General features: G+C 37.1%; 53 protein-coding genes. 35 read left to right on the forward strand and 18 right to left on the reverse strand.

What is annotated here, in order from left to right; translation table 11 throughout:
* Nucleotides 1-350 precede the first annotated feature (350 nt).
* The 7 genes from BUB45_RS14630 to BUB45_RS14660 all read left to right on the forward strand — a co-directional run bounded on the left by BUB45_RS14630 (nucleotide 351) and on the right by BUB45_RS14660 (nucleotide 9,318).
* Entirely contained in the window at nucleotides 351-1,904 is a 1,554-nt protein-coding gene (locus tag BUB45_RS14630; protein ID WP_073011213.1) for a Na+/H+ antiporter NhaC family protein, read from the forward strand.
* Between the two features lie 251 nt (nucleotides 1,905-2,155).
* Nucleotides 2,156-3,325 carry an aminotransferase class I/II-fold pyridoxal phosphate-dependent enzyme gene (locus BUB45_RS14635; protein WP_073011216.1) on the forward strand — a complete coding sequence of 390 codons (1,170 nt, stop codon included), beginning with the start codon at nucleotides 2,156-2,158 and terminating at the stop codon, nucleotides 3,323-3,325.
* Between the two features lie 10 nt (nucleotides 3,326-3,335).
* Nucleotides 3,336-4,988 carry a thiamine pyrophosphate-binding protein gene (locus BUB45_RS14640; protein ID WP_073011218.1) on the forward strand — a complete coding sequence of 551 codons (1,653 nt, stop codon included), beginning with the start codon at nucleotides 3,336-3,338 and terminating at the stop codon, nucleotides 4,986-4,988.
* A 27-nt stretch (nucleotides 4,989-5,015) separates the two neighbouring features.
* On the forward strand, nucleotides 5,016-6,512 hold the full coding sequence (locus BUB45_RS14645; RefSeq protein WP_073011221.1) for an aldehyde dehydrogenase family protein: 1,497 nt from the start codon (nucleotides 5,016-5,018) through the stop codon (nucleotides 6,510-6,512).
* 271 nt (nucleotides 6,513-6,783) lie between these two features.
* Complete coding sequence (locus BUB45_RS14650; RefSeq protein WP_073011224.1) at nucleotides 6,784-7,974, forward strand: saccharopine dehydrogenase family protein; 1,191 nt, start codon at nucleotides 6,784-6,786, stop codon at nucleotides 7,972-7,974.
* A gap of 226 nt (nucleotides 7,975-8,200) precedes the next feature.
* On the forward strand, nucleotides 8,201-8,950 hold the full coding sequence (locus tag BUB45_RS14655; protein WP_073011227.1) for an IclR family transcriptional regulator: 750 nt from the start codon (nucleotides 8,201-8,203) through the stop codon (nucleotides 8,948-8,950).
* A gap of 56 nt (nucleotides 8,951-9,006) precedes the next feature.
* Complete coding sequence (locus tag BUB45_RS14660) at nucleotides 9,007-9,318, forward strand: DUF3870 domain-containing protein (RefSeq protein WP_073011230.1); 312 nt, start codon at nucleotides 9,007-9,009, stop codon at nucleotides 9,316-9,318.
* Nucleotides 9,319-9,399: 81 nt separating this feature from the next.
* Here the strand turns inward: BUB45_RS14660 and BUB45_RS14665 are convergent, their stop codons facing one another.
* The 5 genes from BUB45_RS14665 to mreBH form a co-directional block, all read right to left on the reverse strand.
* Nucleotides 9,400-9,675 carry a hypothetical protein gene (locus BUB45_RS14665; protein WP_084723729.1) on the reverse strand — a complete coding sequence of 92 codons (276 nt, stop codon included), beginning with the start codon at nucleotides 9,673-9,675 and terminating at the stop codon, nucleotides 9,400-9,402.
* 303 nt (nucleotides 9,676-9,978) lie between these two features.
* Nucleotides 9,979-11,427 carry an NAD-dependent succinate-semialdehyde dehydrogenase gene (locus BUB45_RS14670; RefSeq protein WP_073011235.1) on the reverse strand — a complete coding sequence of 483 codons (1,449 nt, stop codon included), beginning with the start codon at nucleotides 11,425-11,427 and terminating at the stop codon, nucleotides 9,979-9,981.
* A 340-nt stretch (nucleotides 11,428-11,767) separates the two neighbouring features.
* The gene (locus tag BUB45_RS14675; RefSeq protein WP_073011238.1) at nucleotides 11,768-12,982 is read right to left on the reverse strand and encodes an acyl-CoA dehydrogenase family protein; all 1,215 of its coding nucleotides are present in this window, start codon (nucleotides 12,980-12,982) and stop codon (nucleotides 11,768-11,770) included.
* Nucleotides 12,983-13,063: 81 nt separating this feature from the next.
* Nucleotides 13,064-14,200: a CaiB/BaiF CoA transferase family protein gene (locus BUB45_RS14680; protein ID WP_073011241.1), complete on the reverse strand. Its 1,137-nt coding sequence runs from the start codon at nucleotides 14,198-14,200 to the stop codon at nucleotides 13,064-13,066.
* A gap of 425 nt (nucleotides 14,201-14,625) precedes the next feature.
* Nucleotides 14,626-15,633 (reverse strand): rod-share determining protein MreBH, encoded by a 1,008-nt coding sequence (mreBH, locus tag BUB45_RS14685; RefSeq protein WP_073011244.1) that lies wholly within the window; start codon nucleotides 15,631-15,633, stop codon nucleotides 14,626-14,628.
* Between the two features lie 708 nt (nucleotides 15,634-16,341).
* Here mreBH and BUB45_RS14690 point away from each other — a divergent pair.
* The 6 genes from BUB45_RS14690 (at nucleotide 16,342) to BUB45_RS14715 (ending at nucleotide 22,411) form a co-directional block, all read left to right on the forward strand.
* Nucleotides 16,342-17,202, forward strand: coding sequence for a CAP domain-containing protein (locus BUB45_RS14690; RefSeq protein WP_073011246.1), 861 nt, complete (start codon nucleotides 16,342-16,344; stop codon nucleotides 17,200-17,202).
* Between the two features lie 1,313 nt (nucleotides 17,203-18,515).
* Nucleotides 18,516-19,274 (forward strand): lysophospholipid acyltransferase family protein, encoded by a 759-nt coding sequence (locus BUB45_RS14695; RefSeq protein ID WP_073011249.1) that lies wholly within the window; start codon nucleotides 18,516-18,518, stop codon nucleotides 19,272-19,274.
* A gap of 108 nt (nucleotides 19,275-19,382) precedes the next feature.
* Nucleotides 19,383-20,378 carry a glutaminase gene (locus tag BUB45_RS14700; protein WP_073011251.1) on the forward strand — a complete coding sequence of 332 codons (996 nt, stop codon included), beginning with the start codon at nucleotides 19,383-19,385 and terminating at the stop codon, nucleotides 20,376-20,378.
* Between the two features lie 311 nt (nucleotides 20,379-20,689).
* Nucleotides 20,690-21,163 (forward strand): low molecular weight protein-tyrosine-phosphatase, encoded by a 474-nt coding sequence (locus tag BUB45_RS14705; RefSeq protein WP_073011254.1) that lies wholly within the window; start codon nucleotides 20,690-20,692, stop codon nucleotides 21,161-21,163.
* Nucleotides 21,164-21,175: 12 nt separating this feature from the next.
* Nucleotides 21,176-21,472 (forward strand): hypothetical protein, encoded by a 297-nt coding sequence (locus BUB45_RS14710; RefSeq protein WP_073011257.1) that lies wholly within the window; start codon nucleotides 21,176-21,178, stop codon nucleotides 21,470-21,472.
* Between the two features lie 114 nt (nucleotides 21,473-21,586).
* Nucleotides 21,587-22,411, forward strand: a complete 825-nt coding sequence (locus tag BUB45_RS14715; protein WP_073011260.1) for a YihY/virulence factor BrkB family protein — start codon at nucleotides 21,587-21,589, stop codon at nucleotides 22,409-22,411.
* Between the two features lie 136 nt (nucleotides 22,412-22,547).
* Here BUB45_RS14715 and BUB45_RS14720 read toward each other — a convergent pair whose 3' ends face one another.
* A complete protein-coding gene (locus BUB45_RS14720) occupies nucleotides 22,548-24,422 on the reverse strand; it encodes a heavy metal translocating P-type ATPase (RefSeq protein WP_073011263.1) in 1,875 nt (624 codons plus the stop codon).
* 532 nt (nucleotides 24,423-24,954) lie between these two features.
* On the opposite strand from BUB45_RS14720, the gene BUB45_RS14725 reads away from it, so the two are divergent.
* The 3 genes from BUB45_RS14725 (at nucleotide 24,955) to BUB45_RS14735 (ending at nucleotide 27,677) form a co-directional block, all read left to right on the forward strand.
* On the forward strand, nucleotides 24,955-25,833 hold the full coding sequence (locus tag BUB45_RS14725) for a transporter substrate-binding domain-containing protein (RefSeq protein WP_073011282.1): 879 nt from the start codon (nucleotides 24,955-24,957) through the stop codon (nucleotides 25,831-25,833).
* Between the two features lie 321 nt (nucleotides 25,834-26,154).
* Nucleotides 26,155-26,850, forward strand: a complete 696-nt coding sequence (locus BUB45_RS14730; RefSeq protein ID WP_073011285.1) for an amino acid ABC transporter permease — start codon at nucleotides 26,155-26,157, stop codon at nucleotides 26,848-26,850.
* A gap of 260 nt (nucleotides 26,851-27,110) precedes the next feature.
* Nucleotides 27,111-27,677, forward strand: a complete 567-nt coding sequence (locus BUB45_RS14735; protein ID WP_073011303.1) for a Uma2 family endonuclease — start codon at nucleotides 27,111-27,113, stop codon at nucleotides 27,675-27,677.
* Nucleotides 27,678-27,844: 167 nt separating this feature from the next.
* Here BUB45_RS14735 and BUB45_RS14740 read toward each other — a convergent pair whose 3' ends face one another.
* Nucleotides 27,845-29,020: an MFS transporter gene (locus BUB45_RS14740; protein ID WP_073011305.1), complete on the reverse strand. Its 1,176-nt coding sequence runs from the start codon at nucleotides 29,018-29,020 to the stop codon at nucleotides 27,845-27,847.
* Nucleotides 29,021-29,352: 332 nt separating this feature from the next.
* On the opposite strand from BUB45_RS14740, the gene BUB45_RS14745 reads away from it, so the two are divergent.
* The 12 genes from BUB45_RS14745 (at nucleotide 29,353) to BUB45_RS14800 (ending at nucleotide 42,077) form a co-directional block, all read left to right on the forward strand.
* On the forward strand, nucleotides 29,353-29,745 hold the full coding sequence (locus BUB45_RS14745; RefSeq protein WP_073011308.1) for an OsmC family protein: 393 nt from the start codon (nucleotides 29,353-29,355) through the stop codon (nucleotides 29,743-29,745).
* A gap of 65 nt (nucleotides 29,746-29,810) precedes the next feature.
* Complete coding sequence (locus BUB45_RS14750) at nucleotides 29,811-30,608, forward strand: YfkD famly protein (protein WP_073011310.1); 798 nt, start codon at nucleotides 29,811-29,813, stop codon at nucleotides 30,606-30,608.
* Between the two features lie 290 nt (nucleotides 30,609-30,898).
* The gene (locus tag BUB45_RS14755) at nucleotides 30,899-32,200 is read left to right on the forward strand and encodes a Na+/H+ antiporter family protein (protein WP_073011313.1); all 1,302 of its coding nucleotides are present in this window, start codon (nucleotides 30,899-30,901) and stop codon (nucleotides 32,198-32,200) included.
* A gap of 177 nt (nucleotides 32,201-32,377) precedes the next feature.
* Nucleotides 32,378-33,169, forward strand: coding sequence for a delta-lactam-biosynthetic de-N-acetylase (gene pdaA / locus BUB45_RS14760; protein ID WP_073011316.1), 792 nt, complete (start codon nucleotides 32,378-32,380; stop codon nucleotides 33,167-33,169).
* 254 nt (nucleotides 33,170-33,423) lie between these two features.
* The gene (gene mbcS / locus BUB45_RS14765) at nucleotides 33,424-35,001 is read left to right on the forward strand and encodes an acyl-CoA synthetase MbcS (RefSeq protein ID WP_073011319.1); all 1,578 of its coding nucleotides are present in this window, start codon (nucleotides 33,424-33,426) and stop codon (nucleotides 34,999-35,001) included.
* Between the two features lie 414 nt (nucleotides 35,002-35,415).
* Complete coding sequence (locus tag BUB45_RS14770) at nucleotides 35,416-37,548, forward strand: ATP-dependent Clp protease ATP-binding subunit (RefSeq protein WP_073011322.1); 2,133 nt, start codon at nucleotides 35,416-35,418, stop codon at nucleotides 37,546-37,548.
* A 337-nt stretch (nucleotides 37,549-37,885) separates the two neighbouring features.
* Nucleotides 37,886-38,758: a ComEC/Rec2 family competence protein gene (locus tag BUB45_RS14775; RefSeq protein WP_073011325.1), complete on the forward strand. Its 873-nt coding sequence runs from the start codon at nucleotides 37,886-37,888 to the stop codon at nucleotides 38,756-38,758.
* 65 nt (nucleotides 38,759-38,823) lie between these two features.
* Complete coding sequence (locus BUB45_RS14780) at nucleotides 38,824-39,669, forward strand: SPFH domain-containing protein (protein WP_073011327.1); 846 nt, start codon at nucleotides 38,824-38,826, stop codon at nucleotides 39,667-39,669.
* A 16-nt stretch (nucleotides 39,670-39,685) separates the two neighbouring features.
* Entirely contained in the window at nucleotides 39,686-39,865 is a 180-nt protein-coding gene (locus BUB45_RS14785) for a type II toxin-antitoxin system antitoxin (protein ID WP_073011329.1), read from the forward strand.
* A 286-nt stretch (nucleotides 39,866-40,151) separates the two neighbouring features.
* Nucleotides 40,152-40,520: a GntR family transcriptional regulator gene (locus BUB45_RS14790; protein WP_073011332.1), complete on the forward strand. Its 369-nt coding sequence runs from the start codon at nucleotides 40,152-40,154 to the stop codon at nucleotides 40,518-40,520.
* On the forward strand, nucleotides 40,517-41,392 hold the full coding sequence (locus tag BUB45_RS14795; protein WP_073011335.1) for an ABC transporter ATP-binding protein: 876 nt from the start codon (nucleotides 40,517-40,519) through the stop codon (nucleotides 41,390-41,392). Before BUB45_RS14790 ends, BUB45_RS14795 begins: the two co-directional genes overlap by 4 nt.
* Complete coding sequence (locus BUB45_RS14800) at nucleotides 41,376-42,077, forward strand: hypothetical protein (protein WP_073011338.1); 702 nt, start codon at nucleotides 41,376-41,378, stop codon at nucleotides 42,075-42,077. The genes BUB45_RS14795 and BUB45_RS14800 overlap by 17 nt, the downstream gene beginning before the upstream one ends.
* Before the next feature lie 65 nt (nucleotides 42,078-42,142).
* Here the strand turns inward: BUB45_RS14800 and BUB45_RS14805 are convergent, their stop codons facing one another.
* The 6 genes from BUB45_RS14805 to BUB45_RS14830 all read right to left on the reverse strand — a co-directional run bounded on the left by BUB45_RS14805 (nucleotide 42,143) and on the right by BUB45_RS14830 (nucleotide 46,189).
* Nucleotides 42,143-42,922 carry an ABC transporter permease gene (locus tag BUB45_RS14805; protein ID WP_084723731.1) on the reverse strand — a complete coding sequence of 260 codons (780 nt, stop codon included), beginning with the start codon at nucleotides 42,920-42,922 and terminating at the stop codon, nucleotides 42,143-42,145.
* Nucleotides 42,919-43,827: an ABC transporter ATP-binding protein gene (locus tag BUB45_RS14810; RefSeq protein WP_073011341.1), complete on the reverse strand. Its 909-nt coding sequence runs from the start codon at nucleotides 43,825-43,827 to the stop codon at nucleotides 42,919-42,921. The genes BUB45_RS14805 and BUB45_RS14810 overlap by 4 nt, the downstream gene beginning before the upstream one ends.
* The gene (locus tag BUB45_RS14815; protein WP_073011344.1) at nucleotides 43,828-44,031 is read right to left on the reverse strand and encodes a PLDc N-terminal domain-containing protein; all 204 of its coding nucleotides are present in this window, start codon (nucleotides 44,029-44,031) and stop codon (nucleotides 43,828-43,830) included.
* Nucleotides 44,032-44,045: 14 nt separating this feature from the next.
* Nucleotides 44,046-45,140, reverse strand: a complete 1,095-nt coding sequence (locus BUB45_RS14820) for a DUF1648 domain-containing protein (RefSeq protein WP_073011347.1) — start codon at nucleotides 45,138-45,140, stop codon at nucleotides 44,046-44,048.
* A gap of 2 nt (nucleotides 45,141-45,142) precedes the next feature.
* A complete protein-coding gene (locus tag BUB45_RS14825; protein ID WP_073011349.1) occupies nucleotides 45,143-45,532 on the reverse strand; it encodes a GntR family transcriptional regulator in 390 nt (129 codons plus the stop codon).
* Nucleotides 45,533-45,775: 243 nt separating this feature from the next.
* Nucleotides 45,776-46,189, reverse strand: coding sequence for a helix-turn-helix domain-containing protein (locus tag BUB45_RS14830; RefSeq protein ID WP_073011352.1), 414 nt, complete (start codon nucleotides 46,187-46,189; stop codon nucleotides 45,776-45,778).
* Nucleotides 46,190-46,338: 149 nt separating this feature from the next.
* Between BUB45_RS14830 and BUB45_RS14835 the strand changes: the two genes are divergently transcribed.
* A complete protein-coding gene (locus BUB45_RS14835; protein ID WP_073011355.1) occupies nucleotides 46,339-46,647 on the forward strand; it encodes a hypothetical protein in 309 nt (102 codons plus the stop codon).
* A gap of 106 nt (nucleotides 46,648-46,753) precedes the next feature.
* On the opposite strand, the gene BUB45_RS14840 is transcribed toward BUB45_RS14835, so the two are convergent.
* Nucleotides 46,754-47,644 carry a TIGR01777 family oxidoreductase gene (locus BUB45_RS14840; protein ID WP_073011358.1) on the reverse strand — a complete coding sequence of 297 codons (891 nt, stop codon included), beginning with the start codon at nucleotides 47,642-47,644 and terminating at the stop codon, nucleotides 46,754-46,756.
* A gap of 443 nt (nucleotides 47,645-48,087) precedes the next feature.
* On the opposite strand from BUB45_RS14840, the gene recX reads away from it, so the two are divergent.
* A complete protein-coding gene (recX, locus tag BUB45_RS14845) occupies nucleotides 48,088-48,909 on the forward strand; it encodes a recombination regulator RecX (protein WP_073011361.1) in 822 nt (273 codons plus the stop codon).
* 144 nt (nucleotides 48,910-49,053) lie between these two features.
* Nucleotides 49,054-49,392: a YfhH family protein gene (locus tag BUB45_RS14850; RefSeq protein ID WP_073011363.1), complete on the forward strand. Its 339-nt coding sequence runs from the start codon at nucleotides 49,054-49,056 to the stop codon at nucleotides 49,390-49,392.
* Nucleotides 49,393-49,727: 335 nt separating this feature from the next.
* On the opposite strand, the gene BUB45_RS14855 is transcribed toward BUB45_RS14850, so the two are convergent.
* Nucleotides 49,728-50,714, reverse strand: a complete 987-nt coding sequence (locus BUB45_RS14855; RefSeq protein WP_073011382.1) for a metal-dependent hydrolase — start codon at nucleotides 50,712-50,714, stop codon at nucleotides 49,728-49,730.
* A gap of 163 nt (nucleotides 50,715-50,877) precedes the next feature.
* Here BUB45_RS14855 and mutY point away from each other — a divergent pair, with 163 nt between their 5' ends.
* Complete coding sequence (gene mutY, locus BUB45_RS14860; RefSeq protein WP_084723733.1) at nucleotides 50,878-51,966, forward strand: A/G-specific adenine glycosylase; 1,089 nt, start codon at nucleotides 50,878-50,880, stop codon at nucleotides 51,964-51,966.
* Nucleotides 51,967-52,091: 125 nt separating this feature from the next.
* Here mutY and BUB45_RS19945 read toward each other — a convergent pair whose 3' ends face one another.
* Nucleotides 52,092-52,268 (reverse strand): hypothetical protein, encoded by a 177-nt coding sequence (locus tag BUB45_RS19945; protein WP_162985873.1) that lies wholly within the window; start codon nucleotides 52,266-52,268, stop codon nucleotides 52,092-52,094.
* Nucleotides 52,269-52,465: 197 nt separating this feature from the next.
* Here BUB45_RS19945 and BUB45_RS14865 point away from each other — a divergent pair, with 197 nt between their 5' ends.
* From BUB45_RS14865 to BUB45_RS14875, 3 genes are all read left to right on the forward strand, one after another.
* Complete coding sequence (locus BUB45_RS14865) at nucleotides 52,466-52,645, forward strand: gamma-type small acid-soluble spore protein (protein ID WP_073011385.1); 180 nt, start codon at nucleotides 52,466-52,468, stop codon at nucleotides 52,643-52,645.
* 312 nt (nucleotides 52,646-52,957) lie between these two features.
* Nucleotides 52,958-53,485, forward strand: coding sequence for a nucleoside tri-diphosphate phosphatase (gene ntdP, locus BUB45_RS14870; RefSeq protein ID WP_073011388.1), 528 nt, complete (start codon nucleotides 52,958-52,960; stop codon nucleotides 53,483-53,485).
* A gap of 226 nt (nucleotides 53,486-53,711) precedes the next feature.
* Complete coding sequence (locus BUB45_RS14875; RefSeq protein ID WP_073011391.1) at nucleotides 53,712-55,475, forward strand: ABC transporter ATP-binding protein; 1,764 nt, start codon at nucleotides 53,712-53,714, stop codon at nucleotides 55,473-55,475.
* Between the two features lie 269 nt (nucleotides 55,476-55,744).
* Here the strand turns inward: BUB45_RS14875 and BUB45_RS14880 are convergent, their stop codons facing one another.
* Together BUB45_RS14880 and BUB45_RS14885 are read right to left on the reverse strand one after the other, a co-directional pair.
* Nucleotides 55,745-55,990: a DNA alkylation repair protein gene (locus BUB45_RS14880; RefSeq protein ID WP_073011393.1), complete on the reverse strand. Its 246-nt coding sequence runs from the start codon at nucleotides 55,988-55,990 to the stop codon at nucleotides 55,745-55,747.
* A 181-nt stretch (nucleotides 55,991-56,171) separates the two neighbouring features.
* Nucleotides 56,172-57,467, reverse strand: a complete 1,296-nt coding sequence (locus tag BUB45_RS14885; protein ID WP_073011395.1) for a glutamate-1-semialdehyde 2,1-aminomutase — start codon at nucleotides 57,465-57,467, stop codon at nucleotides 56,172-56,174.
* Nucleotides 57,468-57,671: the final 204 nt, after the last annotated feature.

Here is a 57,671-nt window from a genome sequence, read left to right on the forward strand (position 1 = left end):
AGGTGAGCGATTTCTGGAAGAAGGCGAGCGAAATCCCGTGTAGGTGAGCGATTTTTAGAAGAAGGCGAGCGAATTACCCGAGATGGTGAGCGATTTTAAAGATTAAGGTGCAGTTGAAAAACAAAGCAGCTGTAATAGATTCAATGATAAATGACGCTTGCTGAGGACTATTTTTAAATAAAAAAGAATATTGTTAATTATAAGATAAAATAAGAGGGTAGAGCATACCAATATCGTTTTTGGTTTTGCACTATAGGATAGTTTGACGTTTTTAGGTTTATAGTAGAAGCAAGTTTTCTAGGTGTAAAAAGTTGCTAAGAAATAATTTGCTTATAGGGAGGAGCGGTAACATGGAAGAAACAATATGGGCATTAATTCCGCCAGTGATGGCAATTATCATGGTTTTGTTGACGAAAAGAGTATTACTGTCTCTAGGTATGGGTATTATTACTGCAGGTTTGTTTTTAGCTGAGTTTCGTTTAGGAAGCACACTACAGTTCATATGGGAAGCGTTTAAAGGGGTGTTTATTGTAGACGGGGCACTAAATACGTGGAATATTTTTATATTGTTATTTGTCCTTATGCTAGGTATGCTAACAGCTTTAGTTACCATGATGGGAGGAACACGTTCTTTTGCTACATGGATGATTCGTAAGGTTAAAACGAGAGCTGGAGCAAAGTTAATGACGGTTTTATTTGGCGTTATTATTTTTGTTGATGATTATTTTAACAGCTTAACAGTTGGGCAGATTGCGAAGCCTGTTACAGATAAGCAACGCATATCACGTGCGAAGCTTGCTTACCTTGTCGATTCTACTTCTGCTCCAATTAGTGTAGTAGCACCTATATCAAGTTGGGGAGCTTATATTATTGGTATTATAGGTACATTATTAGCGACCCATCATATAACGGAGTACGGTGCTTTCCAAGCATTTTTACAAATGATTCCAATGAACTATTATGTTTGGGCTGCATTAGGCGTCGTCATATGGATAGCAACGAAACAAGTTGATTTTGGGCCTATGAAAGTGCATGAACAGCGGGCAATAAAAACAGGAGAGGTATTAAGTCCAGAGCGAAAAGAGCAAATAGATGTCGATGCAAAACTTTTTGTAAGTGAGCTTAGCCAAAAGCGCGATTTAGTTCTTCCGATGATTACTTTATTTTTGGCCACATTAATTGCTATCTATGTGAATGGTTTACGTAACGTAGAAGGCGAAAAAACATGGATGAATATACTCGGGAGCGCTGATGTATCTTTTGCGTTATTCGTTGGCGGTGTTATCGGTATGGGAATGACCATGATTCTTTTTTATCATCATATTCGCACAGGTAAACTATCCCTTAAAAACTTTATTATAGGAGCTGCTACAGGAGGTAAATCGATGATGCCTGGGTTCAGTATTCTTATTTTTGCTTGGGCTATCGCAACGTTAATTGATCAGCTTGGTACGGGCGTTTATTTAGCTAGTGTTGTCGAAGCTACACATGTAAGTTTTGATTTACTCCCATTTGTTGTATTTTTAATGGCGGGATTTATTGCATTTTCAACAGGTACATCTTGGGGATCATTTGGTATTTTACTGCCAATTGCTGCTGAAATAGCAGTAGCAACAGATGTAACGTTATTTTTACCTATGTTAGCGGCTGTATTAGCTGGGGCTGTATTTGGTGATCATTGTTCCCCTATTTCTGATACGACGATTTTGTCGGCAACGGGTTCTAGTTGCCATCATATTGATCATGTTACAACGCAAATCCCTTATGCGCTTGTAGCTGCAGGCATAGCTGGCATTGGGTATATTACCTTTGGATTTACAGGAAATGTCTGGTTAGGTTTAGGCCTAGTTATACTAATCATTTTAAGCTTATTTATCACTGTACGCAGAAATAAAGTGATATAAAAGTTGTGGGACGTAACAGAAATTTAATATTAAAAAATAAATTCAGTATATTGCTAATTGATAGAACATAATTTATACTAATGATAAATAAATGAAATGCCATTTCAATTAATGAAATAGAAGGATTGCCGCTGTTATCTTACCATAGAGCTTGTATACTATTTGCAAACTGTTTCAGCCAACACGTTTCATATGGTACGCCCGTTAAAGATGTTATGTAACTAAATGTCACTGTGTAAGGGAGAGAAGCAATGGTTTTTATTTCGGAAAAAGTACAAAATCTTCCTCCATATTTATTTTCGCAATTTCAGCAGCGAAAAAAACAATTGGAGAATAATGGTGTAGATGTCATTGATTTAGGGATTGGCTCTCCTGATTTGCCAACACCAGCATTTATTTGTGAGGAATTACAGGAGCAAGTAAAGTGTCCGGAAAATCATCGTTACTCTCCATATAGTGGATGTGACGAATTTAAGCAGGCAGTAGCTTCTTATTATGATAGACGCTACGCGGTCACACTTGACCCTAATACCGAAGTACTCGCATTAATTGGTTCTAAAGAAGGGATTGCTAACTTAATTCAAGCGGTTATTAATCCAATGGATAAAGTGCTTGTTCCAGATCCTGGCTATCCAGCTTATCGAAAAGGCGTTCATTTAGCAGGGGGAGTAAGTGTCACGTTGCCACTTGACGCTAAAAAAGGGTACGCACCTATGTTCCAGCATATATCTAAAGATGATGCGGAAGAAGCAAAAATGATGTTTTTAAATTACCCTAACAATCCAACAGCAGCGCATGCAGAATGGCGAACTTTCTTGGATGCGGTTTCTTTTTGTCGAAAATATAACATTCTACTTGCACATGATGCGGCTTATGATCTTGTAACCTTTGGAAAGTATCGAGCGCCAAGTGCTTTGCAAGTACCTGGCGCCAAAGAAAACGTTGTTGAATTAGGTTCCCTATCCAAGAGTTTTAATATGACCGGGTGGAGAATTGGCTATGTTGTCGGAAATAAGGAAGTTATTCATGCGCTTGCTACGCTAAAAGGTAATATAGATACGTGCCAGTTTATGCCCATACAAAAAGCTGCGGCAAAAGCTTTGACGAGTGATTTAACCGCTGTAGAAAAGAATAACTCAGTATATGAACAGAGAATAGAAAAGCTTTATCTTGCCTTAACAGAATTAGGATTCCATACTGAAAAACCAAGAGGGACGTTATACCTTTGGGTAGAAGTACCTAAAGGCGAAAGTTCTCTGTCATTTGCGAATCGACTTTTGGAAGAAGCGGGGATCATCGTAACGCCAGGAACGGCATTCGGAGATAATGGAGAAGGATTTATTCGAATTTCCCTTTCTGTGCATGCAGAACGTTTAGATGAAGTCATTCGCCGTTTAAAGGCGTTAAATAAAAGGAGATGACTAGAAGGAAATGAAGGAGAGGAAAGAAACTGCTGCACAGGCAATTGTTCATTGTTTACAGCAAGCACAAGTAGAAAAAGTTTTTTGTGTACCTGGTGAAAGTTATTTAGCTGTTTTAGACGCGCTCTACGATACACCATCTATAGAAGTGATTTCGGCTCGGCATGAAGGTGGTGCTAGCTTTATGGCAGAAGCTTATGCAAAATCTACTTTAAAGCCTGGTATTGTTATGGCGACAAGAGCAGTAGGGGCGGCTAATTTATCAATTGGCGTGCATACTGCCTACCAAGACTCTACACCATTGGTCGTATTTTTAGGGCAAGTTCATAGTAAATTTCGAGGGAGAGAAGGATTTCAAGAGGTGGATTTGGAGCAATACTTTCAATCTATTGCCAAATGGAGTATCGAATTGACAGATGCGGAGCGAACGGTAGAAATAGTCCAACGTGCATTTCACATCGCTACTTCAGGAAGACCTGGACCTGTTATCGTCTCTTTACCAGAAGATGTATTACCTCAAGAAGCGAATATGCTTTATCCGCCTATGCCACAAAGATCGTCACCAGCTCCTTCTGTATGGGAAGTGAAACAAGTAGAGGAATTATTAACAAATGCAAAACGACCTGTCATCATCGCTGGCGGCGGTGTAAAGAGTGCGAAGGCAGAACAAGATTTACAAATTTTTGCAGAAATGTTGCATTTACCAGTAGTAACTGCGTTTCGTAGGCATGATGTATTTCCAAATGATCATGTACTTTATGCAGGTCATCTTGGATTAGGTACACCGACGTCCATATTAAAAACAGTAAAGCAGGCAGATGTCGTTTTAGCATTAGGTACGAGACTATCAGAAGTGACCACCCAAGATTATTCGCTTCTATCTCCAGAACAACAACTCATCCATATTGACATTGATTACAACAGTATTGGCAAAAGCTATGCCCCAAATGTGGCGATTGTAGCGGATATAAAAGAAGCGCTCATGCAATTAATTACGCTAAAATCAACTTCTACAAATTGGGAAAATTGGGCTCTTTCCTGCAATGCTGCTTATATGCAAGCGAGTCGCAAAGAAGAAAGTTCATCTACAAATATAAATAGAAATATTATTGATCATATAAAAACGACATTACCTTATGACGCTATCATTACGAATGATGCTGGTAATTTTGCAAGTTGGATCCACCAATTTTATATGTTTAATCAGTCGCATACGTATGTTGGTCCGACCTCAGGTGCCATGGGATATGGTCTGCCAGCAGCTATAGGTGCAAAACTTGCTTACCCTGAGCGAACAGTTATTGCTTTTGCTGGAGACGGCGGTTTTATGATGACTTGTCAAGAATTAGAGACAGCAGTCCGTTATGATATTCCAGTCATATGTCTCGTTTTTAATAATAAGATGTATGGGACCATTCGTATGCACCAAGAAATGCATTATCCGACAAGAGTGGTCGCTACAGATTTAGGAGATGTTCGTTTTAAAGAATTAGCGAACAGTATGGGAGCGGTTGGCTATCGGGTTACAACGATGCAAGAATTTAAGGTTGCGTTTGCAGAAAGTTGTCAAATAAAAAAACCAACAGTAATTGAAATTATGAGTGACTCTGAGCAAATATCTGTGACAGCAACAATTACAGACATACGTAAAGCGAGAAAATGATAAATACAAAATAGGAGGAGTTTTCATATGACAACCATTTTACAAACAGATAAGCTGAAAAATTTTATTGCAGGGGAGTGGCAGGAAGCAAATCCGACAGTAGCTGTTCATAATCCGGCAACGGGCCAGGAAATTGTGCATGTGCCCTTGTCAGGTAAAACAGAAGTCGACCAAGCAGTGGAAGCAGCAAAGCAAGCGCAAAAAGATTGGTCACTGGTTCCAGCTCCTCAACGGGCAGAAGTTCTTTATCAAGTAGGAATTTTAATGAAAGAGCGAAAAGAAATGCTTTCCCAATTATTAACGATGGAGAACGGAAAGGTGTTAGAAGAAGCGCGAGGGGAAGTGCAAGAGGGAATTGATATGGCCTTTTATATGGCAGGAGAAGGACGCCGGTTATTTGGGCAAACGACGCCTGCAGAATTAAAGGATAAGTTTGCGATGAGTCAGCGTTGCCCTGTTGGTGTAGTGGGAATTATCACCCCATGGAATTTTCCAATAGCAATCGCTACGTGGAAATCATTTCCGGCGATCGTTGCTGGTAATGCGGTCGTTTGGAAACCTGCGACAGAAACGCCAATTATGGCTTATGAATTAGCGAAAATTTTTGCAGAAGCAGGGTTGCCAAAAGGAGTACTAAATGTTGTCTTTGGTAGTGGGGCTTCAGTAGGTGATGCGATGGTGCATCATGAAGCTATTCGTGTTATTTCTTTTACGGGTTCCAATGATACTGGTAGAGACATTGCTGCTTCCTGTGGACGACAACTGAAGAAGGTGTCGTTAGAAATGGGTGGGAAGAATGCGGTAATCGTAATGGATGATGCTGACTTAGATTTGGCGGCAGAAGGGATCATTTGGAGTGCGTTTGGAACGAGTGGGCAGCGTTGTACAGCGTGTAGCAGAGTAATTGTACATGAAAAGGTAAAGCAACAGCTAGAAGAACGATTGCTTATGAAAGTGGAAGAGTTAACCATCGGAAATGGTCTGGATAAAACGGTGCAGGTAGGTCCAATTATTAACCGACAAGGATTGGAGAAAATTAAAAAATATGTTCAACTAGGTAAAGAAGAAGGTGCAACATTACTTGCTGGTGGTGAAGAATGGAGCTCAAAGGACGGCGATTTGGGAGGTTATTTCTTTGCGCCAACGATTTTTACGGATGCGACTGCTTCAATGCGAATTGCTCAAGAAGAAATATTTGGTCCTGTCGTTTCATTAATTTCTGTAACGGATTTTGATGAAGCAATTGAAGTAAATAATCAAGTAGCATATGGCTTGTCTAGCTCTATTTTCACCAAAGACGTGAACCGTGTATTTCGCGCCCAAAGAGATTTAGATACTGGCATTGTTTATGTTAATGCTGGAACAACAGGCGCAGAAATCCACCTTCCATTTGGGGGGACAAAAGGAACTGGAAATGGCCATCGTGATTCAGGTGTGCAGGCGCTGGATGTATTTACGGAATGGAAAGCGATCTATGTAGATTTTAGTGGGAAATTGCAGCGTGCGCAAATTGATACCGAATAAAGGAAAGTATGCTTAAAAAACTTTATATTGAAAAATTGTAAAAAAGGGAATAAGTTGTTTGGTGAGTTCAAGGTAGTGACCCTAGCGAAATGAGCATTTGAACACTTTTGGCGAGTGAGAAATGTCAATTCAACTTGAGGAATCGTCCGCCTGTCGTGTGAAGCGACGTGTTCAATGTACGTAAATATGTTCAAGTAGTAAACAAATAAACGATTAGAAATAATAGGCGGAATTATCAAGCCTAAAAAAGATTATACGAGGAGGGAATTTAGTGAAAGTAGGTGTTTTAGGAGCTGGACTAATGGGGAAAGAAGCAGCTAGAGATTTAGTTGCGAGTGAAGGGGTGACAGCTGTAGGCTTAGCAGATATTGATTTATCAAAGGCGAGTAATATTTGCAATCAACTGTCCTCGAATAAACTGACCCCTTATCAAGTAAACGCAGCAGATGATGTTGAATTAGCGAATTACATTCGAAAATTTGATGTGGTTATAAATGCTTTGTTTTACTCGTTTAATGAAATTGTTGCTAAAACTGCTATTCGTGTGGGCGTGCATGCCGTTGACTTAGGCGGGCATATCGGACATATGACAGATAAAGTCTTAGCACTCCACAAACAAGCTAAGGAAGCAGGTGTTACGTTAATTCCTGATCTAGGCGTGGCCCCTGGTATGATTAATATTCTTTCTGGTTTCGGAGCTAGCAAGCTAGACCAATTAAAAACGATTAAGCTGTATGTAGGTGGTATTCCAGTAAAACCGGAACCACCATTAGAATATAACCATGTATTTTCGATGGAAGGTGTATTTGATCATTATACAGACCCATCACTTATTATTAGAAATGGTGTAAAGCAGGAGGTCCCTTCTTTATCTGAAGTGGAAACCATTCATTTTGATAGATTCGGTCCACTGGAAGCTTTTCATACGTCAGGGGGAACTTCAACATTATCCATTTCTTTTCCACAGCTAGAAACGTTGGAATATAAAACGATACGTTATCCGGGGCACGCAGAAAAGTTTCAATTGCTTGTTGATTTGAATTTAACTAAGGAAAATTATTCTGTTGATGTACATGGTCAAAAAATCTGCCCGCGTGACGTATTGTTAAAAGTTTTAGACCCTATCGTTGACTTAGGTGATAAAGAAGATGCTGTCCTATTGCGAGTACTTGTCGCTGGCAAAAAAGCAGATGTAGAAACGACCTATATTTATGAGATGACAACGTATAAAGATGTGGATACAAACGTTACTGCGATGGCTAGAGCAACAGCGAATACGATTTCGATTGTTGCCCAAATGATTGCGAGCCAAAAGATCGGTAGAAAAGGAGTTTATCCTCCTGAGCAAGTCGTTCCTGGAGATATTTACATGAAAGAAATGGCAAAGCGTGGTGTATCCATTTCTGAACAGCAAGTAACGAAAGAACAGCAGACTGTATATTCGCACGTCAAGGAGAAATAGAACACGGGCTTAAGTGAATCAAGTATCTGTCAGTATGTAACAGTGGGGGATAAAAATAAAAGCCCCCACTGATGGAAAGAGTGCTACTAGATTGTCCACCAAAAGGCAGAAAAGTAGGGGAATTCAACATATTTAAAAAGCAATATACCATATGTACAAGAGCCATAGAATAACGATAATACCATGGGTGTTCGCACTATCTAAAAGAATAAAAGGAGCCTCATTTATGAATCAAAGTGTCTTGAAAGCATTGACATTACTCGATTTATTTCAAGATGAGAATAATAAGTTATCCTTGAAAGAAATTGCCGAACAAGCTGGTATGTCAAAGTCAACAACATACCGTTTACTTGCAGCTTTAGAACAAAAGGGTTATGTCTCAAGAGGAAAGGGGCGAGAAAGTGGAACATACTGTTTAGGTTTAAAACTAATGGAATTAGGCAATTTAGTTGCTAGCCGAATCGAAATTAGGCAGATAGCCCTGCCCTTTATGCAAGCGTTAGCCAAAGAGATTAATGAAGTGGTGCATCTCGTAATTAAGAATCATGATCAGGCTACATATATTGAAAAAGTAGAGAGCACGCGGGCTTTACGCTTGTATACGAAAGTTGGCAAGAGTGTGCCATTGTATCTTGGTTCTGGCCCTAAATTACTATTCGCTTATTTACCTGAGGCAAAACAACAAGAAATTGTGCAACGATTGGAACTTCCATTAGAGAAAAAAGAAAATGTAATTCAAGAATTACGGGATATTAGAAAAAATGGTTTTGCCTACAGTGTCGGAGAGCAGGATGAAGATACGACAGGTATCTCTTACCCTGTTTTTAATCACCATCATGACATGGTGGCTTCATTGACAATAAGTGGATTATCAACTCGATTTTGCGGAGAGAACTTACAAAAATTAAAGAAAGATACAAAACAGGCAGCTAACCGTATATCGGAAAAACTAGGCTATCAGGTGAAGTATGGATAACGATTATTAAGCAGTTATCCATGTAAGGTTAGAAAGTTATTAGGAGGGAAACGATATTGAATACGGTTTTTATTGCTGGACATGCACGTCTACCTTCAGGAATGGCGGCACAAAGTATGTATGAGACATTAACAATTACTGCTGAAATTGATAGAAAGTATGCAGTAATCGTTACAGCTAGCTGTACACTTGCTACGGAACATGGAAAAGAATTTGTGCAACATTTGCTTCGTGGCCATAGTTTGCAAGATGGAATTGACAAACCAGTAGAAATGATAAAGGTGCATTATTTAGGAAAAGCTGGGAACGCTCTTGCATCTGCTTTAAAAGATTTATACAAACAATATGAGACTAGAAAACAAGGGTGACATCACATTCTTATTTCTTGTTGGAGGTAGTATAGTCTTACCCTCCCTACTTTACCAGAGTAGAGAGGGCTTACTTAATTACTAAAATAATTCTAAAACTATATCTGAGATTCTATGTCTTAATACTAATTGCGCTTTTCGAGCTTTTATACTGAGGTTTGCTAAATCTTCTGCTTGCTCTTCCCACGGTAAACCAGTCTCGTTTTCCAATTTTATGACTTCATCTTCCATCCATTCTGTAAAACTTTCATAAATTTGTTCCGCTTTCTCTTCTTTTCTAAATGGTTCCGGTACTTGATAATTTAAATTGGCAATCCATGTTTGAAAAACGCTTTTACCATATTCGTCGAAGATCACTTGAAATTCAGCAAGTAAGTGGTCTATAAGTTTTTCTGGAAACCTTTCCTCAGCCAGTTGTTGCTCTATGCTTTCGATGGTAATTCCTCTATATTTGTTAGCGAAATATTTATTACTTAAATATTCAGCTATTTTTCATTTAAATCACCTCTATGAATAAGTACGATGATTACGTAGTGAAAGTTTCAAAGAGGTGAATATTAGCGGGTTTTTAGGTGCTTATTTCACGTCGCGACTTATCAAGCAAGCCACTTTTATTTGGTAGGTTGGTGATATCGTGCTAAATTACAGCGAAAGAATAACTTAATTCATACCAAAAGAAATCAATTTCTTTTCCATAAATTCTTCCATCCCGTGATGACCGCCTTCTTTCCCCAAGCCAGATTGTTTCACACCTCCAAATGGTGCTTCAGGTGTTGCAGGGAATACGTCATTCACACCAACGATACCATAATCAAGCTTTTCAGATACACGAATGGCCGTGCTTGTATTTTCTGTAAAAACATAAGCGGCTAAACCATAGTCTGTATCGTTAGCTTTTGTAATGACTTCTGTCTCATCAGAGAACGGTTGAACTGGCAGTACAGGTCCAAACGTTTCTTCATGCATAATCTTCATATCCTCTGTTATGTTAGAAAGGATCGTTGGATTGAAATAACAATGAGAAAATCCTTGTTTGTGCCAACGCTCTCCTCCGTATTCGATAACTGCCCCTTTTGCAACGGCATCTTGCACATGTCCTTCTACTTTTTCGCATGCTTGTTCATTAATTAACGGGCCAATAGTTGTGCCATCTTCTAAACCATCGCCAATTTGGAATTTGGCAATCTTTTGTTTTAATAACTGGATGAAATCAGCAACCACTGATTCATGAACAAACAGCCGATTTGTACATATGCAAGTTTGCCCATTATTGCGGAACTTGCTTGCCAAAACAAGCGAAGCGGCTTTTGCTAAATTGGCATCGGGAAAAACGATACTTGGTGCATGCCCGCCTAATTCTAAAGAAAGCTTTTTTACATGATCGGCACTTTCCCGCATTAAATGCTTTCCGACTGCTGTTGAACCTGTAAAGGTAAGTAGTCGAACTTCTTTATGTGTAAGTAATTGTTTACCAATTGCTTCTGCATCTCCTGTTACGAGGTTTACTACGCCTTTAGGTAAGCCGGCACGTTCAAAAATCTTCATAATTTCAATAGCAGATAATGGGGTCTCCGGTGCAGGTTTAAGTACAGCTGTACATCCTGCCGCTAATGCGGGTGCAAGTTTTCGCGTAATCATAGAAGATGGAAAGTTCCACGGGGTTATAGCACCAATGACACCAACTGGTTGCGACATGACAACGAGTCTTTTCGCATTTGTCGATGAAGGAAGCCATTCCCCGTAATTTCTACTTGCTTCTTCGGCGTACCATAATAGAAATTGTGCTGCTCCTTTTACTTCTCCTACTGCTTCACGGAGTGGTTTACCTTGTTCCATTGTCAATATGTTTCCGAGTCGCTCCGCATCTTCTAACATTAGTTGCGAAGCCTTATAAAGAAATGATGCACGTTCTCTACCGGTTTTTTCACTCCATATAGGGAATGCTTGTAATGCTGCGTGGATTGCTTGCTTTGTTTCCTCTGCACCTGCATAAGCGACCGATGTGATTGCTTTTCCAGTAGCTGGATTATAAATAACTTCCGCCAAATTTTCGTTAATATCCTGCCACTCGCCATCAATAAAAACACTTTTTGTATAGGTATTGAACATAAAAGACCTCCTCATATAGGTTTTATTCATTGTAGGAAAGCTAAGCTTTATCATACAATCCAAGTTTTTCTAACAAGTTAATAAAGTATAAAATTAGAGGCTTGTGTGAAAAAGGGAATGACTGAATAACCACGTCCGGCTCCAGCACCCAGCAACTAGACAACTTCACTTCATTGCCCTATCTTAATTCATCATCGGTTTGTCGCCTAAGAGGAAGGCCGACTAAGAACGGACTTGCCGCCCGACATCGGGATACCCCTGTTTTATGGCCTATTGCTAGATCTTTCGTTAATTCGTTCCAGTCGCTACGTTGCTACACGGGCGCCTGAGCCTTTGTGCATCACTTTTTAATGGGGATACTTTCATTTTCTTTCCAAGCCGGCAACATTTTATAAAGTGGCTTATCATTACGGTAGCCAAGTACGTATTCAGCTTGCATAATCGTATGAATTTCTCTCGTTCCTTCATAAATGACTGGTGCTTTTGAATTACGTAAATAACGCTCAACAGGGTATTCATCAGAGAACCCGTAAGCACCATGAATTTGTACAGCATCATCAGCAGCTTTATTTGCAAAATCGCAAGCTTGCCATTTAGCTAGAGAAGTTTCACGAGTATTGCGTTTCCCGGCATTTTTTAATTCTCCGGCACGATAAACGAGTAGGCGGCTCATTTGTAGCCCAGCTTCCATGTTGGCAAGCATTTGTTGTACGAGTTGGTGTTTCCCTATTTCCTTACCAAAGGTGGATCGTTCATGGCAATAAGCTACACTTGCTTCTAAACAAGCCATAATTTGTCCGACTGCGCCTGCTGCTACTGTAAATCTACCGTTATCTAAAGCTGACATTGCAATTTTAAAACCTTCTCCTTCTTCTCCTAGGAGATTTTCTTTTGGAACTTTCACGTGGTCAAAAAAGATCTCTCCTGTATTCCCTGAACGAATGCCCAGTTTGCCTTTAATAGCTTGTGAAGAAAACCCTTCCCATTCTCTTTCTACAATAAATGCTGAAATCCCTTTATGTTTTTCTGATCGATCTTTTGTGTAGGCGAAAACAATGAAGTTGTCTGCTGTATCGCATAAGGAAATCCACGTTTTTTGACCATTTAGTATATAGTAGTCGCCTTGTCGATAAGCGGTTGAATCCATTGCAGCAACATCTGACCCCGCGCCAGGCTCTGTTAGTCCAAATGCGCCAATTTTTACTCCTTTTGCTTGAGGGACTAAGTATTTCTGTTTTTGTTCTTCATTTGCCCATTGTAATAACGTCATGCTATTTAAACCGGTGTGGACAGAAACAGCCGTACGAAATGCCGTATCTCCACGTTCCAATTCTTCACAAACAATGGCAAGTGCATTATAATCCATTCCACTACCACCGTATTTCTCTGGTATGCACACACCCATTAATCCTAAATCAGCTAGTTTTTCTAAAATATCTGGGTCAAATTTTCCGTTTCGATCCCAATCGGCGATATAAGGCATAATCTCTTTATCTGTAAATTGACGTACCGTATTGCGTAACATATTTTGTTCTTCCGTAAATTGAAAATCCATTTTCATTACAACTCCTTTTAAATAGTGAATGTGTTTTTATAACGATGTTTTTTAAAAAATTTGCATAGGATTCAAAGATGGTTAATCATTTAAAAACATTTGATTATGTTCCCCCGCATTTGGCGGGTGATATCGATACGATACAGGTGTACGAGATAGTTTTAACGGACTTCCAATTAAATGAATATCTCCAGCGGTTGGATGCTTCATTTGAACAAACATGTCTCTAGCTAATAACTGTGAATCTCTTGCTACCTCAGCCAAATTTTGAATAGGACCACATGGAATAGATTGCTGTCTGCATTCTTTTAGCCAATAAGCCGTTGGTTGTTGTAAAAACAACTGCTGTAGTAGTCGTACTAACTCGTTTCTGTTCGCTACACGATCAGGATTGGTTTTAAATTTAGGATCTGTTTTTAAAGAAGCAGCACCAAGAATATCGCATAACATCTGAAACTGTCGGTCATTTCCAGCGGCTATGACCATTTCTCCATCTTTTGTATGAAACGTCTGATATGGAACGATGTTCGCATGCTGATTACCGAGCTGTGAGGGTATTTCTCCAGACATGAAATAGTTGCTTCCAATATTGACAAGTGCACTAACCGCTGCATCATACAAGGCAATATCTAATTTTTGACCTTGCTTGGATTTAGATCTTTCTAGTAAAGCAGCTTGTATGCCTATCGTTGCATACATACCCGTTAAAACATCTGTGATCGCAACTCCCATTTTTTGTGGGCCTGTTTGTTCATCACCAGTAATGCTCATCAGTCCACTCATAGCTTGAATAATAAAATCGTAACCAGGCAAATCTTTAAAGGGTCCTGTTTCCCCGAAACCAGTAATCGAACAATAAATTAATTTTGGGTTAATGGAGGATAATGTGTGATAACTTAATCCGAAACGCTCCATTGTACCTGTTTTAAAATTATGAATGATAACGTCGCTCTCTTTAACCAGTTGTTTAATTTTTTCCGCACCTGATGCCGATTTTAGGTCAAGAGTAATACTTTTCTTATTACGATTTGCACATAAATAATATGCACTCACTTCTTCTTGAAAAGGAGGACCCCATTTACGTGTTTCATCACTTCCACCAGGCGCTTCCACTTTAATAATTTCTGCACCTAAATCGCCCATAATCATGGTGCAATATGGCCCTGCCAATACTCTAGATAAATCTAGAACACGAATATGTTCCAAAGCTCCTGCCATGCTTTCCCTCCTTCTAATACATATTTTGACTGAAACGCTTGCATGCATGGAATATTCGTAACCGCTATACTTTCTGATCGTATAAAAAAAGCCAGTTCAATTTAAATTACAAACGACTGTAATTTAAATATGAACTGGCTTTCGCCTGCTTAGACAACTCTGGAATGGAGTTGTAGTCAGGCTAGGCAGTAAGTTGATAGGAATTATTTAGTAGGAGTAAATAATTTCTTATTTTTCAGTATACTACAAATAGAATGAAATGTAAACGATTGCTTGTAAGGTTTTATATGGTGCCGTAATCTCCTTATTCATAATAAGAAAAGAGGAAACGGCACCAACATAGTAGCTTCATTTAGAAACGGTATACAAACATTTCCTAGAAATGAAAGCAGAACAGTGTACAAATATCGAACGAGGAGTCCCCATTATTTAGTAGCTTTTTGTAATTTATGAATCATTTTTAAAGAGCGTCCTGTTCCTATTGCAACAGACTCCAAAGGATTAGGTGCTAGGTGAACAGGCACAATCAACTCATGAGATAACCACTCCTGCATACCTTGTAGCAAAGCTCCACCTCCTGTAAGTACAATGCCGTGATCTACAATATCACCACTTAACTCAGGAGGACAGTTCTCTAATGTGGTACGAATAGCTCCTAATACTTGTTCCAATGATTCTTTTAAAGCAAGATAAACTTCCTTGGAAGTAATGGTAAGCGTCTTTGGTAAGCCAGTAACCATATCACGACCGCGAATTTCCATTGTCTTTTCTTTATGGTTTGGATGTGCATAACCTATCTCCATTTTTATATTTTCTGCTGTTCGTTCACCAATAAGAATGTTATAGTTTTTGCGGATATGATGAATAATTTCTTCATCCATTTTATCTCCGCCAACTCGAACAGAATTGCAGGACACGACGCCGCCGAAAGATATAATACCGACTTCCGAAGTACCTCCACCAATGTCAACAACTACATTGGCGACCGGCTCATCAACAGGTAAATCCGCTCCAATAGCAGCGGCGATTGGCTCTTCAATTAAGTGAACTTGTTTTGCACCGTAGCTTGATACTGCATTATGGATAGCTCTTCGTTCTACAGTCGTGCTTCCTGATGGTGTACATACGACAACAACAGGTTTACGCATGGACATACCAATTTGCTTGCTTACTTTTTTTAAAAACGCTTTTAACATTTGGGATGTAACATCATAATCCGCAATCACGCCGTCTTTTAATGGTCGGATAGGAATGATGTTCTGTGGTGTTTTTCCGACCATTTCTTTTGCCTCAGTACCTACTGCCACTACTTGTTTTGTATTTACATCAATAGCAACAACAGATGGTTCATTTAATACAATTCCTTTTGATTTCGTGTATATTAAAATGTTTGCGGTTCCTAAATCAATTCCAACTTCTGCAGTAGAAAACATAATTGAATCCTCCAATAAATACATTTTTCTTTTTATACTAATTAAGAAAGCATAAAAGTTTAAAGGTTTATAGTATAAGCAAAACTACGATTTGCGCTATAAAGAATATCATGGATATAAGGTGCTGTATGACTTTTGCTTCAAGTATTGGAAATACTTAACTAGGTTAGATAACAGCACCTAACCCTACTTGTTTAAAGATGCACTTTATAGCATTCTCTTAATTTTTACCATTTTAGGGGGTAGCTGGACAAGTGTTAGTTTACATTATAGGAAAGTTTATAGTATAAGAAAAACGAACATCTCCCAAAAATACTTGGCAAAAAGCTGGTGCTTCTATCCAACATGACATGATAACATGAACTAACATGCCAGTCAGCCACTTCATGTTAAAAATCTATTATACTATATTTTTTATCTATCGGGGGAATAGGAGCGTAACAATTTCATTACAGATTGTCAGGTTTTGTAATATAAGCTCGAACATTTCAAGTGTGTCAATACTAAATTTAATGAAATGTTTTCCTAGAGGTTGAAAATTTGCCATTTTTTTTGCCTATAAGCAAATAATAGTTCCTTATGTCTCAAGACTTGATTATATAGACAAATATGAATAACTGTTTTTGGAAATCGATGGCATAATTATTACAAAAAATCCATGCTATGATGAATTTGCACAAAACAAAACCAGAGGGAGTGTATACAAACATGTTTAAGAAAGTAGCTGTTACCGTAGCTATATCATCAGCTTTATTATTTGGTGGAGCTTTATCAGCCTCAGCAGATACGATGTCTAAAGATAACTCACAATGTCAGTACAAAGTCTACTATTCTATAAATGGTAATTGGCAAAGTATTTCTGAAAATAATATAAATCAATTGCTTCAGAAGTATATGAGTAATATGCAACGTTATGGAAAAAAAATAGATTGGAATAATGTTCATATAGAAAAACAAGAAGCTAACAAGGAAAATGCTAATCAAGCAGCAGATAAGCAAGATAAAAAAGAAGCAAATCAATCAACACCAGAACAACCAAAGCAAGTAGAACAGAAACCAAAAGAACAAACACCTGCAGAACAACCTGCAGAGAAGCCCGCACAACAAAAACCTGTACAACAAGAAAAACCAAGTAATCAACAAGCGCAAGAGAAAGAGCAGCAAGAGCCTTCTCAAGCAGATAAAAGCGAGTTAAGTCAATTTGAGCAGGAAGTTGTTGATTTAACGAATCAAGAAAGAGCAAAACAAGGTTTACCTGCACTAAAAATAGATACAGAGCTTAGCAAAGTGGCACGTGCAAAGTCTAAAGATATGGCAGCAAGTGGATATTTTGCTCATAATAGCCCAACATACGGCTCTCCATTTGATATGATGAAACAATTTGGGGTTAGCTATTCCACAGCAGGAGAAAACATTGCAAAAGGGCAGCGTAGCCCGCAAGAAGTAGTCAATGCTTGGATGAATAGCCAAGGACACCGTGAAAATATTATGAATGCTAAGTTTACACATATCGGTGTTGGTTATGTAGAGCAAGGCAACCATTGGACACAACAGTTTATTGATAAATAATATATCATTCTTTATATGTTTAGCTTGTAGAGAAACAACTCGTTTCCTACAAGCTTTTTTCTGCGTGGTTTTGCTGATGTGCCTCTTCAATAGAACGAGGAAATCTACGACAGCAAAACACGACAAGCAACTTCGAGGTGTCTTCGTATTTTTATTCGAATGCTCGCGCTAAGAGTGAGCGATAAAAGAGCTCTCCACTGCTATAATGAGAAAGGTTGCCCAAGCTGATGTCCGGAAGAAAAGGGCATCCTTAGTAGATAAGACAAGCTTATTACATACAAAGTGTGTATGCACCCATACCTTGTTAAACTTTTCCAATAAGAATAGTTGTGATTTTATCATGTTAAACCTACTATTAAATTGGTATAATAAGGAAAAAGGCGAGGTGATAGCATTTTTACGAGAAAGATGATAACGGTTAGTGTATTCGTTATTGGTACGTTTTCTATTATGAAGTTTCGTTGGATTTCAATTGGTTCGAAAGTATAGTTGGAAGTCTAGTAGCTGCTTGTATTTTCTTAATGACGCAACCCAAACCAGATGAGGAATAAGGAGGAAATAAATGTGTTACGTGTGAAGAAATTCTTTTTGAACTCAATATTTTCCTCCTCTATCATGTTATGTATTTTAATAACCATGATATTTTTTGAACTACAGACGTGGATGTATTTAATCATAATTGGTGTTGCAATAATAACGATCCTTTTAAAGTTAATGATTTACATAAAAGAAGAATATTAACACGAGGTGACGTTTCGTATATATTTACGAAATACTAAAACAGCAGGCTACATTTAACTTTTTTAATAGTTTGAGATAGTGCGGTTAAGCATCTTGCATGTTTACCAAAACAAACAAATAACAGCATTAATGTGTTTAAATGAGGGAACATAATGAAATCGTCAATAAAAATAATCGTTTTAGTACTTTATTTTTTTACATTTAATTATTTAACGTCTGTCTTTGAAATACCAAGAAACATATATTTTATTATTTTTGGCTTTCCTATAATGCTAAGTGGCATGCTAACAATCATGTATATATTTAGAGATAAAAAATAAACGCTGTGCGCTAAATTGTAGCCATCTCCGGTATAAGTAAAGGGAGGTGGTGATTTTTGATTAAGGGAATTGATTTATCGTCATAATTTCATTCACATGAAAAACCAAGACGTGTCTTAAAGCTTTAAGGAAGTGGGGCATTGGTGAAGTAAAATTGATTTTCATAAAAACTGGCACATGTGAAGTCGACTTTATCTTGCTGTTATAGCAATCCAGCGGTATAATAGCTTGTGGTGAAAGGAGCTACTTTAAATGATTCGTACGGTAGGAATATACCTCTATGCTAGCATTTTAGTACTCGGAACATTTTTTAAATTGCAGAGAGCGAAGAGATTACAACATGAACTAACTAAAGAAGAAATTTTCATTCAACCAAGTCTTGTCTCGAAGAAGGTGTTTCAACGAACTGGGAGCACTATAAAAGTAGAAGGGCAAGAAAAACTTCCGGAAGGCCCAGCACTATTTGTTTCTAATCATCAAGGGTTGTTTGATATATTAGTGTTACTCGGTTATTTAGGGAAGCCAGTTGGATTTATAGCAAAAAAAGAGATTAAAAAACTACCCATTATTTCCTCTTGGATGGAGCTAATTCATTGTGTGTTTATGGATCGTAAAGATCGTCGACAATCGGTTCGTGCTATCGGTCAAGGGATTGAGTATTTGAAAGAAGGGCACTCTATCGTTATTTTTCCTGAGGGGACCAGAAGCAGGGGGAGACAACTTCATTCCTTTAAACCTGGCAGCTTTCGTTTAGCAATAAAAGCGAACGTACCGATTGTACCTGTTGTGATAGACGGAACATATCATATGTTAGAGGAACAGGATGGAAAAGTTTCTCCGTCATCTGTGCGTCTTACGATCAAAGATGCTATTACTCCTGATAAATATATGGAGATGAAGAGTAACGAGTTAGCGACACATATAGAAGAAATAATTAAAAAGCAACTAGAAATAAATGCTTTAGGGCAAGATAAAGAAAAAGAAGAAAATCAACTGTTATCAGCGGAATAAAGTTAGAAGTAGTGCTTGTAGTCTAACCGTGGGAGTTATGTTACATAACGCTCACGGTTTCACGTTTCAAATTTATTTTTCGAAACATACTATAGTAGAGGTGATAACATGGTGCAAGGTACGGCAAATTGGAATACAGAAATTACGAAAGAGTGGTTGCAATCCTATGTAGATGACTGGGTGCAATTTTACAAGAAAGAGACAAAAGAAGGGAAAGTTGCTTCTTATATTCCAGTATTAAAAAAAGCTGATCCAAACCTTTTAGGAATTACTATCATTGGCAAAGACGGGATGAATATTCAATCAGGAGATGTTGACACTCCATTTACCATTCAAAGCATTTCCAAAATATTTAGTTTTATAGTAGCTTGTATGGAAAGGGGAGTATCTTATGTGCTCGATCGAGTGGATGTGGAACCGACAGGAGAGGCGTTTAATTCTATCATGCATCTAGAGATGCGTAAATTAAAGAAACCATTTAATCCATTTATTAATGCGGGAGCAATTACAGTAACATCATTATTAAATGGAAAAAGTTCAGAAGAAAAATTAGAACCGATATTTCAGTTGTTTACGAAAATTCTCGGTTACAGACCGTGCATAAATGAAGACGTCTATGTATCCGAACGAGAAACATCTGTAAGAAATCGAGCTATTGGTTATTATCTCATCGAGTTAGGTTATTTGGAGTCTGCGTTAGAGTTGACGCTTGATACGTATTTTAAGCAATGTTCTATAGAAGTGACAACAGAAGATTTGGCCAAACTTGGTTTAGTTTTAGCTAATGATGGGATAGATCCTCAGACAGCCGAAGAAATCATTCCTAGAAATGTTGTTCGTCTAGCAAAAGCGCTCATGTTAACTTGTGGAATGTATGACGCTTCAGGGAAATTTGCTGCCTATGTTGGTATACCAGCAAAAAGTGGGGTTTCAGGAGGGATTATTGCTACAGCTCCCCCGAGAGTTAGAAAAGAAACATTGCCTTTTATTGAAGGGTGTGGCATCGGTGTATATGGTCCTGCGTTGGATGACAAGGGAAATAGTATTGCAGGCATAAAATTATTAAAGCATATTGCAACCAAATGGGATTTAAGTGTTTTTTAGAAGTAGTAGAGATATTCAAGTAAGCGTTGACACAATCAATTGCACGTCAACATCCAGTGAGATGGTGACGATATTATTTAACGATTGCTTTTTCACAGTGGTTACGAGATAGCATCATGAATAGATTGGATACGTGTGAAAAACTTAAAATATGCACCGCAAAATTTTGTTTGCTTCACTTTGTAATATTGGATGAGACTAGGATAAAAAGTATGCTGAAACTTACAACTATATAGAGATGGAAACTTTTGCTGTTAGGAGAGAAGTTGCTTATAATAGAAGGGAACAATTAGCGGAAAGTGGGGGATGTAATGATACGGGTCATGTTTGTTTGCCTTGGTAATATTTGCCGCTCGCCAATGGCTGAAGCTATTTTTGCTAATTTAATACAAAAAGAAGGGTTAACAGACCGAATTGAGGTGGAATCTGCCGGAACTGGCGCATGGCATATTGGCAAACCACCTCATAAAGAAACGATAGCGATTTTAAAAAAGTATGAGATTCCAACGGACGGATTAGTTGCCCAACAAATAACGCCTAAAGATAAAGGTAAAGCGGATTATTTCATTGCTATGGACGAGGAAAATAAACAAGATTTATTACGGATGTTTGGAGAGAACGATAAAATACGAATAGCAAAATTAATGGATTTTGTGAAGCATAAGAAAGAAGAGAATGTGCCTGACCCTTATTTTACAGGTAATTTTTCATATACATATGAATTGGTAACTGAAGGGTGTTATCAACTCTTACAATATTTAAAACAAAAACATGCGATACAATAAGGAGTGTACATGATGGGAAAAAGAAAATTAGTTACAGGAGTCGTACTAGGGGCGACAGCAGGTGGATTAATTAGTCTTTTAGATAAAGAAACAAGAGTTTATGCAAAAGAAAAACTTGCATCGGCAAAATCTGGTGCAAGCTACATGTTAAAAAATCCGTCTGAGACGATCCACTCCGTGCGGACTAATTTTGATAAATTAAATCAAGCATTTGCAAAAGGTGCTGAGAATACCATTAATGCTTTGAACCAAGCGGAAACAACACTTGAAAAAGTAACGAATAAAGGGAAATCGGACCGAATAGAATAGAGTATGATGGACAAGTCATACTTCATAATGATGAACCAATGATCTGACCTTGTATAATAACCTATGCTTAAAACACATATCTAAGCATGAGGGAACAAGTTTGGGAGTCGAGTAATGGTAAATAAAGTACTTTCTTTTGGAAAGCAGCTATATCAACGAATGATAAAGATAGACTTGTTTGGATTGGCTGCACAGTTAGCTTATTTCTTTTTGTTGTCACTGTTTCCATTTCTATTATTTTTAGTGACGCTTGTTGGTTATTTACCGATGGATGAATTAGCTGTATTAGATATTATTTCTTCGTATGCTCCACCTCAGATTGTGGAGTTGATTTCAACTAATGTTACGAATTTAATTAATCAACAAAACGGTGGATTGCTTTCTTTTGGTATAATTGCCACACTTTGGGCATCTTCTAATGGTGTAAACGCCTTAATGCGAGGCTTTAACTATGCGTATGAAGTAGATGAAAACCGTTCGTTTATTGTTTCAAGACTCATTGCTATTATACTGACGATAGCGATGATAGGGATTATAATTATCGCATTATTACTACCTATATTTGGTAAATTAGTTGGTTCTTATTTATTTTCATTTATCGGTTTATCAGAAGGTTTTATTCATGTATGGGAAGCATTGCGTTGGGTTGTTTCGTCTGTCGTTTTCTTTATTGTCTTTCTTTCATTATATAAGCTTGCGCCGAACAAACGAATCTATTTAAAGAATGCAGTGCCAGGAGCTTTGTTTGCTACAGTAGCATGGCAACTAGTTTCATTAGGTTTTTCTTACTATGTGAGTAATATCGGTAATTATTCAGCAACATATGGCAGTCTTGGAACTGTCATTGCACTCATGATTTGGTTTTATTTATCAGGGATCATTATCCTAACTGGCGGTCTAATAAATGCTGTCATTCGAAAAAACAAACATGTAAAATAATCTAGGATTAGACAAGGCATTTTCACAAACTTTGTCAATGATCTTTGCATATAGAAAGCAATTATATTTTAATAGGCCTTAGGGAAATTTGTAACCCCCTAAGGCTTTATCGGTCTTGATAAGTGGAGTAAACCTATTATTTTAATAACCGTAACCCATTTAAAATAACTAAAATGGTACTACCCTCATGACCTATTACTCCTAATGGCATATCGAGGATTTGTAAGAAATTAGACGCAATGAGTATAGTGATAACTGCAAGGGAGAAAAATATATTTTGTTTTACGACGCGATTCATTTTTTGAGACGTGTGAATCGCGTTGGTTATTTTGCTAAGGTTGTTTTTCATAAGCACGACATCTGCAGTTTCTAACGCTACATCTGTTCCTTCTCCCATTGCAATGCCAATATTTGCTGTAGCTAATGCTGGGCCATCGTTAATTCCGTCACCAACCATGCAAACATGTTGATATTTTCCCTTCAGTTTTTTTATTTCTTCCACTTTCTCATGTGGTAAACAATTTGCTACATATTCATCAATACCAGCTTCTTCTGCAATGGCTTTCGCAGTAAGGTCATGATCTCCCGTAAGCATAACGGTGTGGATTTTATGTTGTTTTAATAGTTTAATAGCTTGTATGCTGTCTTCTCTTACCGTATCTTTCAGTGCAAATAAAGCTACAATCTGCTGTCCTTTTTTTACATAGACGATTGTTTTCCCCTCAGCAGCAAGTTGCTTCTTAATATCCTCAAAATCCGCTTCATAACCAATATAATCAGGCTTGCCAATCTCCCAAGTTTCATCCTCAATTACAGCTGAAATACCGTTTCCTGTAAGCGTAGAAACTTGAATCTCTTGTAATGAAGTACCTATTTGTTGTTGCTTGCCAAATGTAACGATAGCGTGGGCGAGTGGGTGTGTTGAATCTTGCTCCATAGCCATTGCAATCGGTAACACATCCTTTTGCTTATGATCGGGATGTACATGAAAATCAGTCACTTCCGGTTTCCCTTTTGTTAATGTACCTGTCTTATCAAATGCAATGGCTTGAATATGTCCCATGTTTTCAATGTGGACACCACCTTTAAACAGCACCCCTGCTCTTGCACTTTTAGATATGGCAGATAAGGTAGCAGGCATAATGGAGGCTACAAGGGCACATGGGGAAGCAACAACGAGTAAGATCATAGCTCGATAAATACTTTCCTGGAGTGTCCAGTCAAACAAAAGATGAGGAATGAACATCATCAAGACGACGACAATTAATACGATTTTCACGTACGCTCCTTCAAACTTTTCAATAAATAACTGGGAAGGAGATTTCTCATCTTGTGCGGATTGAATCATTTGGATGATTTTTTGAAATAGCGTTTGATTTGCTGCTTTCGTAATTTCGATATATATCGAACCATCCAAAGCAACTGTTCCTGCAAAAACTTCTTCATTTTCTGTTTTACGAATCGGAATAGATTCTCCGGTAATGGCACTTTCATCTATGGATGTTGCTCCACGGGAAATGATACCATCTGCAGGGATTCGTTCTCCGGCACGTACATAGATCATGTCACCTATTTGTAAAGACGAAACAGCAACCATTTCTTTTTGATCGCCATTCATTCGTAATGCTTCTTCAGGTTGTAATTTCATAAGCGAAGATATTTCTTTGTTACTTTTATTCATCGTATACGTTTCAAGCGCACCTGATAAAGCAAAAATAAAGATTAGAATGGCACCTTCTGTCCAATAACCAATTGCAGCAGCACCAATCGCGGCGAATATCATTAACATTTCTACATTTAAGTCTTTATTACGTATGGTTTCTGTAATTCCTTCTTTTGCTTTGGCATACCCTCCGATTACAAATGCGACGAGATGAAGGGTAACCCATAAAGCGTCAGACAGATGATTTTCGAATGTCCAAGCAATTGCAATAAGTAACCCACTAAATAGAGCTGCAATTAGCTCTTTATGTTCAGATATTTTTTTCGTTATCTTTGTTTCGGTTAACATGACCGGCCTCTCCTATCGTTACTTATTGTTAAAAAGTTTACGGTTTTTTAGCGACGGGCGAGAAGACACACAGAATACATGGCTAAAATCCCCCAACCTAAATCAATGCATCTTTTCTATAATTATTATTATATAATATTTATTATTATATTATCATAATAGGTGAGAATGTCAAGGCTGTATATGTTTATTTTACCATGAAACTGTACTTGAATTTGCTTTTTTGCATTAAAAATTAGCCTAATGTAACAATAATAGCACTTTTTCAGAAAAAACAATAAAATAAATGGCACTTGATTTATTAATTGATAAATATTATCAATTAATAATTTTGTAAAAGATGTGTCTGTTAGCTATTGGTTTCGAAAAAAGATTTTCATTTAAACATATATATAAATTGGAATGTGTGAACTTAGGTTTCTCTAACAATTAGAGTGAAAGGGTAACAAGTTGTTTTTTTTTCTTTAATTTATGTGTATATTCTGTTACAATCCGATATGTACTTATAAATACAACAGATGGAGGAGTCATGATGAAATATATAAAGATATCCTTGATTTTAATTGCTTCAATAGTGTTTATTACTGCTTGCTCTAACAGTACAGGTGATTCAAACAGCGAGGATAAAAATAGTGAAACAGATAAGAGATGGCAAGAGGTAAAAGAAAAAGGAGAGCTAGTTGTTGGAACGTCCGGCACCCTAATAGCAGCCTCCTATTATGATGGGGAAGAAGAAAGTGAGGATCAATTGACGGGATATGATGTAGAAGTAATGCGCGAAGTTGCTAAACGTTTAGAAGTGGATATTTCGTTTGAAATTATGGGAATTGATAGCATGTTACCAGCTATTAAAAGTGGTAGAATTGATGTTGCAGCAAATGATATTGAAGCAACGGACAAGCGAAAAGAGTCCTTTAACTTTAGTGAGCCTTACAAATATTCTTATACTACCATGGTAGTGCGAAAAGAAGATAATTCTGGAATTGAATCGCTGGAAGATTTAAAGGGGAAAATAGCTGGTGGTGGAGCCACTACTATATATAGTCAAATTGCCGAACATTTTGGCGCAGAAGTAAAAACGTACGGAAATGCTCCGAATGAGGCTTATTTACGTGATGTTCACAACGGTAGATCAGATGTCATCGTAAACGATTATTATTTATCAAAATTTGGTGTTGCAGGATTTCCAGAGTTTGATATTCATCTTCATCCAGATTTAAAGTTTCACCCAACAGAACAAGCTGTAGTAATCGCCAAAGATGCAGACAAGCTTACTGAAAAAATAAATGATGCTTTAGCTGCAATGAGAGAAGATGGGACGTTATCAAAGTTAGCTAAGAAATTCTATCAAGAAGATGCTTCTCAAAAACCTGAGGGTAATATACAAGAAATTGAAGGATTAGATTTATAATTCATATAAGTGAATTTTTAATCAGTTGTCGATTTTCTTCCATGAGCACTAATTATTAATCGATCAGGGTTATGACTTCAGCCTTTTATAAAAAAGGGCATGGAGGTGTTGTTACCTCCCGCTTAGAATGGTTCAACTTATTTTTCCTATACTAATGGGAGTCTTACAGCGCTTTACACCCAGAATAACCGGTTTAGCAGCCATTTTGAAAGCCATCCTCAGTATTTGGATGGCTTTGTTGCAAAATAGGCGAGCTTTTGCAGACAAATACTTGCATACGAGTGATAGCTTTTCCCATACATGTGACAGAAAGGGAGATGAATGGTGCAAACATTCCAATTTAGTGACATATTTGATGTTCAGTTAGCGATCGATAATCTTCCGTTTGTATTGAGCGGACTGCCAATGACTTTACTTGTCTCGGTTATTGGTATGCTATTGGGTCTTGTTTTAGGGCTATTGCTTGCTTTAGCGCGAAATTCAACTTATTTTTTCTTGCGCTTACCTGCTAGATTATACATATCGTTTATGCGGGGGACGCCAATCCTTGTTTTTTTGTTCATTCTGTATTTTGGACTTCCGGTTATTGGGATTAAATTGACAGCATTCATGGCAGCTTGCTTAGGGTTTGGTTTAAATAGTGCTGCGTATATTGCTGAAATTGATCGTGCCTCGTTGAATAGTGTAGATAAAGGACAATGGGAATCAGCAAAAGCATTAAATTTAACTTATTGGCAGACGTTGCGAAAAGTTATCTTGCCACAAGCGACTAGAATTGCTATTCCACCATTAACAAATGTATTTATGGATTTAGTCAAAGCTACTTCGTTAGCCGCGGTAATTACGGTCCCAGAGCTGTTCCAAAAAACGCAAATTGTTGCAGGTAGAGAATTTGATGCCATGACGATGTATATTCTCGTAGCGCTCATTTATTGGCCGCTATGTATCGTTATTGCTTTTATCCAAGAACGTTTAGAAGCACGCTTCAGTAAATATGTCGTGCAGGAAGCAGTTTAATTCCTTTTTTGTTCTACTATAACGTACAAAGGTTTATCGTATAAGAAAAGAAAAACTACAGCTTTTGCCAAGTACTATGGGGAAAGCTGTAGTTTTTCTGCTCTAGGAGTAAAAGTTTATTCTATCACAGTAACTGTACCTAAGGTTTGCTTAACATGTGTATGAACATTACAACGTGATACCGACACTTCCTCAAGTTTGGTGTAACTTTTCAAATGACAGATAATACTATACAATTAAAAAAAAGGGGTGTGAGTAAAATGAGTTTACCAAATGGAGAACTTGTCTCCTTAAAAAAGTTTTACCAAATGCGGCAGCAGACCGATCAGCTTCTGGAATATATTGATGGCGTCGTTTACATGTTGCCCCCACCCTCCACCGTTCATCAACGGCTATCTATGCGATTAGCCGCGCAATTATATAACCTATTAGAAAGCGGTGATTGTGAGGTTTTTTCGGCGCCGTTTGATGTGAAACTAAGTAATGAAAATATTCCTGGAGATAAAGTGGTTATCCCTGATTTGTCTGTCATCTGTGACAAAAGTGGCTTGGATGATCAACAATATACAGGTGCTCCTACAATGATTATTGAAATAATTAGCCCATCCAATCAGGCGCATGACCTTATTACCAAATTGAATTTATATATGCAGTATGGGGTCAAAGAATATTGGATTGTGAACCCCCTGCTCAACACAATCATGGTATATGCCTTAAATGAAAAAGCGAAATACGAACAGAAAGACATTGTCCGTGAAAAGGGTATTGTGACATCATCAGTGCTTCCTGATTTTTCAGTTGATGCTGAGAAGTTTTTTCAGCAATAACAGCGTTACGCGGAGAGGGTTCTCTTGTCCCTAAAAAAGTCAGTCCAAATGTAACATCTGGGCTGACTTTTTGCGCGCTATAGGAAATAAAGAAAGCCGCTCCCTCTCGTCAAAAATTCGCTCGTCATAGCGCTAAACTCGCTCAATAAGTTCTAATAATTTCCTTTTTACGTCCCCACTCGATTTGTTTCGTGTTGGGTGTTCTTCTGTACTAACATAGCTACAGTAATCACAATTAAGATAAAGCTTATAAAATAAAAGAATGAAACGCGTTCAAAAACGTCAATAAAATAGCCACCAATAAAAGGTCCGCTAATGCTACCAATACTAAACATGATGCCAACCATTAAATTTCCAGCTGGTAGTAAGTTTCCGGGGAGTAAATCTGTCATATAAGAGATACCTAAGGAAAACAAAGAACCTACACACATTCCTGCTAAAGTGAACAAGATAAATAAAGCAAGGATAGAAGACTCTAGAACGGCAGTAAACAGGAAACATAGCGAACCGAGTGATAATACAGTTATTAGTACCGATCTTCTACCAAATTTATCGCTTAATGCACCTAATGGAAATTGGGTAATTAAGCTCCCTGCAGCAAAGCAAGGAATAATAAGTGAAAGTGTGTTAACTTCATGGCCAATGCGGAGGCCATAGATAGGGAAAATGCTATGTAAAGATGCCTCTAAGAAACCATATCCAAAACCAGGTAACATTGCAATCCAGGCTATTTTAAAGGTTTGTTTAAAGCGTTGTATTGAACTTGTCGGATAAACTGGATCTACAGATTGTTCAGGCCATTGATTACGAAGGAAAAACAATAATAGCCAGACGGTGAAGCTCAAAGCTGCAGAAGCTAGAAAAGGCACCGATTGGTGAATGGATAAAAGTCTTGTCATTAATGGACCTATAGCAAAACCTGCTCCAAATGATAAACCATAAAGAGCAATACTTCTTCCTCTTGTTTCCGCTGTAGCTGTTGCGGTTATCCATGTTTGTGTGCCAAAGTGCAACATCTGGTCACCAATTCCTATAATAAGTCGCAATATAAACCAAAACCATAAAGACTCCCATACTGGAAATATAGCCAAAGAAAGAATGACGAGCAAACCGCCGACAAAAATCATTGGTTTAAAACCAAATTTTCGCATGGGCTTTTCCATAAATGGAGAAGCGATTAAAACGCCAATATATAACCCTGTTGCATGTAAACCGTTAATGGAAGAGGCTACGCCATTTTGTTCAAGAATAATAGAAATTAATGGTAATAACATTCCTTGTGAGAAACCGGATATGAATACAAGCGCAATTAATATCCATAAACGATATTTGGTCAGTTGCATGATGGACTCTTCCCTTCTGAGTGTTTCTCTGTTGTTTGTTGACTTGGCAACTCTTTAGGATGCTTGAGCATGAAACAGAAATCTTCACTGATGACGTATTTTTGGATGAAATTTGATTGTGTGTATATGTTTTTATAAAGGTTGTAGCTTTCTAAAACGACAAGGTGGTAAACAGCTATTTGCCCAATCAAACGGTTGATTCGATCCTTATAATTGGATAAACCTAGCAATAATTTACTAGGAATAGAGGAAAAGGTCAATTATTGTGAATAAATTGGCCATATCGTTTATGATAAAAAGGAGAAGTATAATAAAAAATAGGAGGGAAGTTTATGAAATTACATTTAAAAGAACATGGTTTTAGAACTGAATTAGACTTTGGGCAGTTAGATATTTCTGGAGATGAGGAATTTGGTTTTCGCCCGTATCAACTAATGGTTGCTTCGATCGCTAGTTGCAGTGGTTCAGTCTTTCGTCAAATCCTTCAAAAGCAGCGCACAGACGTTCATGACATGCAAATTAATGCTACTGTCGAAAGAAATAAAGATGAAGCAAACCGCATCGAGAAAATAGCGCTTACTTTTATTATTAAAGGTAGCCATTTAGATGCAGAAAAATTGTACAAAAGCTTACATGTAGCCCGTAATAACTGCTCTATGGTGCGTTCTGTGGAGGACAGTATTGAAATTGTAGAGAGAATAGAAATTATTGAACTTAGCAGATGATTTGTTCACGTAGGTATAAAATTCATATGTCAGAAAAAGCTAAGGAAAAAGAAAGGGTTTGACATATGAACAGACGGAAGCATTCCATTTTCTTGATTCTTTTTGTTTCTTTCATAGTTATGGCGCTCGAACCAAGTCAAATACTAGCTAAAGAAAAGAAAGAGTCTTTTAAAATCCCTAGTCATGTACTAAATATTTCAAAAGATAATACTTTTCCTAATTCTACAGAGGATGAGGAAGTAATTGAGCCAAGTGAATTAACGAAAGAATTAACAGATAGTTTAGATATTCAAATTGAAAATCCAGTGTTAATTAAAATGTTAAATGAAACAACTTTAAACCCATCTCCAATTGCTTTTGGTTATCGAGGAATGGTTTATTTAGGACGTTGGCCATTAAATTATGAATCGCTGGAAACAACGATTAATTGGGAATACCAGCAAGTAAATAAAAATGAGTTGAATAATACGAGTGGGTCAGAGCCTCAAGAAATAAACTATATACAACAAGAACAAAAAGAAATCAAAGGAGCATTGACGAATAAAATTAGCAAACCGTCCGATGTGAAAAAAATGATGTTGCTCACAGCAAAAGAAAAAACGGAACTGCCACTTTCGTATCAGACAGTGATTGGAAAAAACACAAAAAAAGATAATACGTATAAAGTGCCCAGTGATAAACTTGCCGTTCTCCAATCGTATGCACCAGCAGTAAATGAAAAAGGACAAGTTACATTTGGGGAAGTATATGTAAAGTTAAAGGGATCTGATAAATCCATAGCTGTCAAAAACGTGACGAAACAAGGAATTGGAGCCTGGATTCCCATTCAAGATCATGTCTCTTTCTCTTATAAATTAAAATAATGTTTAAAACAAAAAAAGCTATCGCCCTAGCGATGGCTTTTTTTACATTTGCTCTATAACGAATGGAAGGATTCGCTTTCCATTTTCTAATTAGAATATCTTGGCTTGTAAGCAAGTATTGTGTGATAGTTTTTCTCTAAGGAAGTAAACGTTTGAAAATCATATTTCCTTTACCATGAGCGTATAATAAATTGTAAAATACTGAAAATGTAAGAAGGGGTTGATTTTTTCTCTTTATTACTTTATCATAATGAAGTACTAAAGAGATGTGAAAGTGGGGAAGAAATAAAATGGAATGGGTCGTCCTTATATCTGTTCTCATATTAACCATATTAAGTTTGTTACGTGTAAATGTCATTATCGCTATTATTGCAGCTGCGATTAGTGCTGGTTTGATGTCTGGGCTAAACATAAAAGAAGCTGTTGAACTGTTAGTTAGTGGAATGGGTGGTGGTGCCAATACTGCGTTAAGTTATATATTATTGGGTGCTTTTGCTGTAACAATTAGCTATACAGGTATTACATCATTACTAGTAACTTATCTTATTCGAGTATTATCAGGTAAAAAGACGATGCTTTTACTCGTAATAGCAGCTGTAGCATCACTATCACAAAATGTCATTCCTGTTCACATTGCATTTATTCCAATACTTATTCCACCTTTATTGCCACTATTTGATAAAATGCGTTTAGATCGGCGTGCAGTGGCGACGGCATTAACGTTTGGGCTAAAAGCTCCCTATATTCTAATTCCCGCAGGATTTGGTCTCATTTTTCATGAAACGATTGTGGAAAGTATGAAGCAAAATGGTGCGAGCATCACAGTGAACGAAACAGTGTTGGCGATGCTTATTCCAGGTTCAGGGATGATTGTAGGTTTGCTGATCGCTATTTTTATTACGTACCGTAAAGATCGTGTAGTCAATGATGAACTAAAAGAAAAGACATCAAAGGAAGAAACAAAGGCAGTAACATTCAACAAACAACATGTATTTACACTTATAGCAGTTGCTGGTGCTTTAACAGCGCAAATTATAACAAGCAACCTCATTATAGGAGCTCTTACGGGGCTTGTGCTCATGTTTTTATTTTTTGTTATTCCGTTTCATAAAGCAGATCAAGTTGTCAGTGAAGGTATCGGCATGATGGGAACAATTGCTTTTGTCATGCTTGTGGCCTCAGGTTTTGGAAAAGTATTGACAGAAACAGGTTCCGTAGAAGCGCTTGTAGAAGTATCTTCTGGATTTTTAAATCAAAATAAGGCGCTTATTGCTTTTATTTTGTTACTAGTAGGTCTAATCGTTACGATTGGGATCGGTTCTTCTTTTGGAACCATTCCTATCTTAGCGGCATTGTATGTTCCAATTTGCTTAGCTGCAGGCTTTTCCCCATTAGCTACAGCTGCATTAATTGGAACGGCAGGTGCATTAGGTGATGCAGGGTCGCCAGCTTCAGATAGTACATTAGGTCCAACTTCAGGATTAAATGCTGACGGCAGACATCACCATATTTGGGACACGGTGGTACCGACTTTTATACACTATAATATACCCCTATTTATCTTTGGTTGGGTAGCTGCAATTATTTTGTAAACAAGCCTAAATAAAAATACTGTTTGAAATTAAAATCACTATGACATGACACCCCGTAGGAAGCTTTTTATCCTATGGGGTGTTCGTTTTAGTGTTGCTTCTATTATTGTTTGTGATAATAGATAAGAATAAATAGGCTGAAAATGTGCATAGTAAGATCAAAAAAGGTGATCATCCATGAGAAAAAGATTTTCTATATGTGCCGTTTTAGTTATATTGGCTTCCTTATGTACGCCACTTTCATCTTTAGCGTCTGGCTATGGATGGGGGTACAGTAAAAACGAAGCGCATAAAATCCCGGATATTGGAAAATATGCAAGCCTGCTTGAAAAATACAATGCGTATTATGCAGATTCATCTGGAGAAAAAAATGTATACGTAACATTTGATAACGGCTATGAACAAGGTTATACAGCTGATATTTTAGATGTATTAAAAAAGCACCAAGTTCCAGCAACTTTTTTTGTTACAGGGCACTACGTAAAAGAAGAACCTAAATTAGTAAAACGTATGGTAAGGGAAGGGCATATTGTCGGTAACCACTCGTATCATCATCCTGACTTTACGGTTATGAATAAAGAAAATATAAAAAAAGAATTAGAATCCCTAGAGGAAGCAGTCGCAGCTATATCCGATCAAAAAGATATGAAATATTTACGCCCGCCAAGAGGAATGTTTAATGAAGATACATTAAATTGGGCGAATGAATTGGGTTATATTCACATCTTTTGGTCGCTTGCTTTTAAAGATTGGGAAACAGATAAGCAAAAAGGGTGGAAATATGCATTTGATCAAGTAAAAGAGCAAATTCATCCAGGCGCGATCATTTTATTACACACCGTTTCCTCCGATAATGCAAAAGCGCTTGAAAAAATGATTCGTGCGTTACAAAAACAGGGCTACTCATTTAAAAGTCTTGATGATCTGGTGTTAAGAAATAAACTCCCTGAAGCTATATACGGCTTATAGTTGTGCAGTAAGAGAGGGCTTTCAACAGAAGGAAAATTGAAGGTCCTCTTCCATTGTTTGAAACCATCATGCTTGCAAAAACGGAAGGGGCATGCTTAATGACGGGAGATATAGCATTTGGCAAGCAAAATGAAAGTTTATGCTCAAGAATGAAGCCAATCATTTTGAAACTAAAGTCACGTGTACATTTTTATTTAAAATTTTCCTAATATTTGATATGATTAGAAAAAGTACTTAAACGAGGAGTTGATAATATGAAAAGAGAAGCACTTATTCCGCCTAAAGCATATAATATTGCCATGGAGATAGAGCGTCATGCAAACTGCAAGAATAAACTAGCACTGATAAAGGAGAATGAATTTGGAGAAACCGACCAGCTTACATATAAGGAGCTAGTAAAGCAAGCTAACCAAATTGGTAACGTTTTCTTAAAAGCTGGCTTAAAAAAGGGTGACAAAATTTTAATTATGGTCAATCGCTCTTTTGAAGCATATGAAGTATATTTAGCTGCATTAAAAACAGGAATCATTATTATTCCTAGCTCTGAAATGTTAAAAACGAAAGATCTTCAATATCGTGTATCACACGGAGAAGTAAGTGGTGTCGTTAGTTTGCATCGTTTCGCAAACCAATTCGAAGGAATACGTGAATATGATCAGTTACATAAATTTGTTATTGGTGCAGCGGTAGATGGATGGGTATTTTTGGATGAAGAAAAGAAACAAGTCAGTGAGCAATTAGAAGTTGTTGACACAAGTAGAGAAGATACCGCTTTTTTACCATACACATCAGGTACAACTGGGAATCCAAAAGGGGTTGTCCATAGCCATGCTTGGGGGTACGCTCATTTAAAGGCAGCTGCATATAATTGGCTTGCTATCCAAGATGGAGATCGTGTATGGGGGACAGCAGGACCTGGTTGGCAAAAATGGGTGTGGAGCCCATTTTTATCCGTTCTCGGAACAGGTGCAACAGGCTTTTTTTACACCGGAAAATTTAACGCTGAAAAACATTTACAATTAATAGATGATTATGAAATAAACATAATATGCAGTACGCCGACAGAATATCGTATGATGGCGAAAGTTGATAGCCTTCCACACTATAAGCTAACGTCCCTTCATAGCGCTGTATCAGCAGGCGAGCCACTAAACGTTGAAGTAATAGACATATTTAAGCATCATTTTAATATTACTGTACGAGATGGATATGGGCAAACGGAGAACACATTATTGCTCGGGTTTACAAAGGATATGCAGGTGCGACCGGGATCAATGGGAAAGCCAACTCCAGGCAATAATGTAGAGGTAATTGATGAAAATGGTGTTCCACTAGGTCCAAATGAAGTCGGAGATATTGCAGTGCGTTTAGATAGCCCAGCTTTGTTTTCTGAATATTATAAGGATACAGAGCGTACCAGTATGGCTAAACGAGGTTCGTATTATATAACAGGGGATCGTGCCTATAAGGACCAGGATGGCTTTTTCTGGTTTGAAGGAAGAAGTGATGATATTATTATTAGCTCTGGCTATACGATTGGTCCTTTTGAAGTGGAAGATGCGCTTATAAGGCATGCAGCCGTACAAGACTGTGCAGTCGTTGCAAGCCCTGATGAAATAAGAGGAAATGTAGTAAAAGCATTTATTGTTCTTCGGGGAGGCTTCCAACCGAGTGATCAGCTAATAGAAGAATTACAAAATCATGTGAAAACGATAACGGGGCCCTATAAGTATCCAAGAAAGATTGAATTTATGGATGATTTACCAAAAACAACATCTGGTAAGACGAGGAGAGTAGAATTACGAAATAAAGAAAAGGTGGTAAATAAATAGACCTATCTTGTGAGGAGACCAAATAAATGGTTCTCCTCTTTTCTTGGACTATAGAAAGAAATTATAGACCAAACGGACGTCATTTTATCTGCATAGAGAATGAATGATAGTCAAGTTTTCTAATAGAGATTCATTCACCTTGTGATGTTATGATGCATTTGAAAGTGAGCAAAGACCTTGAAAGTCAAATAAAGTCAAAGTATAATAATAGTCGAAAGGTCAAACAAAGTCAAAGTCATGCGTAAATCATTAAAAACAAGCTTAAACTATCGTTTTACAGAAAAAATTAAAAAAGTGAAGCAAACCTCTTGAAAGTCAAATAAGGTCAGAGTATAATAATATTTGAAAGGTCAAAGATAGTCAAAGTCAAACATTGATGATTATATAGATAAATTATAAAAGGAGGAGTCCTATATGTTATGTCAAAATTGTAATCAAAACGAAGCAACAGTTAATGTAGCAATGCAATTAAACGATCAACATATGCAAATGCATCTATGCAATGAATGCTTCCGTAAAATGCAAGGTCAAATGATGAATGGTAGTAACTTTTTTTCTCAATCCCCATTTAGCAATGCTTATGGGTCATTTGCAGCATCAGGAAATGGTTCACCGAAAATGGGAACACGCACAAGACAACAAGCAGGAAATCAAGGAAATGGTTTGCTTGAACAGTTAGGTAAAAATCTAACTGATGAGGCAAGGGGTGGAAAGATTGACCCAGTAATCGGGCGAGACAATGAAGTGAAGCGGGTTATTGAAACATTGAATCGTAGAAATAAAAACAACCCTGTTTTAATTGGTGAACCAGGTGTTGGTAAAACAGCTATTGCAGAAGGTTTAGCTTCAAAGATAGTAGAAGGGGATGTCCCAACCAAATTATTGAATAAAGAAATTTATTTGCTTGATGTAGCATCACTCGTTGCCAATACGGGCGTACGAGGACAATTTGAAGAGCGAATGAAACAATTAATTCAGGAGTTGCAACAACGCCAAGATGTAATTCTATTTGTTGATGAAATTCATTTACTAGTCGGTGCAGGAACAGCAGAAAGCTCACAAATGGATGCTGGGAACATCTTGAAACCAGCGCTTGCTAGAGGAGAGATTCAACTAGTTGGAGCAACCACGCTAAAAGAATATCGTCAAATTGAAAAAGATGCAGCATTAGAACGTCGTTTACAACCAATTATCGTTGAAGAACCAACTCCGGAAGAAGCGGTGCAAATATTAAAGGGTATTAAAGATCGTTACGAAAAATTCCATGAAGTACGCTATTCTGATGAAGTTATAGTAGCTTGTGTAAACTTGTCTAAACGCTATATCCAAGATCGCTATTTACCAGATAAAGCAATTGATTTAATGGATGAAGTTGGTTCTAGACTAAATTTAAATAATTCATCTAAAGATTCTGAGTCTATTCATCATCGTTTAGAAGAAATAAAAAAAGAAAAAGAAGCTGCGGCTGAGCGTGAAGATTATGAACGAGCAGCACACTTACGTTATCAAGAAATTCAGTTGCAAAAACAGTTAGAAAAAGCAAAAGGGGAAGAGCAAGATATAGATGTAGATGTGTCTGATATTGAGTTAATCGTCGAAGAAAAAACGGGTATTCCAGTAACGAAACTACAAGCAGATGAACAAGAAAAGATGAAAAATCTTGCTAAACATCTAGGCGAAAAAGTTATTGGACAACAAGAAGCAGTTAATAAAGTAGCAAAAGCAATACGCCGTAGTAGAGCTGGTTTAAAAGCAAAAGAACGCCCAATCGGTTCGTTCCTATTTGTCGGACCAACTGGAGTAGGTAAAACAGAACTAACAAAAGTGCTAGCTGAAGAATTGTTTGGTACAAGAGATGCGCTTATTCGACTTGACATGAGTGAATACATGGAGAAACATGCTGTATCTAAAATTATTGGGTCACCTCCTGGTTATGTAGGACATGAAGAAGCCGGACAATTAACTGAAAAAGTGCGTCGTAATCCGTATTCCATCGTTTTATTAGATGAAATTGAAAAGGCGCACCCAGATGTACAAAATATGTTCTTGCAAATCATGGAGGATGGTCACTTAACAGATTCTCAAGGTAGAACAGTGAGCTTTAAAGATACTGTCATTATTATGACAAGTAATGCGGGAACTGGAGATAAAACAATAAGTGTCGGTTTTAATAAAGATAAGCACGATTCTGTCTCCACGTTGGAAAGACTAAGTGACTATTTCAAACCAGAATTTCTTAACCGTTTTGATGCGATTATCCGCTTCAATGAGTTAGAAAAAGAACACCTATTAGAAATTGTAGATTTAATGCTTCAAGAGCTACAAGATACCATTGAAGAAAACAATATTTCAATTACCATTACGGACGAAGCAAAAGAAAAGCTTGTTGATGTAGGATATGATGCACGATTTGGTGCACGTCCACTACGAAGAGTAATTCAAGACAAAGTAGAAGACCAGTTAACGGATCTAATACTTGAAAATGAAAATGTAAATCATGTTCAAGTCGACGTCATAAACGACAATATCGTAGTGAAACAAGCTTAAAATTACAATGAAAAGCTACTGAGCACGAATAAGTGTTCAGTAGCTTTTTTAGGACTATAGGAAAGCAACTTAGATTTTATCGTATAAGCAAAACCATTAAGAGTTGGTGGAAGTCTTTGCTTTTCTAATGAAAAATCGTCTAAGCTGAGCCACGACGGAAGACCCACTTCATGATTTTGTCTATACCTGAAAACAACCGTTCAAATTCCACTTTACACCTAGTCTAAGGATAACTTTAGAGTACATCCAAAAAATGACTGTTTGTATCGTTCATAAATGCACCTTGTTTGCAAAAGAATAAACAGTAAACTCCAAAATGCAAAGGGTGCAGTTTCTTATGTACAAAAGACAGCATATTTCCATAATAATTCTTGCTATACTTATCACCTTTATACCTTTTCAACCTGTACATAGTGATAATGTTACCAAGGATATGCAAGTTCATTTCATTAATGTTGGTCAAGGTGACAGTATATATATTCGAACCCCGAGTAACAAACATATTTTAATCGATGGCGGACCCCCGAAATATGGAAAAAAGGTAGTCAATTACTTAAAGCAGCAAGGTGTGAAAAAATTAGATTTAGTAGTAGCGACACATCCAGACATAGATCATATTGGCGGGCTCGTCACCGTAATGAAACAATTGGAAATAAAAAAGATGTTAGATTCCGGTAAGTTGCATACAACGAAAAGGTATTCCAAATATATTCAGGAGCTTGTAAAACAGGAAATTCCTATATCAATTGCAAAAATGGATGAAGAAATAGAGCTTGATCCATTATTAAATATCCAAGTACTTAATACGTATCAACCGTCAAGGTCGAATAACCAATCTTCTATCGTTTTGCAAGTATCGTATAAGCAAGTTGATTTTTTATTTATGGGGGATGTAGAAATGGAACAAGAAAAAGATATTCGAAAAAAAGTCGATGCGCCAGTCGAGATATTAAAAGTCGCACATCATGGATCGAAAACAAGTTCTTCGCTCTCGTTTTTGCAATCCATCCAGCCGAATATAGCTATTTTAACGTACCATACGAATAACCGTTATGGGCATCCAGTTGAAAGGGTGATTCATCATTTATATAAAGTAGGAGCTTCCATATATTCAACCGGAGCGTTAGGGCACCTAGTAATTCGTACAGATGGGACAACCTATATGGTCGAGCCCGAAAAAGAACCTTATGATGCTTTATATGCTAGTTAATTATTTACAAAAATATACAAAAGTGATATCATTATAATATAAAATTGATAGGTAGGTGTAGGCATATGAAGGAGAAACCAGCTTGGTCGTTTAATGGGTATGCGGGAGTTTTAATTATTGCATGTTTGTTGGCGGGTACGGTATTTAGCTTTTTAGAACAACAATTTATTATTGGAATTCTTTGTGTCATCGTAGCTGTTACTTTAGGAAGTGGAATTACGTTAATTCAGCCAAACCAGTCGGCAGTTGTCATGTTTTTAGGGAAGTACATGGGAAGTATTCGGAAGGAAGGAATTGTGATAACCGTCCCTTTCTCTGTTCGAAAAATGATTTCACTACGTGTACGAAACTTTAATAGTAATCGCCTAAAGGTTAATGATGTTAACGGAAATCCAATTGAGATTGCTGCGGTTATTGTTTTCAAAGTCATTGATAGTGCAAAAGCCGTATTTGATGTGGATCAGTATGAACAATTTGTAGAAATTCAAAGCGAGACGGCAATTCGTGCGGTAGCTACCAAATATCCTTATGACTCTTTTTCAGACGCGGAACTATCCCTTCGTGGAAATGCGGAAGAGGTATCGAATGAGTTGAGAGTTGAATTACAAGAGCGTTTGAAGGTAGCAGGTGTAGAAGTAATTGAAACACGGTTAACCCATCTGGCTTATTCTACGGAAATTGCTCAAGCAATGCTCCAACGTCAACAAGCAAGTGCGATTATTGCAGCAAGAAAACAAATTGTGGAAGGAGCAGTAGGGATGGTGCAGGATGCCATTATGCAATTAGAGAAAGATGGCTCTGTAGAACTTGATGATGAGCGCCGTGTGGCCATGGCCAATAATTTACTCGTATCCATTGTTGCTGATCAAGGCACGCAACCTGTTATAAACACAGGATCCCTATACCAGTAATTAAAAGAGGGGTTTTATGGCAAAAAAGAAAAGCTTTCCGTTACGGATGGATCCAAAGTTGTATGAAATATTGCAAGTTTGGGCTAAAGATGAATTTCGCAGTGTAAATAGTCATATAGAATTTCTGTTACGAGAAGCAACTAAAAAAGCGGGTAGACTACCAAAGAGTGAAGATAAAAAAATAGGAGAAGATTAAATGGTAAAGCTTGCAAAAAGCCAAGGTGGCATTCTGCAAGCTTTTTTTGTACTTATTTTATGTAATGAGTCACATTCCATATAAACTTTTCCATAGTTATCCCGAACATATAGCTTGTGTGTTTATAAAACAATCATTGTATAAAAAATAGCAAAAGTGTTGATAAATAGCGCGCTGAAAATATGTCGAGAAAAACTTGTTACATATTTGCTAAAAAAAGGTTGACGAGTGAGTTATTATGTTATATGGTTAGTTACATAAGTAATTAACCAATGAAGGTGATGAGATGAAGCCTAAATTAGATGAAAGCAAACCGATCTTCTTGCAAATTAAAGAGCAGTTGGAAGATTCGATTATAACTGGTGCTGTAAATCCTGGCGAACGAGTACCATCGACAAATGAATTTGCCAGTTACTATAAGATAAATCCGGCAACGGCTGCAAAAGGAATTAATGAACTCGTTGATGAGTCCATTTTGTATAAGCGAAGGGGTGTAGGTATGTTTGTAACGGACGATGCAAAGCAATTATTAATTGATAAGCGAAAGCAATCCTTTTACAAAAATTATGTATTACCGTTAAAAAGTGAAGCAAAGAAACTGCATATTAGTCAATCAGAGTTGGAAAAAATGGTAGAAAGGTTGGATGAAGAATGAAAATTGAAGTTAGCCAGTTGACAAAGCAGTATAAGAACAAGTTTGCTTTAAACCATGTTTCCTTCACCTTAGAAGAACCGAAAATTTACGGATTGTTAGGAAGGAATGGCGCTGGAAAAACAACGTTCATGGATATGCTAGCAGGAAATATTTTACCAACAAAGGGCGATATTTTCGTAAACGGAGAGAAACCATTTGATAATCGACATGTACAGGAAAATGTTTGTTTGATTAAAGAAGGAAATAACTTTAAAAAAGAGTGGAAAGTGAAAGAGGTAATTCGACTTTATTCATTTTTCTATCCAAAGTTTGATCAACAGTTAGCGAAACAGTTATTAGAAACGTATAACTTGAATCCAAATGCAAAAGTAAAGACACTTTCCAAAGGAATGGAATCCGCACTCGGTATAACTGTTGGATTAGCTAGCAAGACGCCAGTTACCATTTTTGATGAGCCTTATATTGGGTTGGACGCTGCAGCGCGAAAACAATTTTATGATGTCATGTTGCAAGAGTATGAAAGTGAAAAACGAATGATTATTTTTTCCACGCACTTAATTGATGAAGTGAGTCTTATGTTTGAAGAAGTGCTTATATTACAACAAGGGGAATTGGTATTGCAAAAATCTGCAGAAGCATTACGCCAACAAACGATTTCTGTAACCGGACGACAAGAACAAGTGCAGCAGTTTATAAAAAATAAACAATTAATTAGTAAGAAAGAATTCATGGGTACAATGACTGCTTATGTATTTGCAGATAGGCAAGAAGCAATAGAAGAAGGGATGGAAGTTGAAAGTATTCCAACGCAAGACTTAATGATACAGTTAACAGAAAAAGAAAGAGAGGATCGCCATGAAGCAATCAGTTAAAGGGTTAATTTATTTTTTATTAGTGGAAATTCGCAGGCCATTAATCATTTTTTGGACCATTTTATTTACTATTTTACTTGTTTCACTCGCTTTTTCTTATTGGCTATCACAAATAGAAGAAGGCCCTTTTACTTTTAGTTTAACAGGACCTATCTATGTGTTCTTTAGTGTTTGGGGATTTATTTGTATTAAAGAAATTATTCCTTTTTCGATTAAGCTTGGCGCTACTCGGAAGCAAATATGGAGTACCATCGGTCTATTTTTCCTTAGTTTAGCAATGATCAAAGCCGTATTTGTTCAATTTTTACGAGAAGCGATATGGATAATCAACGATTGGGTTGGCATTGATGTTTTTAGGTTTTTACACCCTGCTCATTTTCTTACCGATAACTGGTATAGCCGTATGGTCATAGATGTTGCTATTTTTTCCTTTCTCTTTGTAATATCTTATGTTATTGGCTTTGTATTCTATAAGTACGGGCTCATTGGCGGTGGAGGTTTGTTAGGGGTTATTTTACTTGCTTTACTGATGACAATTGCCACAGGGGACTTTGCCCAATTTGTACGAGAAATGATAGCGAACATGAGTCTTACTTTTTATATACAATTGTTTGCAGTGAGCGTCGTGCTTTACCTGTGCTCTTTCTTACTCATCCGTCGAATGACAACGATAAAAGTTCAATAATCTTTAGCTTTCCCTATCCACATGCTTTGTTAGTTTGAAGCAAATGGATAGGGTAATGATTTATTTTATTGGCTTCGACGAATAAAAGTCCGGTTAAAACGATAGATGGATGCTAGTAGTATAAGCGCAATGAGCACGATACTTATAATCGTTGTATACATCAATTCAGAAGATACGTCGCCGGTAACAAGGAGTTCTTGAATATACACGGATAAATTAGTTGGACTCCATGCTAAACGGATTCCTAGTAAGCTTGTTACAAGACTGATACCAGCTGTTGTCCCGATGGTTGCAAAAGCGACTATGCCAGGTGATTGTGTTACCGTATTAAAGAAAATGGAAACGGTGCAAACAAACAGCAACCATAGCCCGTAGTAAAAAATGACAGCGAGCAACATAGAGAAAGTGATTTCCCCATAAAGTATGTTCGTATAATACCAGCTCGCCATCATACCAATAATAAAAGCAGCGAAGACGAGTAAAAGGAGGGAAAGCCACTTCGCAAGCACAAATTTGGTATATGACACAGGTTTGACAAGGACAAGCTCTATAACTCCGCTTTTTCGCTCCCCACTAATGATACCCATGGATAAGAGGACAATAACTAGAACACCTAACGTAGAATATTGGCTTACACTCATCATGATGGCATCAGCAGGTGAAAACGTAGGTAACTCAATTACTGCACCACCTTCTAAACCACCAACCGATTCTAAGATATCTGGAAGGTAGTAATTTGTGATCGGATCCATAATAGCTAAAAGAATAAAAACGAGAGGAACCCATATCCACTTTTTATTACGCCAATTTTCTAACACTTCTTTTTTAAAAAGTACTTTCATCATGCATCGTTCACCGCCTTCATAAACATTTCTTCTAGTGTAGCTTGCTCAAGTTTAAATGCTAATAAAGGCCACTTTTCATCCACGGCTTGTTGCAATATTTCTTGTCTTGCTGTTTCTATATTAGTAGCAATCACTTGTACGGTGTCTCTTTCTAGTAATGTTCTTGTAACATGAGGAAGAGCTGCCACTTTCTTTTGATAAAATGCTTGGTTTTCCAAGAATTGTAACGTTATTTTTGTCGTTTGATATTTTTGACGTAAGTCCTTCATTTTTCCTGATTCAATCATTTCTCCTTTACGTAATAAAATTAATTCATCACTAATTTCATCCGCATCACTTAAAATATGGGTGGAGAATAATACAGTCATTTCTGTTTTTAGCTGTTCCAGTAACGTAAGCACTTCTCTACGTCCGATCGGATCAAGGGATGATACAGGTTCGTCGAGCATGAGTAGCTTCGGTTGATGGATAATTGCTTGGGCAATGCCGAGGCGTTGCTTCATACCACCTGAATAATTGCCAATTCGTTTGTTTTTTGCTTCAGAAATCCCTGTTATATCAAGTAGTTCCGCACTTCTTTTACGTGATGCGGTCTTGGTTAGACCACCCAGCTGTCCGCTATAGACGAGAAATTCACTTCCTGTCATCCATGAATAGAATACAGGCTGTTGTGGCAAGTAACCAATAAGCGTTCGCCTATCGATACTTTTATGTTTGTCAAAAATAATTTCTCCCGATGTAGGTTGTAAGAGACCGGCAATCATTTGTAGTGTCGTCGTTTTTCCAGCACCATTTGGACCAATTAATGCAATACATTGATGTGGAGTGAATTGATAGGCCAGATCTTTTACCGCATATGTATTGTTAAACTGCTTTGCCAAATTAGAAACAGATAAAATCGTCATTTATTGCTGTCTCCTTCCGAATAAAAAGTATAAAATGGGGCCAATAATATTAAGAAAAATGATGATAATGAACCATAACCACTTAGGACCATTTGTATTTTTGGCTTTTGTCCAATCAATGAGTGCAACAATCACTAATATAACTTGAATAATGATAAGCGGTGCAACGACAGCCCAGTTAATAGAATGTAAAATATCTTCCATTATCCATCTCTCCTTTAACGAGTTAGCAAAATAATACTGAGCGTAAACAGTGAAAATACGAATAGTATTCCCCAAGATTTAGGGTTTCCCCAATTAAACGTCCAACCAATTCCAAAACGTTTTTCTAAAAAAATTGACGGATCCTGTTTATTAACATAAAATACGCCTAGTTTCCAATAGCGGTCATTGTCACGATCAATAATTTTATCGTTTCGCTCATCCGCTATTTTTACTCTACTACCACCTTGACCAGTAGAGAATGCTAAATAGATAACGCCAACTAACATAAGCCCATGAATAATGACAGATGCAACAGTAAATACATGGTTACCTTTAGGAAGAAGAGAAATAAATTGTGCTACAAAGAGCCATATCGTGAGCAATATACTGCTAGCGATCATATACAGTGACCAGCGTCTTCGAAAAATGACATTTTGTTGTAAAGATCTATCTGGATTTTCCGAACTAATCTGTTGCTTTACCTTTCCAATGAGAATATTGACTGCGAAGAATAACGCGATTAGAAATAGCTGGGTTAACGGTAAAGCAAATACGGATAAATAAGATTTGGAAACAAAATTTGTCGCTTCACCGAGAAAATCAAAGTTAGTCGGCAATTGATCTGGAAATTGGGCATACCATACATATGTCAGTGTGGTAGTGGTTAGGAAAATTAGAAATGGTATGATAAACCATTTATTAGAAAACCTTAGTTGCTGCGTACGAAACGTTGTGTGAACCATGACTTTTTCTGTTTTATCGTCCCACCATGTAGCGGCTTTTTTCCGTTGCTTCATTATCCTGTGAAAATAAAGATAAATAAAGAATTCAATGATCATATAGCCAAAAATGAGAAAGGTGAGAAATATGCCTCCTGTTTTATCTTCCATGATCGATTCGGGCGAAACTAATACAATTCCAAACATAACGATGCTTACAACTACTGTCAGTAAAGCGTATTTTTTTCGTAATTGTTTCATTTCTGAGGTTGCATATATTTCTTCAGGGATGGACACACCAAAGCTTTCTGTTTTCCTAGTCAAATAGGGTATGAAAATGAAAAAAAGTGCTAGTGGAATAAATGTGATAGCTAAACTAAAAGTGTTCATAGTTAGTTGCCTCCATGCATAAGGTTATCGAAAATACGTTCGCAAATTTCTGAAAAATCTTCCTGCTTTAAATCACGGCAAATGCTCTCAGCTATGAGTGGGCGTAAGTTTTTTTCTAACGCCATTTTGTAAGCTTCTGTCGCCTTTGGAATGCCATCTGGATGAATCATTACCCCTTTCTGGCGATGAATTTGTAAAAACCCTTCCTGTTTTAATTGTTGGTAGGCTTTATTAACAGTATGTAAGTTAATACCGATGTCAGCAGCTAGTGATCGAACAGATGGTAAAGCATCACCTGGAAGTAGCTCTTTCTTTGCAATTCCTTCAATAATTTGTCTCATCAATTGTAAGTAAATGGGGTCTTCCGATTCAAAATCTAGTTCAATAAACACACTATATAAACTCCTTTTTTGTTCTATCTGTTATACTTATAATATAACAGATAAATAAAAATAACAATGTTTGTTTTATTTTTCTTGACAATTTGTTTAATAGTAGCTGTCTAGAATGGCTAGCACTTTATGCCTCTTACAGTGTTAAAAAATTGTATTGCCAAATTGTTATGGTGAACGCCCTTTTTTATCGTAAAAAAAGAGTCGGAATAAAGTATTCTTTATTCCGACTCCATGTGCGAGTTATAGTTGCTTATATTGTTGAATGATAGCTCCTAGCAATTCGTGTATAGAATGTTGCTTTTTAGGAGTGAGTTGTTTTAATTGAAATAATCTTTCTTTGAATTCTGGAAATGTCATTACATATTCCATTATTTCTACAGCCTCATCGTCAAATGATTGATCAGAAGTTTGAAAGACGTGCTTTAGTTCAGCAATCACATTTTCATGAAATGTGTTATTGCCTGCTAAATAGTCAATGGACACATGAAAAAGATCTGAAAGTTTCATTAGCGAAGAAATATCAGGGGTAACATGGCTGTTTTCCCATTTAGCTATGACAGAGCGTGAAAGCTGAAGCTTATCTGCTAATTGCTGCTGAGTCCAACCTTGTTGCTCTCGTAAACGTTTAATGTTGTATGCAATTTGTATGTTCATGGACTATCACACTCAATTGGTTAAAATTAGAAAATATTCTATAGTAATTTCCATCCTACCATGATTCTTAAAAGAAAATGGGAAATCATTGTTCTTATTTTGAACATATTGTAAAATGTTCCTATAAAGAATAAAAGAGGAGGAAATCCATGATCTGCTGTCTAAAGATTTATCACCCAACAGTTACGACTTTAACCAAATGTAAGATGTTGCGATTTATGTTTAAAGATTATCCACTTCAAATTGAAGTGATATCAAAAAATGCTGTACTTATATATGTATGGAATGTACCAAAAAAAGAAGTTTGGCAAGCTTTTATTAACTTTGAAAGTACGAATGTAATTACTGGATACGGATTTAGTGAGGAAAAAGCGGAAGCAAGACTGATAGCAGAAGCAATGGTAATTAAGTTGTTATCCATGCGAAACAGGAGACAAAAGCATCCACTTGTTTTGTAAAATGGATGAAGGTTTCCATACATCCAATAAATAAACTGGCAGCTTAAGGTATTATATTGCAAAGCTGCCAGTTCATTTTTTCTTCACTTTGCTATCCCGCACAGGTTTATTTGTGGTGAAGATGGTGGAGTGCTTCCTGTAGATAAGGGAAAGAGAACGTAAATGAATGATCTAGTGCTTTTTGGGGAATGACGTACTGACCTTTAGTTATTAAGCCCGCCATTTCGCCAAGTGCCGTGTACATAAATATGGAAGGAACAGGAAACCAATAGGGTCGTTTTAACACTTTTGCTAATGTCTGCATAAATGCTTTGTTTTGCTTTGGGTGTGGTGCAGTTATATTTACAGGTCCAGATATAGCTTTATTTTCCATACAAAAAACGATTAATTTCACAGCATCTTCAATATGAATCCATGATATCCATTGTTCCCCGGACCCAATTTTTCCTCCTACACCTAGTTGGACAGGGAATCGCATCATTGGTAAAGCGCCACCGTTTCCTAGAACAACACCAAAACGAGTAAGTACTGTGCGAATATTGTATTTCTCAGCTTGTTTAGCGACGTTTTCCCATTTCGTTGTAACCTTTGCTAGAAAGTCATCACCAGGAGTAGTCGTGCTTTCGGAAAACATCAGGTCATTGGAGGTTCCGTAATATCCTACAGCAGAACCACTAATGAATACATCTGGCTTATTTGGCAATTTTTCCATAAATGCTAGTATTTTTTCGGTTGTTTGAATTCTGCTGGATAAAATGAATTCTTTCTTTGTTTTTGTCCAATAACCAAATAAAGATTCACCAGCAAGGTTAATTACACTTTTAATAGGCGGCAATTGTTCATTAGGATAGTTATAACCAATAAAAGTTTGTTTATTTGTATCTGTATGTTCTTGGGGGGAGCGTGTCAACACATATACATGATAATCACGCTCACATAAATAGTCCGTTAACGCTTGGCCAATAAATCCAGTTCCTCCTGTTATTAGTACATTCATGTTTTCTCCTCCTTCATATTCAATATGTTAATCTTAAGTTAATGTCAGTTTCCCCAATATGTGCTATTCCATGTTTCTCATCAGCAGAGCGCATTCAAAGATGCTAACATTTCGTAAATTTTATTTGCTCACATAAGATGTAGCGGCAAGGGGTTTTGGGTCTAAGTTAGTATAAGTTTTCGTTATAAAGACTTGCAATCATGAAACGGCTACATTACATTTCAACTTCTATCTCATTATAAACGATACAAAAAAGCTAAAGTAGTAAAAGGTGCTATCCACAAAGTGTGGCGAAAAGATGATCTGTACTCGAAAATGTAACAATGCTACGCAGTGGAGAACGAAACCTTGTTAGCATGTTAAAAAAGCCTTCATTAATAATATAGAATAACTTTTTCATTCCGCTCCATTTTGGTATGATGAAAAAAAGGAGAGAGAGTGGAATGTCAAAAATCACTCGTATTACAACACAGAAAAAAACGCATCAACGATATAATATTTTTTTGACTGATGATAATAAAGGGGAACGCTACGGTTTTAGTGTAGACGAATCTGTATTAATTCATTTTCAGTTACGAAAAGGCATGGAAATTTCAGATTCCTTGATGGACGCCATCAAAAGAAGTGATAGCATGTACCAATCTTATACCCTTGCTATTCGATATTTAAGCTTCCGCATGCGAACAAAAAAAGAAATAGAGGCCTACTTAACAAAAAAAGAAGTAGATCAAGCTCATATAGTAAGCGTGATGGACAAGTTGGTAGAAGAGCAACTTCTTAATGACCATCAGTTTGCTGACATGTTTGTACGATCACGAATAAATACATCCACAAAAGGCCCGGCAATCATTAAGCAGGAATTGTTGAAAAAAGGAGTAGAGGAAAACATTGCAGATGATGCGTTAAAGCAATTCTCATATGCCATTCAATATGATAAAGTGAAAAAATTAGTGGAGAAAAAACAACAACAGAAAAAAACAGAGTCATATAAAAAGCGACTACAAAAAATGCAAACTTTTTTACAACAAAAAGGTTATGATAAAAGTGTAGTCCAAACAGTGGTGCAGGAACTTCCATCATCCATTGATAGGAATGCCGAATGGGATGCTATTACCCATCATGGAGAAAAATTAAAGAAAAAGCATGCAATGAAAAGAACAGGGTTTGAGTTAAGGCAGAAAATAACAGAAGGATTGTATAGAAAAGGTTTTTCTTTTGAACTTATTCAGCAGTATTTAGAAAGACATGTGGATGATAAAGAGTAATCGTGATAGGGCTGTTAGGTTTCTTTTCTGTTTGTTGATTGGTAAAATAAAGAGGATTTAGTTTCTATCGCTGTAGGAAATAAGAATTTCGCTAAGCTAAACATGTAATAAAAATGCAAATGGGGAGAAGGATGGGAAACAAAAATGAACAATAATTATCGCTATAGTGACTATTCTATTGAGCAATTGCGCCAGGAAATAGGCAGGTTAAAAGAAAAAGCACAAAAAGCAGAACAGCTAGGAAATATTTCTGAGGTGGCAGTTAATGAGCGTAAAATGCAGGTTGCTTTAGCTTATACAATAAATCCAGATGACTTTACAGCAAATGAGACGTATGAATTTACAACAGATCCAGGATGGAATTTCAAGGTGGACTATATAAACGGTGTGTTTGCTTGGGGGCACAGAGTTAATTTATTAGGAGAGGTACTAGAAAAACAGGAAGCAATTCCGATATCTTTGTTAGGGAAACGCGTAGAATAAATGGATGTTTTCAAGTTGTTATATAGTTTTTTTAAATCTACAGGTGGTGCAGAGTTTGACTTATGTGCATGCTAATGGTATATGATATAAAGTCTAAAATTGCCTAACCAAAGAAAACAGCAGGGGTTAGCCTGCTGTTTTACATGAAAAGAAAGTGTAGAATTTGATTTAACCGAATAGCCACATCCGGCTCCAGCGCCCAGCAACTAGGCGACTTCACTCCATTGCCCTAAGCTAAGTCATCATTGGAGTTCGTGCTTCAACATGATTCTTAAAACTTAGTTGATTCGTTCCACTCGCTACGTTGCTAACCGGGTGCTCTGATCCTTTGTTCTTTAAATGGGACTTTCTTCTACATAAAGTTTATGCTGAAGTTTCTTTTCTGAAAAGATCCATCCTGTGTAAGAACTTGTAATGTGCATCGAATCATCTATTTGCACAACGGCAACAAATGGATAATGCCCTTTGGAGCGATAGCGTAAGTCGATGAATCGCACTTCCGTATAATCTTTATATTCGTTAATTTCCCATCGGTATACGGGAGAAAATGAAAGGAAAGCAGCAATATTTTTATCCGTCTTGGCCATTTTCATCAGCTCTGTATCTGGGAGCGGTACTCTTGTGAACTCATCAATAATTTCAATGTGATTGTTATCGACGACACCAACATAGAACCTATCTTTAGTCGTTATAGCGACACGCCAATAATTTTGTTTAATCGTTGGTGATGTAGCAATCTGCTCTAAGTCGGAAAAATAGCTGTTAATTTTCTTTACGATGAATCGTTTATCCATATAACGTTTAATGTAATAAAGTACAATAACGCTATAGATAACAGCCCATATAAATGCAGGATTTGCCCCTAACGCCCAAGCGGCAATGCCGGCAATATGCAAGAAAAATATATATGGATCGAACGTATTAATAAATCCATAAGCTACCCATCGATTAGAGAAGGGTCGATATGCTTGTGTTCCATAGGCATTAAAAATATCCACTAACACATGGATGATTACTGCTATAGCAGTCCATAGCCAAATATGAAAGAAACTCTTTTCTGGTATAAACAAGTGGATTATACTTGCAATTAAAATTCCCCACATAAGAACTGCTGGAATAGAATGTGTAATTCCACGGTGATGGCGTATATAGGTAGCATTATTTTTTAATTTTAAAACGGTATCAAAATCTGGTGCGTGGGAACCTACAATTGTTCCTACTAGGACAGCATTGAATAAAGCGGGGTCATTGCTTATAACAGGATCAATGGTAGCTAATCCCCCAAGCGCAACTCCCATTACAATATGGGTACCAGTATCCATAATGTTTTTTCCTCCTTAAGCTGCGTTTATAGTTTGTATATTCCTACTGCAGTAATAGGTATGTTCAAAAGCCTACGTATGTTTTTGCGAACTCTGAACACGCACTATAAAGGACAGGAAATATTTTATGATGTTTTTATTGTACCATATAGGAAGTGAATTTATGAATGATGAAAAACTACAATCTATTGACATTTTAACATTTCGACGTGATTTACTAAGCTGGTATAAGGAAAATAAACGCGATTTACCTTGGCGCCAAGATCAGGATCCTTACCGAGTATGGGTCTCTGAAGTAATGCTACAACAAACAAAAGTAGATACGGTTATTCCATATTTTAATCGTTTTATGTCTAAGTTCCCAACTGTAGAAGCATTAGCACAAGCGGATGAGCAAGTAGTGTTAAAGGAATGGGAAGGGCTTGGCTATTATTCTAGAGCGCGAAATTTGCAAAATGCAGTGAAAGAGGTAGCAACGAAGTACAATGGAAGGGTGCCAGATGATGCAGAGCAACTAGGCGCATTAAAAGGGGTAGGCCCGTATACAAAGGGAGCGATTTTATCCATTGCTTACAATCAGCCAGAGCCAGCTGTTGATGGAAATGTTATGCGTGTTTTATCCCGAGTATTAAAAATTGAAAGTGATATTACGCAACAGCGGACGAAAAAACTATTTGAAGTCTATGCACGCAAGCTCATTGATCCACAAGACCCCTCATCGTTTAATCAAGCTGTCATGGAATTAGGGGCTTTAATATGTACACCTAAATCTCCAGCTTGTTTATTATGTCCGGTTCAAGCGCATTGCCAAGCTTTTGTAGCAGGTACGGAAGAACAGTTGCCCGTAAAAAAGAAAGCAAAAAAACAAAAGAATATTGCTTATGTTGTGTTGTTAGCAGTTGATGACCAAGATAATTATATAATTGAAAAGCGAAAAGAAGATGGTTTGTTAGCTAATTTGTGGCAATTTCCTATGGTTCCTATAAAAGAAGTAGAATGGGTTCATTTAGAAAATTGGGTTTATAATGAGTATGGATTAGAAATAACGTTAGGAGAAAAACAAGGTAAGCTAAAGCATGTTTTTTCACATTTAATATGGCATTTAGAAGTATATGAAGCAAAATTAATTAAAAAATTAAGCAAAAGTAACAGGTTACAGCTAGTTAGTAAACAGGAATTAACAAATTACCCTTTTCCTGTACCACATCAAAAAATTAGAAATAGTTTATATGAAAAGGAACAAAATATGTAACAGGAACACAAGGCAAATTGATGCCTTGTGTTTTTTATACTATAGGAAAGTGAATTTTTAGGGCTTATAGTATAAGCAAAACGACGTTCTATCGTTATAAATATTTTGGCGACAGCCATCGTTTTTTATTTTTTTCTTGCTTGCATCTCTTTATTAATTTCATGCAGGATGCTTAGTCCTTCTGGGTTTATATATGGCAAAAGCTGTGACAAAGCGTGTTGAAAATAATCTAATTCATTCTTATCCCAATCTTGTTTACTGATCATGGAAAGTTCTGTGAAATCACGTCTGTTTTCTTCCATAACTCACCCTCCAGTAAGTCCATAACAATTTCAGTTATAAGATAAAGCTATATAAATACCCCGTTCTTAATATGCGTATTTGACCAAGGTTTTATTCGTTTATGGAATGAATAACCAAAAAATCATTATTTTACTACAAAAATAATGGATAACTTCATGTGTTGTCGGACAAATTAATTATTGCGGAGGTGATATTGATGGCTAAAAAGCAACAACCAAACCAAACTTCTACTGGTACAAACATTCAAAAGGTTAAGCAACAGAATCAACAAGCCGCTCAAGGGCAAGGTCAGTACGGTACAGAATATGGTGCTGAACAAACAAATGCTCAAGAAGTAAGAAAGCAAAACCAAAAATCTCAACAAAACAAAAAGTAACGATTTATAGCCTCAATTATGCCAAGGACTATACCAAAAGCTGAGTTAAAGCTTTTGGTATAGTCCTATTTTTATTTTGCTATAGGAGTAAATTTTTCCTGTTTATAGTATAAAAAACGACAGCTTTTGTTTTAAGACTTGCAACAAGTATAGTTTTCTCTTGCTTTCTTAGTAGGATGGTATATTTTGTAAATGGAAACAGGCAAGATGTTTACATATTGAAAATGAATTACTTTATATTTCTCTCTATTACCATTATAATAATATGCATGATTCGTTATGGAGGTTTTTTGTAAAGGAAAGGGAGATTGAATGGTTGCTCCGATCCCAGGAACTAATATACAAATACAAAGTTATAAACATAATGGACGGTTGCATCGTATGTGGACAAACAGTCTTGTTTTAAAAGGGACAGAGACCGTTGTTATCGGAGCAAATGACCGAACAGAGGTAAAAGAAAGCGATGGTAGGTCATGGTTTACGAGAGAACCAGCTATTTGTTATTTTCATGCAGCGCATTGGTTTAACGTCATCGGTATGCTTCGAACAGACGGTATTTATTACTATTGTAATATCAGCTCTCCATTTCTATATGAGCATCGTGCAATTAAATATATTGATTATGACTTAGATGTAAAAGTTTATCCAGATATGACATATACTTTATTAGATGAAGACGAGTATGAGCTACATCGACAACAAATGAAATACCCAAGTAAACTTGATTATATCTTACATCACCAATTGAATATTCTTGTAAGGTGGGTGAGACAAAGGTATGGTCCTTTTTCACCAGGGTTTGTCGATGAATGGTATGAGCGATACTTAACATATCGATAAAGCAAGAACGAAAATAGAATGATTACACCTTGTTACAAATGAGTAGCAAGGCTTTTCTTTGCACTGTAGGAAAGTAAAAAGTCTATAAATATAAGAAAAAACTACAGCTTTCGCTATCATACCTGGCGACAAGCAGGTTCTAGTGTTGGCTTGATGCTGCAATTGTATCGTGTATTTAAACGGACAACTGCTTTTACTTTATTTTTTCGTAAAGGACGTATTCGAAATGAATTCAATGAAGCAATATATGTATTTTGTAAAACCTTACAAATGGAAGATATTTTGGACAGTTATAGTCGGGATTGTTAAATTTGGCATTCCGTTATTAATGCCTTTGATCCTAAAATTTGTAATTGATAACATTATTGGTAATGAAGCACTGAGTCAAACGGAAAAGACAACCCAACTTATTTGGTTGATGGGAACTGCTTTTATCATTTTCTTTGTTTTACGACCACCTATTGAATATATTCGACAATATTTAGCTCAGTGGGTTGGAAATAAGGTGCTTTTTGATATTCGGGACCGTTTATTTGACCATTTACAGCGTTTAAGTTTGAGATTCTATTCCAAAACAAAAACAGGCGAAATTATTTCCCGGGTAATACATGATGTCGAACAAACAAAAACGTTTGTCATTACAGGACTAATGAATATTTGGTTGGACCTGATAACGATACTGATTGCTATCGGAATTATGTTGTCGATGGATATTGAATTAACCATTGTAGCTATTATTCTATTTCCTTTGTTTGGTTTTTCCATTAAATATTTTTACGGAAGACTGCGGCAACTCACTCGTAAACGCTCACAAGCGCTTGCAGAAGTTCAAGGTCATCTACATGAACGCGTGCAAGGCATGCCGGTAACGAGAAGCTTTGCATTGGAAGATTATGAACAAGAACAATTCGCTAAAAGGAATAATAATTTTTTGAACAGAGCACTGGAGCATACAAATTGGAATGCTAAAACTTTTGCAGTAACGAATACAATTACAGATGTAGCACCTCTGTTAGTAATCGCGTATGCGAGCTATCAAGTTATTCATGGTCATTTAACAATGGGAACAATGGTCGCTTTTGTCGGATATATGGAACGGGTGTATAGCCCGTTAAGAAGATTAATTAATTCTTCGACAACACTTGTGCAATCGATCGCTTCCATCGACCGCGTTTTTGAGTTAATGAATGAGAAATATGATATTACAGATCGACCTCATGCGGCGGAATTAGATAACCTACGTGGTGAAGTAACTTTTGAGCATGTTTATTTTCAATATGAGGATGAAGAACAGGCTGTGTTAAGGGATGTTTCCCTTCATGTGAAAGAAGGAGAAACCATTGCTCTTGTCGGTATGAGTGGCGGAGGGAAATCAACGTTTGTAAGTCTCATACCACGTTTTTATGATGCTACGAGTGGAGCAATAAAAGTAGATGGAATTGATGTTAGAGATGTGAAGGTGCGTTCACTACGAGATCAAATTGGAATGGTACTACAAGACAACACCCTGTTTAGCGAATCAATCGCAATGAATATTCGCATGGGCAACCCTCATGCTACGGATGAAGAAGTGATGAAAGCAGCTAAAGCGGCAAATGCTCATGAATTTATTCAGCAGTTACCATATGGCTATGATACGCTTGTTGGTGAACGAGGTGTGAAATTATCAGGGGGACAGAAACAACGAATTGCCATTGCACGTGTTTTTTTAAAGAATCCACCAATGCTTATTTTTGATGAAGCAACATCCGCTCTTGATTTAGAAAGTGAGCATACGATTCAAGAGGCAATGGAAAAATTGGCATCTAACCGAACAACGTTTATTGTTGCGCATCGATTAGCCACAATCACGCATGCGGATCGTATTGTCGTAATGGAAGATGGAAAAATTAAAGAAATTGGAACGCATCATGAACTGATGCATAAACAAGGAATATATTATAATTTGTACCAAGTGCAACACCTAGACACTACTGTTGAACAAGGTTAAGCAAAGAAGCATACGTGATAGCTTCAAAAAATAAAATTGGAATTAGATGATGATTCGCACAATGCGTGTTATGAAGGTTTTTAATTCACTATAGGAAAGTTGGTTCATAGTATAAGAAAACGGTATGAAAGTTTTACATGATCGGGGCGAGTAGATTACCGCCCCGTAGCTTTTATTCCACCATAGGAATTAAAACATATGTCTAACAATTTTTACATGTTCACTTCCTTCTTAAAGTGAACATGCGAGTATATAAAATCTAAATAGTATCAAGACTTGTATTGCGCGAATTGAATGAAAGTTGTTTCATCTTCAATGACGCCACAAGCTGCGCACTGGATTTTAAATTTAGGCCCTTGATACATGATATGAAAGGTTTCCACTTGATTTGTTTCATATGTCTCGACTATTTCTCCCGTTTGTGCATCCATCTTTATCGGGTTTGCTACTTGATCAATTTTGTTAAATCTCGTCTTATTTGTTTTGCAATTGGGACAACAATATGGCGCTTGCATTATGATCCTCCTTCTGTTCTTTTTCCTATTATTCTAATAGAGAGGTTGTTTTATGCATACGTAAAAGGACTGCTTGTAACTTTACAAACAGTCCTTGCTTACTATATAGGGAACCATCAAGCTGTTTAAATGAGATTCGTTTCGGTATTACGAGCGATAAGCTAACTTACTCTTATGTGGCTTACTTCGTTTGCATGTGTTGAAATGTTTTCTCTACAGCCGCGATGGTTTCTTCAATATCTTTTTCCGTATGTGCAATGGTTAAGAACCAAGCTTCATATTTTGATGGGGCTAGGTTAATTCCTTGGCGAAGCATGAGGCGGAAAAATGTTGCAAAGCTTTCTCCATCGCTAGCCTCAGCTTGCTCATAATTGGTAATCTCGCCATCACCAAAATATACGGTAAGGGCTCCGCAAAGTCGATTGACGGAAATGGAAATATTGTATTTGTCAGCTTTCTCTAAAATTCCCGTTTCCAACTTTTCACCAAGCTGATCAAGCTTTTCGTAAAGGCCATCTTCTTGTAGTACTTCTAGGCATGCTATTCCAGCTGCCATGGAAGCTGGATTTCCAGCCATCGTTCCCGCTTGGTAAGCAGGGCCAAGCGGAGCTACTTGTTCCATGATCTGTTTTTTACCGCCATATGCACCAATTGGTAGACCACCACCAATGATTTTACCCATAGCTGTCATATCAGGTTCAATACCATATATTTGCTGAGAGCTTCCATATGTAAAGCGAAATGCAGTAATTACTTCGTCATAAATAACGAGGGCTCCAGCATTGTGTGTAAGGTCGTTGACAGCTTGGAGAAAGCCTTCCTTAGGCTCTACAATCCCAAAATTTCCAACGATAGGTTCAACAAGCACAGCTGCTATTTGGCCTTCCCAAATATCTAAAGCATGTTTCAACGCTTCTATGTTATTAAAAGGAACCGTAATAACATCTTGGGCTACGGATTCCGGGATACCTGCTGAATCAGGTGTACCGAGCGTTGCTGGACCAGAGCCCGCTTCTACGAGGACAGAATCAAAATGTCCATGGTAACAGCCAGCAAACTTAATAATTTTTGTTCGGTTAGTATAAGCTCTTGCAACACGAACAGTGGTCATTACGGCTTCTGTACCTGAGTTGACAAAACGCACTTTTTCCAACGAAGGAATGGCTTGCTTCAGCATTTTAGCAAACTGGTTCTCTAATTTTGTTGGTGTACCATATAACACACCATTCGTAGCTGCGTGTGTAATCGCTTTGGCAATATGTGGGTGCGCATGCCCTGTAATAATTGGCCCGTAAGCCCCTAAATAATCAATATATTTATTACCGTCGACATCCCAAAAATAAGCGCCTTCCCCTTTTTCCATGTAAACGGGTGCGCCGCCTCCAACTGCTTTATAAGCACGTGATGGTGAATTAACACCTCCCACAATATGCTTCAATGCTTCCTGATGAAGTGCTTCTGATGTTGAAAAATTCATAATTATTTTCCTCCTAGGTTACATGAATCCATGTAATTGTATACCAATTACCTAAATATGCAATACGTATCTTGCAAACTTGTTGAAAACTGGAATCATGCCTTGCTTTTAAAACTTTGAAAACATGGTGTATTCACCTGAGCCCTTTAGCTCCTGTTGTAAAAAGTAAGTTAATCACCTATTTTATAGCTTATCAGATTAGAG

It is taken from the genome of Virgibacillus chiguensis, from assembly GCF_900129865.1.
Taxonomy (GTDB): domain Bacteria; phylum Bacillota; class Bacilli; order Bacillales; family Amphibacillaceae; genus Virgibacillus; species Virgibacillus chiguensis.

What these genes read in the sequence shown, in the direction of transcription:
- BUB45_RS14750 (WP_073011310.1), top strand. Translation starts at nt 29,811, where the DNA reads ATGAACAGACGGAAGCATTCCATTTTCTTGATTCTTTTTGTTTCTTTC.
- BUB45_RS14720 (WP_073011263.1), bottom strand. Translation starts at nt 24,422, where the DNA reads ATGTTAACCGAAACAAAGATAACGAAAAAAATATCTGAACATAAAGAG.
- BUB45_RS19945 (WP_162985873.1), bottom strand. Translation starts at nt 52,268, where the DNA reads ATGGAAGAAAACAGACGTGATTTCACAGAACTTTCCATGATCAGTAAA.
- BUB45_RS14670 (WP_073011235.1), bottom strand. Translation starts at nt 11,427, where the DNA reads ATGTTCAATACCTATACAAAAAGTGTTTTTATTGATGGCGAGTGGCAG.
- BUB45_RS14725 (WP_073011282.1), top strand. Translation starts at nt 24,955, where the DNA reads ATGAAATATATAAAGATATCCTTGATTTTAATTGCTTCAATAGTGTTT.
- pdaA (WP_073011316.1), top strand. Translation starts at nt 32,378, where the DNA reads ATGAGAAAAAGATTTTCTATATGTGCCGTTTTAGTTATATTGGCTTCC.
- BUB45_RS14730 (WP_073011285.1), top strand. Translation starts at nt 26,155, where the DNA reads ATGGTGCAAACATTCCAATTTAGTGACATATTTGATGTTCAGTTAGCG.
- mutY (WP_084723733.1), top strand. Translation starts at nt 50,878, where the DNA reads ATGAATGATGAAAAACTACAATCTATTGACATTTTAACATTTCGACGT.
- BUB45_RS14655 (WP_073011227.1), top strand. Translation starts at nt 8,201, where the DNA reads ATGAATCAAAGTGTCTTGAAAGCATTGACATTACTCGATTTATTTCAA.
- BUB45_RS14705 (WP_073011254.1), top strand. Translation starts at nt 20,690, where the DNA reads ATGATACGGGTCATGTTTGTTTGCCTTGGTAATATTTGCCGCTCGCCA.
- BUB45_RS14740 (WP_073011305.1), bottom strand. Translation starts at nt 29,020, where the DNA reads ATGCAACTGACCAAATATCGTTTATGGATATTAATTGCGCTTGTATTC.
- BUB45_RS14735 (WP_073011303.1), top strand. Translation starts at nt 27,111, where the DNA reads ATGAGTTTACCAAATGGAGAACTTGTCTCCTTAAAAAAGTTTTACCAA.
- BUB45_RS14700 (WP_073011251.1), top strand. Translation starts at nt 19,383, where the DNA reads ATGGTGCAAGGTACGGCAAATTGGAATACAGAAATTACGAAAGAGTGG.
- BUB45_RS14835 (WP_073011355.1), top strand. Translation starts at nt 46,339, where the DNA reads ATGATCTGCTGTCTAAAGATTTATCACCCAACAGTTACGACTTTAACC.
- ntdP (WP_073011388.1), top strand. Translation starts at nt 52,958, where the DNA reads ATGGTTGCTCCGATCCCAGGAACTAATATACAAATACAAAGTTATAAA.
- BUB45_RS14695 (WP_073011249.1), top strand. Translation starts at nt 18,516, where the DNA reads ATGATTCGTACGGTAGGAATATACCTCTATGCTAGCATTTTAGTACTC.
- mreBH (WP_073011244.1), bottom strand. Translation starts at nt 15,633, where the DNA reads ATGTTTTCTACTGCAGAAGTTGGAATTGATTTAGGAACCGCAAACATT.
- BUB45_RS14680 (WP_073011241.1), bottom strand. Translation starts at nt 14,200, where the DNA reads ATGGCAGGAGCTTTGGAACATATTCGTGTTCTAGATTTATCTAGAGTA.
- BUB45_RS14710 (WP_073011257.1), top strand. Translation starts at nt 21,176, where the DNA reads ATGGGAAAAAGAAAATTAGTTACAGGAGTCGTACTAGGGGCGACAGCA.
- BUB45_RS14820 (WP_073011347.1), bottom strand. Translation starts at nt 45,140, where the DNA reads ATGAACACTTTTAGTTTAGCTATCACATTTATTCCACTAGCACTTTTT.
- BUB45_RS14840 (WP_073011358.1), bottom strand. Translation starts at nt 47,644, where the DNA reads ATGAATGTACTAATAACAGGAGGAACTGGATTTATTGGCCAAGCGTTA.
- BUB45_RS14630 (WP_073011213.1), top strand. Translation starts at nt 351, where the DNA reads ATGGAAGAAACAATATGGGCATTAATTCCGCCAGTGATGGCAATTATC.
- BUB45_RS14785 (WP_073011329.1), top strand. Translation starts at nt 39,686, where the DNA reads ATGGCAAAAAAGAAAAGCTTTCCGTTACGGATGGATCCAAAGTTGTAT.
- BUB45_RS14830 (WP_073011352.1), bottom strand. Translation starts at nt 46,189, where the DNA reads ATGAACATACAAATTGCATACAACATTAAACGTTTACGAGAGCAACAA.
- BUB45_RS14815 (WP_073011344.1), bottom strand. Translation starts at nt 44,031, where the DNA reads ATGGAAGATATTTTACATTCTATTAACTGGGCTGTCGTTGCACCGCTT.
- BUB45_RS14775 (WP_073011325.1), top strand. Translation starts at nt 37,886, where the DNA reads ATGTACAAAAGACAGCATATTTCCATAATAATTCTTGCTATACTTATC.
- BUB45_RS14645 (WP_073011221.1), top strand. Translation starts at nt 5,016, where the DNA reads ATGACAACCATTTTACAAACAGATAAGCTGAAAAATTTTATTGCAGGG.
- BUB45_RS14790 (WP_073011332.1), top strand. Translation starts at nt 40,152, where the DNA reads ATGAAGCCTAAATTAGATGAAAGCAAACCGATCTTCTTGCAAATTAAA.
- BUB45_RS14690 (WP_073011246.1), top strand. Translation starts at nt 16,342, where the DNA reads ATGTTTAAGAAAGTAGCTGTTACCGTAGCTATATCATCAGCTTTATTA.
- BUB45_RS14865 (WP_073011385.1), top strand. Translation starts at nt 52,466, where the DNA reads ATGGCTAAAAAGCAACAACCAAACCAAACTTCTACTGGTACAAACATT.
- BUB45_RS14715 (WP_073011260.1), top strand. Translation starts at nt 21,587, where the DNA reads ATGGTAAATAAAGTACTTTCTTTTGGAAAGCAGCTATATCAACGAATG.
- BUB45_RS14780 (WP_073011327.1), top strand. Translation starts at nt 38,824, where the DNA reads ATGAAGGAGAAACCAGCTTGGTCGTTTAATGGGTATGCGGGAGTTTTA.
- BUB45_RS14850 (WP_073011363.1), top strand. Translation starts at nt 49,054, where the DNA reads ATGAACAATAATTATCGCTATAGTGACTATTCTATTGAGCAATTGCGC.
- BUB45_RS14875 (WP_073011391.1), top strand. Translation starts at nt 53,712, where the DNA reads ATGAATTCAATGAAGCAATATATGTATTTTGTAAAACCTTACAAATGG.
- BUB45_RS14770 (WP_073011322.1), top strand. Translation starts at nt 35,416, where the DNA reads ATGTTATGTCAAAATTGTAATCAAAACGAAGCAACAGTTAATGTAGCA.
- BUB45_RS14805 (WP_084723731.1), bottom strand. Translation starts at nt 42,922, where the DNA reads ATGATGAAAGTACTTTTTAAAAAAGAAGTGTTAGAAAATTGGCGTAAT.
- BUB45_RS14745 (WP_073011308.1), top strand. Translation starts at nt 29,353, where the DNA reads ATGAAATTACATTTAAAAGAACATGGTTTTAGAACTGAATTAGACTTT.
- BUB45_RS14885 (WP_073011395.1), bottom strand. Translation starts at nt 57,467, where the DNA reads ATGAATTTTTCAACATCAGAAGCACTTCATCAGGAAGCATTGAAGCAT.
- BUB45_RS14675 (WP_073011238.1), bottom strand. Translation starts at nt 12,982, where the DNA reads ATGGATTTTCAATTTACGGAAGAACAAAATATGTTACGCAATACGGTA.
- BUB45_RS14755 (WP_073011313.1), top strand. Translation starts at nt 30,899, where the DNA reads ATGGAATGGGTCGTCCTTATATCTGTTCTCATATTAACCATATTAAGT.
- BUB45_RS14880 (WP_073011393.1), bottom strand. Translation starts at nt 55,990, where the DNA reads ATGCAAGCGCCATATTGTTGTCCCAATTGCAAAACAAATAAGACGAGA.
- BUB45_RS14635 (WP_073011216.1), top strand. Translation starts at nt 2,156, where the DNA reads ATGGTTTTTATTTCGGAAAAAGTACAAAATCTTCCTCCATATTTATTT.
- BUB45_RS14795 (WP_073011335.1), top strand. Translation starts at nt 40,517, where the DNA reads ATGAAAATTGAAGTTAGCCAGTTGACAAAGCAGTATAAGAACAAGTTT.
- BUB45_RS14855 (WP_073011382.1), bottom strand. Translation starts at nt 50,714, where the DNA reads ATGGATACTGGTACCCATATTGTAATGGGAGTTGCGCTTGGGGGATTA.
- mbcS (WP_073011319.1), top strand. Translation starts at nt 33,424, where the DNA reads ATGAAAAGAGAAGCACTTATTCCGCCTAAAGCATATAATATTGCCATG.
- BUB45_RS14810 (WP_073011341.1), bottom strand. Translation starts at nt 43,827, where the DNA reads ATGACGATTTTATCTGTTTCTAATTTGGCAAAGCAGTTTAACAATACA.
- BUB45_RS14800 (WP_073011338.1), top strand. Translation starts at nt 41,376, where the DNA reads ATGAAGCAATCAGTTAAAGGGTTAATTTATTTTTTATTAGTGGAAATT.
- BUB45_RS14640 (WP_073011218.1), top strand. Translation starts at nt 3,336, where the DNA reads ATGAAGGAGAGGAAAGAAACTGCTGCACAGGCAATTGTTCATTGTTTA.
- recX (WP_073011361.1), top strand. Translation starts at nt 48,088, where the DNA reads ATGTCAAAAATCACTCGTATTACAACACAGAAAAAAACGCATCAACGA.